The organism is Nonomuraea cypriaca, assembly GCF_015645445.1.
GTDB classification, from domain to species: domain Bacteria; phylum Actinomycetota; class Actinomycetes; order Streptosporangiales; family Streptosporangiaceae; genus Nonomuraea; species Nonomuraea cypriaca.
Window position 1 is genome coordinate 1 of record NZ_JADOGI010000077.1, and the last position, 44,227, is coordinate 44,227.

Below are 44,227 nucleotides of genomic sequence, written 5' to 3' on the forward strand. Positions count from 1 at the left end.
GACATCAAGCCTATGGAGATCGCCCTCGACATGGCGCTTGACCACGTGAAGTCGTTCCTCACGGCGTGACGGCGTGTGCGCGGACGTAGCCGAGGGCTATGTCCAGGGCCACCTCCAACCGCCGCACCTGCATTGCCATGTCCGCCGGGACTGGTGTGGCCGATGCCCGTTGTCATGGATCAGGTAACCGTGGAGCACGCGGGCCAGATGGCGTTCATTGAGGATCAGGATCCGGTCCAGGTGTTCGCGGCGCAGGGTGCCCCATGACTCGCTCGCAGATGGCGTTCATCCGCGGCGTCCGCGGCTTTCTTACCTGTCGTCGCCCACCGGGATCAGCTTCCGGCGGCCGGGCGCCCGAACTCGTAGGGGGCGAGGATGCCGGCCACGGTCTGGTTGCGGGGTGTGGGGACGCCCAGGTCATGGCCGAGATCGGCGACGCCGCCGCTGAGCCAGGGGAGTTCCAGCCGGTTTCCTTGCTCCAGGTCGTTGTGCATGGAGGACGTCATCGTGGGTGGCAGCGTGTCGCAGAACGCGAGCCGGTCCTCGGCGAAGTCCGGCTCAAGTTTCACACCGGCTGCCCGGCCCACGTTCACGGCTTCGGCCATCACGTCGTGCAGCAATACCCGCGACCGCCGGTGGCCGCGGATGACACCGATCGGCTGCCGCACGGTGGACGTGGTCGCGGAGAGGCCCACGAGGAAGACGAATTTCTCCCAGATCACCCGTTCGATGTCAGAGCTGGCCTCCGTCTCGATCCCGGAGGCGAGGCAAGCGTCCAGAAAGCCCGCGACGAGGTCGTCGTCTCCGCCGTAAGGGCCGAACACGATCTTCTGCAGCGTGTTGTTGTGCACGACAACACCGGGCTCCTGGATGAAGGACGAGATATAGCAGGAGCCTCCCCACACGGACTCCGGTGGCAGGTGGCCACGCAGAATCCCGTCCTTGTGGACGCCATTCTGCAAAGAGACCACCCGGGTCCCGGCGTGCACGACGTCGCGCAACTGGGCGGCGACGTCCTCGGTGTCCCACAGCTTCACCGCCACCACTACCACGTCGGCTGGCCCCACATCCGCGATGGCCGCCACCGCCGACGCGGCAGGGACGTGCAGGTCCCCGAGCGCGCTGCGCACCCGCAGGCCATGGTCCCGAATGGCCGCCAGATGTCGTCCCCGCGCGACGAAGGTGACGTCGTGGCCGCCGGCGGCCAGCCGGGCCCCGAAGTAGCCCCCAACGCCCCCGGCTCCTATCACTGCGATACGCATGGCAATCCTTTGCTGATCAGACGGGAGGCCCCCGCATCCGCGCGATGGCCATCGTCTGCAGAGTAAGAGACACGGGGCGATGAGGCCCCCGCGAGGGCCATCATCACACGAAACAGTCGTTCGAGAAGGTCGTCCGGCAGCACGTCGGCACGGTGCTGCGCATCGTGGCACGGACACCGGGCACCGCCTGAAAGGCGATGTGTCTCAGGCGGCGCCAAGACTCTGCAACCGCTACGCACAGCCATTGAGCGCAGAGACCACCCATGTATTCGCAATATTCGTACCCAGGCCGACCGCTTGGGGTATTTCTGTAGATAGTCCTGATGCTCCGGTTCGGAAGTCGCCCGCCGCGGTCACCTCGGTGACGACCTTGCCCGGCCACCAGGCCGGAAGCGTCCACGTCGGCGATAGTGTCTTCGGCGATCTTTCGCTGCTCATCGGAGGTGTAGGAGATCGCGGATCGGTAGCTGGCGCCGATGTCATTGCCCTGGCGGTTCTTCGCGCTGGGGTCGTGGATCTGGAAGAAGAACTCGAGCAGAGTGCGCAAAGTAATCTGCTCGGGGTCGTAGATGACTTCGGGGGGGCGCCCTGTATCGGGAGAACTGGACTCTATAGTTCCAAAAACCAAGCCGGGCCTATGCTATCCCGACTCCTTCGGGCCATCCTGGCCACACGGGGCCGTCGGGTCACGACGGGTCCACCATCTGACCTAGTGCTCCATGCCGACAGCGGCCGGATTCACCCAGGTGGGGTTGGGTGCCGCGTCCGAGCCTGAAGAGCGGGCCACGGCGGTATCACGACTGGGAAGGGAAGAGCAGGTTCGACAGAGTAGACCGCGAGGCGTGCTGGAGACGGCGTCATTTCGCGGACACGGTGACCGGTCCGGCCCGGTGTCACGGGCTGGTCGAATCGACGGTCGAGGATTTTGCAGGGTTACTACGGGACCATATAGTCCTGTATTGGGACCAAGACTCCGCCCACGACACACCATCCATTGGGCCGCCGCCATCAAAGGAGCGGGCACTGTCATGAGCGGCGACGCGGACACGACGACTGCGACGGCGGCTTCACGACCGATTCGCGAAGTCCTGGCGGGAACTGCTCGGCACCGTGGCCGAGCAGCTGGTGAAGGGACATGACTGACCTGATATCGCAGGGCGCCGGCCGTGCGCCGGCTCGACGGCTTGTGACCTACGGAGGTGGCATGCCGCTCCTTCCATGCCCACGCTCGTGCTCCGTCCGGGCTCAGTGCACCCTCATCGCGGCGCTGTTCGCGATGAGCATCCTGGTGGTCCTCGGCGCGACGCTGGACCTGGCGATCCGCTCCCGGATCCAGTCCGACGCCTTCCGCCAGGCCGAGCAGGTGGCGAGCCAGTGGAGCCCGGTCGCCCGCGACGGCATGGTGCCACGACCGATACCCGCCAACCCGCCCGTCGACCTCATCCAGGTCGTGGACGTCCATCACCGGGTCGTGAACTCCAGCCGGGAGGCCTCCGCGACCGTGCCGCTGAGCCGGCGCCGGCCCCCGCCCGACGCCCGTTTCCAGCCGTACCTCGAGTGCCCGCCGAACGACCGGTGCATCCTGCTGCACGCCATCCGCCTGACTCCGGCACCGGACGCGGGTGTCGTCTACGTCGGCATCCCGGAGCCGGACCTGCTGGCCGCCCATCAGCTCGAGTACGCCATCGCGGCCGGGATCGTCCTGGCCACCGGGATCGCGGCCTGGACCGCATGGATGCTGGTGGGGCGCGCGCTGCGTCCCGTCGAGGCGATCAGGGCCCAGATCTCCCAGATCACGGTGAGCGACCTCAGCCTGCGCGTCCCGAGACCGCGGGGCAACGACGAGATCAGCCGGCTCGCCACCACCGCCAACCAGACCCTCAGCCGGCTTGAGGGCGCGGTGGAGCAGCTGCGCCAGTTCGCCTCCACGACCAGCCACGAGCTGCGCACCCCGATCGCCGGACTGCGCACGCAACTGGAGGAGGCGCTGCTCTACCCGGACGACGTCGACGCCCAGGACGCGCTCCGGAGCGCGTTGACCACCGCCGGCCGGCTGGAGGCGATCGTCGACGACCTGCTGCTGCTCGCCCGTCTCCGGGCCGCTGATCCGCTGCCCCCGGAGAAGATCGATCTCGGCGAGCTCGTCGCCGCCGAGGTGAGCGCGCAGTCCTCATCCGCGCCGATCAACGTCCACGCGCCCGCCGGGCTGGAGATCCGCGGCTCGCGCATGCAGCTGATCCGCGTACTGGACAACCTCCTGGCCAACGCTCTGCGGCACGCCGAGTCCGCTGTGGAGGTCAGCGTCGAGCCGGCCGACGACGGGGTCGCGGTCACGGTGACCGACGACGGGCCCGGCATCCCGCCGGCCCACCGCGAACGCGTCTTCGAACGGTTCGTCCGCCTCAACGACGGCCGCCGCCGCGACCCCGGCGGGAGCGGGCTCGGCCTGGCCATCTCACGCGACATCGCACACACCCACCACGGCACCCTCACAGTCGAGGACTCGCCACGTGGGGCCAGATTCGTGCTGTGGCTGCCGCTCATCAGCGGATGATTTCGTCGATGACTAGCAGCAGCCTTTGCGGGTCAGTTTGGACAGCGCTCAGGGCCGATGCAGTCGAGAAATGTCGGTGAGAAGTAGCAGCGCTGAAGCTGTAGATCTGCCGGGGCCTGGCCCCGAACGCCGAGCCACACCTCATGCGCCCGGTATCCGCGCCGGCGGACCGGACCTGTTACCTTCTCCCGTCGGCACTCGTCATAGGGGCGACGGCCGACTGGGAGGAGCTGTCAGCGGCGGCTCACTGACTGTTTGGCCTCCTGACTGTTCGGCCCGGACGCCCCTCGGCGTCCGGGCTGCGGTCAGCCACAGGCCGGTGAATACGGCGCAGGCCAGCGTCACGGCCCCCGCCGTGAGGAAGGCGCTGTTGAGGCCGGATTCGAAGGAGGCGCCGCCGGACTCCCGCGTGTGGACGATCGCCCCGAGCACCGCCACGCCGAGCACCGCGCCGATCTGCCGGGTGGTGCTGCTGACGCCCGAGGCGAGGCCGCCCTCCTGCGGGCTGACCGCCTGGATTGCGGCCCCGGTCAGCGGCGACATGGTGAGAGCGAACCCGATGCCGACGACCCCCAGCCGCCACCACACGTTCCCGTAGCCGGTATCGGCGTGGACGAAGCCCAGCGCCAGCAGCCCCAGCCCGGCCAGCGCCAGGCCGATGCTGACGACGACGCGGAAGCCGTACCTGGCCGCGCACCGGCCCGCGTACGGGCTGACGATCACCATGGCCAGCGAGACGGGCAGGGTCCGCAGCCCGGCGACCAGGATCGAAGTGCCCTGGACGTAGACGAAGAACTGGGAGAAGAAGAACGACGACCCCATCAGCGCGAACCCGACCACGACCATCGCCGTGTTGGACACCGTGAACAGCCGCTGACGGAGCAGCCGGAGCGGCAGCATCGGCGTCGACACACGACCCTCGACCACGACGAACGCGGCCAGGAGCACCAGTCCGGCGGCGAAGCTGCCCAGGATCACCGGCGAGGTCCAGCCTCGGGAACCGCCCTCGATCAGGCCGTAGGTCACAGCGCCCACGCCCGCGACGGACAGGACCGTGCCGGGGACGTCGATCGGCGGCGCGCTCGGGTTGCGGGACTCCCCCAGCACGCGCAGCCCGGCCAGCAGCAGGACCGCCCCGATGGGCACGTTGACCAGGAAGATGGCGGGCCAGCCGAAGGACTCCGCCAGGATCCCGCCCGCCAGCGGTCCGGCGGCCAGGCCGATGCCGCTGAACCCGGCCCACAACCCGATCGCTCTGACGCGCTCCCTCGGGGCGGGATACGCGGCGGCGAGCAGCGCTAGTGAGGCGGGGCTCAGCGCCGCGGCCCCGACGCCCTGCAGCACCCGCCCGGCGATCAGCCAGCCGATCGAGGGCGCGAGCGCACACACCACCGACGCGGCCGTGAACACCACCACCCCGGCCAGGAACACCCGCCTGCGGCCGAACCGGTCGGCGAAGACGCCGCCCGACAGCAGCAGCATGGCCACCAGCAGCACATAGGCGTCGACGATCCACTGCAGGCCGGTCAGCCCGGTGTGGAGCCGCTGCTGCATGTCGGGCAGGGCAGCGCCGACGATCGTGTTGTCGAGCAGCACCATGAACTGAAGCCCAGCGACTGATCGCGCAAACTCCAGGCCCTCGGCTTCTCGGGGTCTTTGCGGGTGGTGAAGTAGTCACAGCCCGCCCACCGAACCCTGACCGACGATCAACGGCCAGGGCCCGCTGCCGCCTGCCTGGCTGAGGTTGATTCACGTGTCAGTCGGGCCGTGGCAGCGATCAACGACGTGGGCCTGCTGTCCGAGGAGGTCGACGTGCCAGTGGCGAGGTGATCGGTAACTTCCCGCAGGCGTTCAGCCATATCGGCCTGATCAACGCCGCCTGAGCCATCTCCCAGGCCCAGCAGCGCGCCGCCCGGCCAGGCCCGGCAGCACCGGCTTGTCCCCTGCAGGCGTAGGGGCACAGGTGCTCTCCTGCCAGGATGCTCATTCCAGGGCCTCCTTGGGCAGGCCGTTTTCGAGAGACTCGATGACCCAGTCGGCCTTGGCCTCGGCGAGCTGGGCGGAGTTGAATTTGTGGCTGGCCACCCCGACGCAGGCGACCCCGGCCGCGTGCGCGCCCGCCACGTCGTGAGGGGTGTCGCCGATGACCAGGCAGCGGTCCGGGCCCAGGTCCTCGCCGTAGACCAGGGAGGCCCGGCGCAGCGCGGTGCGGGTTACCTCGGCGCGGTCGTTGGAGTCTGAGCCGTAGCCACCGAAGGAGAAGAACCGGTTCAGGTTGGCGCGGTGCAGCTTGATGTGCGCGGCGGGCTCCAGGTTGCCGGTGATCAGGCCGACCAGGTAGCCCTTGTCGACCAGCCCGGTCAGCAGGTCCTCGACGCCGGGCAGCACGCGGTAGTGTCCGGACTCCTCCACGGTTTGGCGCAGGTAGTGCAGGCGACGTTCCAGGAGCCTGGCGAACTCGTGCCGTTCGGGCTTGCGGCCCAGTACCGCTTCGAAGGTCTTACGGCCCACGTCAGGGTCGGTCATGCCGGTGTCGGTGAACTTGCCGATGTCGGCGGGGATGCCGTACAGCTTGTCGAAGGCCAGGCGCCACGACCGGGCACCCGCCCCGCCGGTGGTGATCAGGGTGCCGTCGATGTCGAACAGCAGGGCCAGGCGCCGCTGATAGGAGGCGCTCATCCGGCCGGCCGTTCCGCGTGCCCGCCGAAGCCCTTGCGCATGGCCGACAGGACCTGGTTGGCGAAGTGGTCCAAATCCCTGGAGCCGAGCCGGGAGAACAACGCGGTGGCCAGGGTGGGCGCGGGCACCCCCTCCTCCACTGCGGCGACCGCCGTCCAGCGGCCCTCGCCGGAGTCCGAGACTCGGCCGGAGAACTCCTCCAGGGTCGGGGACCGCAGCAGGGCAGCGGCGGTGAGGTCCAGCAGCCAGGACCCGATCACGCTGCCGCGGCGCCACACCTCCGCTACTTCGGCGAGATCGATGTTGTAACGGTAGTACTCGGGCTGCGCAAGCGGGGCGGTCTCGGCGTCGGCCTGGCGGCTCGCGGTGCCGGCGTTGGCGTTCTTCAGGATGTTCAGGCCCTCGGCGTAGGCGGCCATGACCCCGTACTCGATCCCGTTGTGCACCATCTTCACGAAGTGCCCGGCACCGGCCGGCCCGCAGTGCAGGTAGCCGTGTTCTGACGGCGCGGGAGTCCCGTCCCGGCCGGAGGTGCGCGGCGCCACCTCCACGCCGGGGGCGATCGCCTCGAAGACCGGCCGGAGCCGGTCCACGATCTGGTCCGGGCCGCCGATCATCAGGCAGTAGCCGCGCTCCAGTCCCCACACCCCGCCGCTGGTGCCCACGTCGACGTAGTGGATGCCTGACCCCGAAAGGGCCTTGGACCTGGCGATGTCGTCCTGGTAGTAGGAGTTGCCGCCGTCGATGACCACGTCATCGGGTTCCATGTGGCCCGCCAGGTCACGGACTGTCTTGCCGGTGATCTCGCCGGCCGGGACCATGACCCACACCGCCCGGGGCTTGTCCAGCCTGGTCACCAGGTCCTCCAGGGAGGACGCCCCGGTGGCCCCTTCCCTTTGCAGTTCCTTCACCGCATCCGGGTTGATGTCGAACACCACGCAGTCATGACCGGCGTGCATCAGCCGCCGGACAAGGTTGGCGCCCATCCGGCCCAACCCGACCATTCCGATCTGCATCTCGTGTCTCCTTCTTGTTCTTGTGTCATCCCTGGTCTCGGAGCTGCCCTTGGCCCGCTCCGCGCGGGCCGACGATCAGCCGCACCCGGCGGTTGCGGAACAGGTCGAAGATCGTCGGGTTCGAGGTGAGCCCGGTCACCGAGTACTCGGCGATGTAGCGGTCCAGGGTGCCCTCGTCGAGCAGCGCCCGGGTGATGTTGTCCAGCCAGATGCTCTGCCCGCCTCGTGCAGAGCCTGGGTCGGTTTCATGGGTCTTCCTTTCTCCGCAGGACGACCGGGACGCGCCGGTCACGGCGGCCGGTGGGCCAGTTGGTCCCGGGCTGCCTGGACGACATGGGCAGGCTCGAAGCCGAACTTCGCCTGAACCTTCTGGATCGGCGCTGAGGCGCCGAAGGTCTCCATGCCAAGGATGGCTCCGTCGATGCCGACATACCGGCACCAGCCGAAGTCGGCGCCCTCCTCGACCGCGACTCGGGCGCGGACCCGCGGCGGCAGCACCTCGTCGCGGTATGCCTGGTCCTGTTTCTCGAACAGCTCCCAGCAGGGCATCGACACCACGCGAGCGGGGATGCCTTCCGCGGTGAGCGTCTCATAGGCGGCCACGCACAGCGCGATCTCCGAGCCGGTGCCGATCAGGATCACGTCGGGCTCCGCGCCCGGCGGGTCGGCCAGCACGTAGCCGCCGCGGGCCAGGCCGGAGGCGGCGGCGTAGCGGGAACGGTCCAGGGTCGGCAGCGACTGCCGGGACAGCACGAGTACGGCAGGCTCGTGACGCAGCGGCATGATCACCCGCCACGCCTCGGTCACCTCGTTCGCGTCGGCGGGGCGGATGACCAGGATGCCGGGCATGGCCCGCAGCGAGGCGAGCTGCTCGATCGGCTGGTGGGTGGGGCCGTCCTCGCCGAGGCTGATCGAGTCGTGGGTCCAGATGTAGATGACCGGGATCTCCATCAGCGCCGACAGCCGCATCGCGCCGCGAGCGTAGTCGGTGAAGATCAGGAACCCGGAGGCGAACGGCCGCACCTTGACCAGCGCCATGCCGTTGGTCATGCCGCACATGGCGTGCTCGCGGACGCCGAAGTGGAAATTCCGCCCGGTGTAGCTGCCGGCCTCGAAGTCCCCGGCTCCGTCGAAGGTGAGCCGGGTCTTGGTCGAAGGGTACAGGTCGGCGGCTCCGCCGAGCAGCCAGGGGACGTTGCGGGCCAGGACGTTGAGCACCTGGCCGGAAGACTCCCGGCTGGCCAGTCCCTTCGGGTCGGGCGGGAAGGTGGGCAGGCCGGAGTCCCAACCGCCGGGGAGCTGGCGGTGGCTCATCCGGTACACCTCGTCGGCCAGTTCGGGGTGCGCCTGACGGTAGCGCTCGAACAGCGCGAACCATTCCGCCCGCAGGTCCGCGCCGCGGCGGCTGATGCCCTCCCGGAAGTGCTCGTACACCCCGTCCGGCACCAGGAAGCGGGCCTCTTCCGGCCAGCCGTAGAACCGTTTCGCGGCCCGGACCTCGTCCTCGCCGAGCGGCTCGCCGTGCGCCGCGGCGGTGTCGTGCTTGTGCGGGGCGCCGTAGCCGATGTGGGTGTCCACGATGATCAGCGTGGGCCGCCCTGACGTAGCCTTGAACGTGTCAAAGGCCTTGGACAGCAGGTCCAGGTCGTTGGCGTCGCCGACCCGGGTGACGTTCCACCCGTAGCTCTGGAAGCGGGCGGCCACGTCGTCGGAGAACGCCAGCGAGGTGGATCCCTCGATCGTGATGTGGTTGTTGTCGTAGATCCAGCACAGGTTGTCCAGGCGCAGGTGCCCGGCCAGCGACGCCGCCTCGCTGCTGATTCCCTCCATCATGCAGCCGTCGCCCATCAGCGCGTACACGTCGTAGCCGAACAGCCGGAAGCCTGGCTTGTTGTAGCGTTCGGCCAGCCAGCGGCCAGCGGCCGCCATGCCCACGCTATTGGACACCCCCTGACCCAGGGGTCCGGTGGTGGTCTCCACCCCCGAGGTCCACCGGTACTCCGGGTGCCCCGGGCAGCGGCTGTCGACCTGTCGGAACGTCTTGATGTCCTCCAGCGTCACCGAGGGCTTGCCGGTGGCCTCGTACTTCGGGTTCACCGCCTGCACCCTGGCCAGGTGCAGCAATGAGTACAGCAGCATCGAGGCGTGCCCGTTGGACAGGATGAACCGGTCCCGGTCCGGCCAGATCGGGTCGGCCGGGTCGAACCGCAGGTGCCGCTGCCACAGGCAATACGCCACCGGGGCCAGCGTCATCGGGGTGCCGGGATGCCCGGATTCCGCCGCCTGCACCGCATCCATGGACAGGGTGCGGATCGTGTCGATGCAGCGCCGGTCCGCATCTTCGGTGGCGAGCTGGTTAGCTTGATCGGCCATGAGTAGTTCACGCTCCTTTGACTGTGGCCGTGCGCGCGGCGGCGTCGCGTCCTACCGACCGCGTGGTATCGAAAATGGCCGAGCCGACGACGCCGATGGTTATCCCGGCGTCGACCGGAATAGCGATGGTCTGTTCGTGGATGCCCCCGTCGGTCTAGACGTCTGTACTGGTAAGCTCCGGCCGGCCGGCAGTCCCGCGGCCCGGCGCACCTTGTCCAGCGTCGAGAGATTCAGTTCCTGGTCGCCGAAGCTCCGATCGACGGTCATCATGAGAACCAGGGCGACCTCGGTGAGGATCTCTTCGACGGCTTCCGGTGAGGTAGCCGGGTTCAGGAACACCCCGGCGCCGAAGCCCACCGCTCGTATGTTCTCGATCGTCTGGTGCCGCTGGCCGGATGCCTCGGCGTACACCGTCGCTGGTCTCATACCCACCTCTAACCGCATGTACCAGGGGCGCCATTGCCGCCACCGTCCCCGGGCCGAACCTGAGGTTGGGCACGAAGCGACCGTCCATGATGTCCACGTGAATCCGGTTCGACACCCGTGCCGGTCATCGCCTCCCCCGCCGCCTTGATCCTCGCGCCGAGCGAGATCGCGAGGTCCGGGTCAGGCGGAACCGCACGTAGTTCGCTTCGCTGGCGTCCGCGCCGCCCGCGATGGCCTCCGGGGCCCGGCGCAGCCGGGCCAGGACCTCGGTCACGGTGACCGGCAGCCGCTTGCCGGCCCGGATGAAGAACGGCACCCCGGCCCACCGCCGGGTGTCGACGTGCGCCCGCAGCGCCACGAACGTCTCCACGGCGGAGCCTTCAGCCACCCCGGGCTCATCGGTGTGGCCGGAGAACTGGCCGCAGATGACATCGTCCGGCCGCAGCGGGGGCATGGCGCGCAGCACGCAACCCACTCATCGCTCTCGGTCTCACGAGAACTCATTCAGCCCTGCCCGGCTGCGTGGTCGTCGCCAACCACGTAGCAGTGATCGGCGGTGGCCTCGACACCGATGGTGAAGCATGACCTGATGCTTAGCGTTGGCTGATGTTTCGAGTCCTACACTAGGCGATATAACCGACACGTTAGGCGAGGATTTCATGGAAATGCACCGCATCGGAAAAATAGTGCACAGCGCGGGGATCTCGACCATTCGGTATGGACTTGTGGTTAACCTACTGGAGATCGGGCGAATTAAATTTGAAGACTACGAGGTAGAAAATATTCGTCCCCTCGTAACCTCAAGCCCCCCGCTCTCGTGGCTTATCGCCAGATTGGGGGAGAAGAAGGTCGCTAGGTTGCTCGGCGTCACCGAAATCGTTCTGGGCTCGCTGATCGGAGCAAAACCGATCGCGCCGAGAGCGTCCGCCCTCGGCAGCCTCGCCGCCGTCGGCATGTTCGCCACCACCCTCAGCTTCCTGGCTACGACGCCCGAGGCGTGGCAAGAGACACGCGGGGAACCGAAGCTGTCCCTCGCGGGGCAGTTCCTGGTGAAGGACGTCGTGCTCCTCGGAGCCTCCTTGCTGACGGCCGCAGACGCCCTGCAAGCCGCCGAGCGCCGGTAGCTCGGGGTCTGGCCGGGTACCGGTCCACCGCGCTCGACCCTGGCCCGGGCGGTGGCCACGACATACGGCCGCGTCCCGTCCCGCCCGCGACAGCGGGCGTCGCTCGGGCAGGATGGGGCGGCTCCAACCGCACCAGCTCCGCCGCCGGGCGGCATGACCGGCACGTCCCTCATGGCTGGGTCCGTCCTACGGGTTTGTTCTTGATGACGAACTGTTCGACGGACAGCGGGGTGTGATGGCCGATCTTTTCGATGTTGTCGTTCGTGCCGGCGAACACGCCGTTTTGGTGTCGTGGTTGCCCCAGACCACGCCGGGCCTACCGGTCAGCGCGGATCAGCCGACGCGGGCGATGAGCTTGACCTCGATGAGCTGCGCCGGGAACGCCAGCCGGGTGACGCCGAGGATGGTGCTCGCGACCTCCGGGGAAGAGCACGGCCGCGTCGAGCTGCGCGATCGCCACCGCCAGCCCGCACAGCGCCACCAGCCCCGGCAACCTCCAAACGTGCGTCATGGCACCGCAAACTATCGGGACCCGCCCGGACGGTCCAACGGCGGGGTCCGACGGCGGGAGCAACAGCGGGATCAGGCGCGCTGTCCGGGGCGGGGCTGCCAGGGCAGGCGGTTCTCCAGCTCCACCTCCAGCGAGAAGCTGAGGAAGGTGCGGACCAGGACGATGAGCGCGAGCACGCCGACGCCCGCGAACGTCGGCGCGACCGCCACCGTGCGGATGATGTCCCCAGCGACGAGGAACTCCAGCCCCAGGAGGATCGCCCGGCCGAGCCCCTGCCGGTAGGCGCGATAGGCGTCATGGAAGTGCGGCCGCCGCCGCGCGTCGAGGCCGAAGCGCGCCGTGGCGACCAGCGCCCCCAGCGCGACGATGGCGACGCCGGCCAGGTCGACTGCCCGGCCGACCCCTTCGACCAGGCCGGCGATATCCGCGCTCACGGCAGGCCACCTGCCCGGGCGCGAACCGGGATACGCCCACGCGGGATCCGCCCTTTGGTCAGGAGCGGCATCTCGCCCTCTCCGCCCTCGGAGGTCCCGCGAGCCCCAGCACCATCATTCAGATGCCGGGGTCGGCGGCCGCGATGCGCCGCGCCAGGGAGCTGCAGGAACGGGCTTAGCGTACGTTGTCGTTCCGCCGCACTCCGGCCCCCGATCCAGGGGACGGGTTCGGTTCCAGGCTCGGTGACACGGCTGATGGCCCGCGGCGCGGCGTGTGCTCGTCGAGGTGGCCGACCTGCGGATGCTGCCGGAGTACGTGTCCGCCGGGCTCGTGGTCGCGGTGGTGCCCGACGTCGTGCCGCTCGCCGCGCCCGGCACGGTCGCGGTGCCGCTGCGCGACCCGGGCCTGACGTGGCCGCTCTCGATCGTCACCCACGGCCGTAACACCCCGAGCCGGGCCCTGCGGACGCTGCTCGCCCTGATCGCGGAAACCCGGTCCTTACCAAAGAAGAACGACCGCGCAAGCGGCCGCCCGTGGGAATAGAACCGGCCCGTAGAGTGTCTGTATCTGCACGTCCAGGTGCGTTTCACCTGGTTACCCTTCGTGCCGAAAGGCCGGGAAGGGAGAGCTGTGCCCCGGCAGACCCAGTACCACAAGAACCCGGAAGCCGTTTCGCGGCTCGACCCGGAGCAGTACCGCGTGACCCAGCAGGACGGCACCGAGCGCCCGTTCGCCAACGCCTACTGGGACAACCACGAGCCCGGCATCTACGTCGACGTCGTGTCCGGCGAGCCGCTGTTCGCGTCGGTCGACAAGTACGACAGCCACTCCGGCTGGCCGAGCTTCACGAAGCCGATCGCCAAGACGAACGTCGTCGAGCGCGAGGACTTCAGCCACGGGATGATCCGGGCGGAGGTCCGCTCGCTGCACGGGGACAGCCACCTCGGCCATGTCTTCGACGACGGTCCTCTCGACAGGGGTGGACTGCGTTACTGCATCAACTCCGCGTCGTTGCGGTTCATCCACCTCGACGACCTGGAGCAGGAGGGGTACGGCGCATACCGCACCCTGTTCCCGAGTGACACCGACGACAAGTAAGGAGACGACGTGACCACCGAAAAGGCGATCCTCGCCGGCGGCTGCTTCTGGGGCATGGAGGAGTTGTTCCGCCACCAGCCCGGCGTCGTGTCCACGCGCGTCGGCTACAGCGGCGGCGACGTCCCGAACGCCACCTACCGCAACCACGGCACCCACGCGGAGTCCATCGAGGTCGTCTACGACCCCGAGAAGACCGACTTCCGCGCGCTGCTCGAGTTCTTCTTCCAGGTGCACGACCCCTCGACGAAGAACCGCCAGGGCAACGACATCGGCACCAGCTACCGCTCGGCGATCTTCTACACCAGCGACGAGCAGAAGCGGGTCGCCGAGGACACGATCGCCGACGTCGACGCCTCGGGCCTGTGGCCCGGCAAGGTCGTCACCGAGGTCACCCCGGCGGGCGACTTCTGGGAGGCCGAGCCCGAGCACCAGGACTACCTGCAGAAGTACCCCCACGGCTACACCTGCCACTTCCCCCGCCCCGGGTGGAAGCTCCCGAAGCGGGCGACGGCCTGATATCTCCGGCGCGCGAACCCCGGGTCCGCGCGCCGGCGCGTATCCGGGAAAACGGCAGCGAGGAGAGCCCCATGCGTGACTACCCCGAGGCGATCGCCGGGATCGGCCACGTCGAGCCCGTCCCGCGGCGGGTCCGCGCCGTGGCCGGTGAGGCGACGGTACTCGACACGACCCGCGCGAAGTACGTGTGGGAATGGTCATACTACCCGCAGTTCTACATCCCGGCCGAGGACGTGACGCCGGGCGTGCTCGTCGACGAGGACCACCCGGAGCGGCTCAAGCGCGGCACTGCGCGCCGCCAGTCCCTCAAGGCCGGGGACGAGGTGCGGCCCGCCGCCGCCCGGCTCTACGGCGAGGACGCCGTCGCGGGACTCGCCGGTCACGTCCGGTTCGAGTGGGACGCCCTCGACGCGTGGTTCGAGGAGGACGAGCGGATCTTCGTCCACCCGCGCAACCCGTACACGCGCGTCGACGCCCTGCGCTCGACCCGGCACGTGCGCGTCGCCCTCGAAGGCCACACGCTCGCCGAGTCGTCGTCGCCGGTGCTGCTGTTCGAAACCGGCCTGCCGACGCGCTACTACTTCAACCGCACCGACGTCGACTTCACGCGGCTGGTGCCCACGAGCACGGTCACCGCATGCCCGTACAAGGGCCGCACGAGCAGCTACTGGTCGGTGCGCGTGAACGACATCCTGCACCAGGACCTGGCCTGGACCTACGACTTCCCGACCGCGGCGCTCGACCCGATCAAGGGCCTGGTCTGCTTCTACAACGAGAAGGTCGACCTCTTCGTCGACGGCGCCGAGATCCCGCGGCCGGACACGCACTTCTCCTGACACGTCAGTCCACTTCGGACTGCAGCTGCGCCGCCGCCTGGCGCGTCGTCACGGCGGCTGGGACGTCTGGATCAGATCCGTGCTGGTCAGCGTGCGCTTACTCGCGCGCAAGCCGGGGATGTCCGGGATGATGGGCTCAGCGCCTGTGTCGATCAGAATTGTTTCGGCGGTGACCGTGAGACTGTCGCCGCCCGCTGTGACGCCGACGGTGTGCGGGTCGGTGAATTCCGGTTCCTGCGATTCAGCTCGCGGCATATCGCTCTCGTTCTCCGCGAGCGTTTCAACGTCGCTTCCGTACCCCTGGACGCGGAAGTTTCCGGCATGGCGAGTTCGCAGCGGAGTCCCCGCGTACGGGAGGGTGATGCGCCCGTTATGTGCCGCTTGAGGAACGTGTGATCTTCGCGTCGGGCGGGCGGAGCACTCCATTTCCATGCCTTGACCGCGATTTTCCAGGCCCGTACGTAACATCGTCGTCTTCTCCGGGTAGGCAGCGCTGATGAGCACCACGCCCATCGCCGACCTCGCGTTGGTGTCCGACCGCCATTCCGCGGGCCTGATCAGCCGGGACGGATCGGCCGAGTGGCTGTGCTTCCCCCGGTTCGACGGGCCGTCCGTCTTCGCCCGCCTGCTGGACGACGAGGCCGGGCACTGGGCGATCCGCCCGGCCGTCCCGTATGAGACGACGCGCCGCTACCTACCGCAGACGATGGTGCTGGAGACCACCTTCCGCACCGGGAGCGGCACGGTCGTCCTCACCGACGCCCTGCTCACCGGACCGGACGACGGCGGCCACCGGCTTGGCGTCGGTGTGCCGCACCTGCTCGCCCGACGGGTGTCCGGCCTCAGCGGCGAGGTGCCGATGGAGATCGAGTATCGGCCCCGGCCGGAGTACGGCCTGATCTACCCGATCCTGTCCGTCGTCGACGGCGGTGTGACCGCCCGCGGGGGCGCCGAGTGGCTTGTGCTGACCACGCCGGTCCCCCTCGGCATCGGTGACTGCAGCGGATACGGCGTGTTCACGGTGCGAGAGGGCGAGACACGGCACTTCGGTATGCACCGCTCGACGCTGCAGGAGACTCCCGCGCGAGTGTGGGACCAGGCGGAACTGGCGGCCCGGCTGGACGACACGATCGTCGCCTGGCAGTCGTGGTCCAGCCTCCACCAGGCCTACGACGGCCCATGGCGCGACCTGGTGCACCACAGCGGGCGGGTGCTGCAGGCGCTGTCCTTCCAGCCCAGCGGGGCGATCGTCGCGGCCGCCACGACATCGCTGCCCGAATGGGTCGGCGGCGAGCGCAACTGGGACTACCGGTACACGTGGGTTCGGGACGCGTCGCTGACCATGGGCGCCCTGTGGGTCGCGGCCTGCCCCGACGAGGCGAGCGACTTCTTCGCCTTCCTCACCACCGCCGCCCCGTCGCTGGGCAAGGACCGCGCGTTGCAGATCATGTTCGGCGTCGGCGGCGAGCACGACCTGAGCGAGCGCACCCTGCCGCACCTGCGCGGCTGGCGCGGCAGCCGACCGGTACGCGTCGGAAACGACGCGTGGAACCAGCGGCAGATCGACGTGTACGGTGAGCTGCTCGATGCGGCCGTGCGCCTCGAACACCAGATCGGCGACATCGACGACGACGTCCGGCGCTTCCTCCTCGTCTGCGCCGACACCGCGGCCGAGCGCTGGATGGAAAAGGACCAGGGCATCTGGGAGATACGCGGGGAGCCGCGGCACTTCCTGTACTCCAAGCTCATGTGCTGGGTGGCGCTGGACCGCGGCATCGCCCTCGCCGACCTCCTACGGGCGCAGGAGCGTGTCGAGTCCTGGCGGCGGACCCGCGCCGAGATCCGCGACACTCTGCTGCGCGAGGGCTGGAACGACCGAGTGGGGGCGTTCACGCAGGCCTTCGGCTCGAACGAGCTGGACGCCAGCGCCCTCATGGTGCCGATCGTCGGCTTCCTGCCCGCCGGCGACCCGCGGGTGCTTTCCACGATCGACGCGGTCGCGGACCGGCTCACCGACGATCAGGGCCTGGTCTACCGCTACCGCACCGCGGACGGCATGGACGGCATGGACGGCCTCGCCGGCGAGGAGGGCACCTTTCTGCTGTGCTCGTTCTGGCTGGCGCAGGCGCTCGCCATGTCCGGGCAGGTCGGCCGGGCCAGGCAGGCATTCGAGCGAGCCGCCGCGTACGCCAACGACGTGGGCCTGCTGTCGGAGGAGGTCGACCCCGGGAGCGGCGCGTTGCTCGGCAACTTCCCACAGGCGTTCAGCCACATCGGGCTCATCAACGCCGCCTGGGCCATCGATGAAGCCGAACGAACCGCACGGGCCGGCGGGGCGGGCGGCGCGGGCAGCGGGAACGGCAATGGCCGGATGGCGTGAGGTCACCGCCGAGTTCGCCGGCATGGCGCTCCTGCTCCTGCTCGTCGTCAGCGCGATCGTCGCAGGCTTCGCACCCGGCTCGCCGCTCGTCGACACGGTGCCGAACGAGGACCTGCGGCGGCTCCTGACGGGCGTCCTGACCGCCACCGCGGCGGCGGGGATCATCTACTCGCCGCTTGGCCGGATCAGCGGCGGCCACCTGAACCCCGCGGTCACGACCGCGTTCTGGGTGCTGGGCAAGATGACGTCCGGTTCGGCGCTGAAGTACTCCGCAGCGCAGGTGGCGGGCGCGATAACCGGCGCGCTGGCGGCGCTTCAGGTGTGGGACGGCGCGGCGGCCAGCGTGCGGGTCGGCGCGACTGTACCCAGGCTCGGCGGCGCGGCCACCGCGCTGGTCGCCGAGGCCGTGATGACGTTCCTGCTCCTCACGCTGATCCTCACCTTCGTCGACCGCCCGCGCCTGATGCCGTACACCGCGGCCGCCGCGTCATCGCTCGTGGCCGTACTGGTGTTCACCGAGGCACCGGTGTCCGGCACCAGCCTGAACCCCGCCCGCAGCATCGGCCCCGCGCTGGTCGGCGCCACCTGGACGGGACTGTGGGTATACCTCGTGGCACCGACACTCGGCGCGCTCACCGCGGCGCTGCTGCACCGGCGCCTGTGGGGGACCGTGGCCTGCGCGAAGCTCATGCACGACCAGGCCTACCCATGCCACTTCCTGAACTGCGCCTACACCTCACCCGACGACCGCATCCAGCGGCCCGTCCGCACCCGCTCCGCAGCTCCGTCGCCCATCCCCCGTGGCATCGGCCGGTGGCGACCGGGCGCCCGTCACCATCGCTCACGCAGGGAGCACCGAAGATGAAGGCGATCGCCGTATATCCCAGGAAGGCGGACAGCGCCCACATCACGGACGTACCCAAGCCGGCCGTGACCGACGCCCCGGACGGCCGCAGCGTGCGCTTACCGGAAGGCGCGTGGAGATCGACACGCATCGCCGGATCTCTGCCGGGCGGGGCTTGCTGCTCAACATGGCGATGGGACGGCAATGGGGAGTCAGTGCAATTGGGTTGTTCTGCCGTGCGGGCGCCGACCAGCGTCCGGTTCATGCGGCGTCTGCGGCCCGGGCCGAGCGGGTGGGGCTCAGCCTCCGGAACGCCTCGAAGTTGACCGGCGGAACCCGGATCCGCCGCTCCAGCACGGCGAAGAGCACCAGCAGCGCCACCGCGGTGCTCAGCAGGCCCACCGTCGGCATCCGGTGCGGCGTCGGCGGCGCGGGCGAAGGCTACGAGAATGGCCGGGCGGTACGGTGCCGTCAGCTCTCCCGAGCCGGTCGATGGCCCATGGTGGCCATGCAGGAGCTGGTGAGGATGAGGACGCATCCGGACAGTTGCAGCGGTGTCGGCCGCTCGCCCAGGACCAGGGCTCCGAGAGCGACCGCCCCGACCGGCGTGAACAGGAGCAGGATCGCTCCGACGTGGCTGGGCAGGCGGGGGCTGGACAGAGCGACGAGGAGCCAGCCGAGCACCTGCCCGAAGAGCGCCACCAACGCCAGCCACCCGATGGCGGCCCAGCCCGGCGCCAGTTCCACGCCCTGCCACCATGCCCCCACGACCAGCGAGCATGCCCCCGCCGATACCGTCACCAGCAGGTACGCCCGCAGCGTGCGCCCCTCTCCACTGTTACGCCGCAAGAGGAACAGATAGCCCGAGTAACACAACGCCGCCAAAACCGCATGAATGGTGCCCAGCACGGGGTCGCTTCCGCCGACGCCACTCTCCAGAACCGCACCCGCCAGCACCACACCGAGCAACAGCGGCGGCAGAGCCAGCAGGAACCGCCGGGTCACCGGCTCCCGGTCCACCGCCCAAGCCAGCAGCGGCACGATCACCACCTGAACGTTGACCAACACCGTGGACAACCCGGCGCCGACCTCCTCAATGGCCGCCGTCCACAGCAGCATGTCCCCCGCGAACAACAGCCCGGCCAGCACCGTCATCACCCGGCCACCGGCCGCGTGCCCCCGACCACCGCGTTCCCGCAGCGCCAGCGGCGCCAACACGGGCAGCGCCAGCAGGCAGCGGTAGAACGAGGCGGTGCCAGGAGAGACCCGCGCCAGGTCGATCAGCACGGCCGAGGCCGACACGAACAACGCACCGACAGCCATGGATAAGCCCGGAAGCCGCTGCATCCTGTCGATCGCCGCTGGACGGTACGCGCCCCACAAGCTGGCGCCAAGCAAGTCGTCGAGGAGGCGTTGTACACCTCCGGCATGGACTACACAGTGCTGCAGCCCGCGAGACTCATGCAGAACTGGTCCGATCCGTGGCGCGAGGTGGTCGAACACGATCGGCTGCCGATGCCCTACCCCGTGACCGCCAGGTTCTGCTGGGTCGACTACCGGGACGTGGCGGAGGTCGCGGCGCGGGCCATGACCGATGACGAGCTCGGCCATGGCACCTTCGAGCTCTGCGCCCCGGGCATGTGCGACGGTACGCAGCTGGCCGCCATGATCAGCGAGGAACTGGGGCGGCGAATCGAGGCGCAGGAGATTCCGCGGGAGCAGTTCGCATCGCAGTTGCCCGCTGGGCCGATGCGTGAGGGCCTCACGCGCATGCTGGCCCACTACGAACAGCATGGCCTGTCCGGTGGGAACCCGCTCGTGCTGCGTTCCATCCTGGGCCGCGAGCCGCGGTCGCTGAGACAGTACTTCCACGAACTCGCCACCCACCGGACCTGACCGGCGGTATCTGTCGCGGGTGATCGCGAGCACGGTCACGTGACCAGACGCAGCCGGAGCGCCGCGAGTGCGGCGTGACCGGCCGGTGTCCCGTTCGAAAATTGTGTTACGTGTCCTGAGCCGCTGTTGAGCGGTGTGGTCGTACTCGCTGATCATGCTGGCGACTACAGGTGTTCAGCCGATGGATCGCAGGTCATTGGGGTTGGTCACGTCGCGGGGTCCGCGGCATGGTGGTGACGACCCGCAGCCCTTCGGCCGTGAAGACCTCCCGGAAAGCGGAGTTTGCGGACATCCTCATAGGCCGCTGCTGCCTCCGCGACGGAAGATGAGATGCACGGTGTCGGTACCCGGAGTGGACGTGACTGGCGCCACGCGTCTGACGCCGACGCGGAGTTCCCTGAGCGTGGCTGGTGTTTCACGATGACGATCGATCCGGACGGACGCGCAAGGCAAGTTCTGATACGCCGTGCTGATCGCCTCGATGCGCTGGGAGGGGACGGACTGGGAGGGCGAAACCCCGGCCCGGCTGGGAGCTCGCGTTGCTGCCGGGACAGGACGTCCGGTTGCTCGGCGCCGGCGAGTTCTTCGGGTTCGGCGTGGATGCGGGGATGGGCTGTTTCCTCGACGCCTCGGGCCGCGACGAGTTCGAGAGGCTCATCGAGGAGTGGGAAGAGGAGTCCGACCAGGAGGTGGACCTCTTGTCCTCTGAGGTCCACACCCCGGAGGCCGGCACCAATCTGATCGCCTACCCGAGCGGTTTGGGCGACGGCAGCTACCCGGTGTGGATAGGCCGCGACGCCGACGGGGAAGTCACCGCGTTCGTGGCGGACATGCTCATCCTGCACGACGCCGACGCACTGCCGCCCACGGTGCCATCGACAGCCGTCTGCCTGCCGCTGTTCACCCCGGTGACCGACGACCGCCGCGAGGCGCCCTTCACCAGTCCCGGCGCCGCGGCCGAGTTCATGGCGGCCCAGATCAGCCACGTCGACGATGGCTGGGCCGAGCGCCGTCGCTCTTAGAAGCTTGGTGGTAGTTTGTGCCGCCTCCGCGTACATCGCGTGTCAGGCGGTGCTGACCTTCCCGCTCATAGCGGGGAGACCAAACCTCTCCCGCTATGAGGGGAAGGTCACGACAGCAACGCCCACCTGATCACGACGAACAGGTCGTTGTGCCGATGGAAGGTCGGATCAAGCGTCGAAGAGTGCTCGGCGGAGTGATCAACGAGTACTACAGAGCCGCCCAGCTGATCCAAAGAAACGCCAGCTCAGACCATGTGTATGGATTTTGAAGCGGTACAGGCTGTGCCGTACCAGCGTTATCGCCTGGTGCATTGATAGGCGATCCAGCGGCCGCCGCCCGCATTGGCTATAGCGTTCCTCTTCGCCCTGGCGGGTGTGCTCCCCCTGCCGCCCCAGTAGACGTTTTTCCTGGAATTGTAGGCGACAGCGCCACACCCGTTGACGAAGGTGACAAGGACTTTGCAGGTGGAGCGGCCGCATTCTTTCAGTGCCCGCCGTTTGGCGGAGGCCACTGTTCTGTAGTCCCAGGACCTGCCCGTACGACCGTTCTGCGCCACAGCGATGGCGCCGTAATAGTAACGCGCTTGACTTTCCCCCGCGGTAACCGATGTCGCCGCAGAAGCTGCTGCGGGTAACGCCGTAGCCAGCACCCCGCTCGCCATAAAGACGCAAGCGGCGATGGCAGTGAGCTTCTTGCCTAGCTGCATGATGTCTTCCCTTCGTGCCGTCCAAGCGGACGGCAGCGTGGTTGGTGAGGGGAGTCTGCAATGTACCGCTTGCAAACCACTGAAACCGATAGAGGCTTAAGTGGGCGATGTGAAGGCCGTCAGTGGAACGGGTAGGAGTTGAGCCGCTTGCGCGCCTCGTAGTGCCAATCGCGGCGGCGCGCGGACTTCCTGCACCGCCTGCCCCGCTCGCACCGCCACTCCGTCGAGGTCCGCCACCGCGCCCCTCTTCGAGGACGACCGCGCCGCCGCCCACCTGGAGCAGGTCCTGGCCGCCGGCGATGCCCGGCCGGAGATCCGGCCGGGCATCGCGTCAGCCGGTGTAGTCGTCGAAGATGACCGAGATCCGGTGCCCGCTCGACGGCAGGGCCGGCACCGCCAGCACGTCGCGCTCGCCGTTCCCGCCGCGCGGCGTGGACACCACGGTCAGCGGCCGCCGCTTCGCGGGCAAGAAGGCGTCCATCGCGGTCAGGAACGGCTGGGCGAAGAACTGCGGGATCGGCGCGGTGAGGTCGGTGACGCCGTCCACGCCGGCGTCGTAGACGAAGATCCCGATCGCCCGCTTGGTGCGTGGCGCGTTCGCCGGATTCAGCAGTTCGAGCCCGTTGACGCGCAGCGAGTCGCCTGCCGCGCCCTGGTCACCCCACCACTCCTTCTGCCGGTTGATGACCAGGTTGGTGTGGCGCTCGCTGGCCTCCATCAGGCCCGACACGCCCTCCCCCGGCCGGCTCGTCAGCAGCCGCACCAGCGCGTCCGAGCGCCGGAAGGGCTGGAAGTACAGGTGGTGCACGGACGCGGGCCACACCACGGCGAACTCGTAGTGCTCGTCACCGCGGGCCCTGAACGGTCCCCACGCCCCGTCCTGGCCGATCCGGAAGGCCGCCGCGGGCTTCCTCGATCTGCGCTCCCCTGTGCGCGGATCCACTCGGTAGACCTCGACCCGGGTCCCGTCCGCCCCCACGTTGCTCGGGAACAGCACCGTACGCCCCGACAGCCACACGGATCCCCGCTCCTCCACGACGTCCGCGGTACGCGGGCGAAGCCCGGTGAAGAACTGGTAGAACTTCGCGAAGGTCTCGGGCGACGAGACGACCTGCGTGTGGGACATCTCCGGGAACCGTACGTTCTCGGCCCCGCCCACCTGCCGTTCGGCCGAGCCCTCGCCCCAAACCGCGAGCGTGGGCACGCCGCCAGGCTGGTCCGCCGAGCTGGCCCCGTCCAGGTTGACGTAGTGCGCGACCTTGGCCGCCCGCTCCGGCGAGCTGCGCAGGTACTCCTGCATCAGGGTGGTCCCCAGCGAGTGGGCCAGCAGATCGACCTTGTCCGCCCGCGACTTCGCCAGCAGCCGGTCGATCCGCGCGTCCAGCCCCGCGTAGACCTGCGCGCGGGTGTTCACCTGGAACAGTGAGTCGTACTCGTGGGCCTCGATCAGCCCAATCCGGTAACCGTTGCCCGTCAGCCGCCGCGCCTGCGTGTCGAACTGGGCGGCCGACCCGCTGAACCCATGCACGAAGACGACCGGCCGATGGCCACCCCTTCGTGTCTGCTCGTGGGTCTGCTCATGGGTGGCCTGTTCCTGGGCCTGTGCGGCGGGCGTCGGCAGCGCGCCCGCCAGCAGGACCGCTGATGACACCGCTAACGAGGCGACCAGCCTTCGCAGCTTCACACCCGGCTCCTTCCGAGGAGGGAACATGAGGAGAACATTGCTCTGGTACGCCGCCAGCGTCGATCATCAGGGTCCCCGCGTCAACCACGCCGGACACGGGTGTCGGGGAACAGCCGAGCAGCTCCCGCATCTGGACGAGCGGCAACGCCGCTTCTATCTGGCCTCGGAGGCCGAGGCACTGGGGCACGGAGGAATCGCGGCCGATCCTGGACCTGTTCAGATCTTGATCTACTCCGGCCTGGAAATAATCCACCCTCACCTCACCATCAATCAGCAGACGCGGCGCGTCCGTGCAAAGAAGGCGTTGGCGTCATCGATCGGGTATTGAGCAGCCGCATAACAGGCGCGGTGGCCGCGGTGGTGATCAGCGCCACCAGCGTGAGCACGGTCAGGCCCAACTCGTTGATCAGGTGGTACTGGTAGCCGATCGTGGCGACGACCAACTCGGTGACACCACGGCAGTTCAGCAGCACACCCAACCGCAGCGCGTCCTGGCGGGGCAGGCCGCCGAGGCGGGCACCGCCGTACCCGCCGAGCACCTTGGTGGCGACGGCGATCGCCAGGACCGCGCCGAACAGCAGCCAGTGCGCGGCCGACCCGCTGATCAACCCGACGGACGTCCGCAGCCCCACGCCTGCGAAGAACAGCGGGAGCAGCACCATCAGCGTGAAACCCTGCAACTGGTGCCCGATCCGCTCGACCACCGCCGATTCCCTGGGCACGATGGTGCCGAACAGGAACGCGCCGATCAGCGGATGCAGCCCCACCAGCTGGCTGGCGGCGGCGAAGATGAGCGCCCCGGTGACCAGCACCGGGAGCACGAACCTGTTCTCAGCTCCCGCGCGGCGCACGAGCGCGGCGAGGGCCGGGCGCACGGCGAGCATGGTCACGGCCAGCAGTAGCGCGCCCAGGCCGAGCGTGAGCAGCGCGTGCCCGGCACCGGTGACGGCAAGCACCGCGAGCAGCACCGTGAGCGCCCCCCACATGACCACGTCGCCCACGGCCGCGCAGGCCAGCGCGAGCACGCCGACGCCCTCGCGCATGCCGAGGTCCAGCAGGATGCGGGCGAGCACCGGCAACGCGGTGATCGACAGAGCCAGCCCGAAGAACAGCGGTGCGGCGATCCCGTCCCCGGCCGGGCCACGCATCATGTCGCCGCTCAGCAGGGCGATGCCAGTACCGGCCACGAACGGCAGCCCCATGCCCAGCGTCACCACAGAGGCGATCAAACCCTGCCTCGCCCGTACCGTGCTCAGCCTCAGCTCGCAGCCCAGCAGGAACATGAACGTCACCAGCCCAAGCTGGGCCGCCAGGTCCAGCGTCGCCAGCACTTGCTCGGGCAGTATCCACTCCCGTCCCGCAGGCCAGACGGCGCCGAGCACCGACGGGCCCAGCAGCAGCCCGCCGAGGATCTCCCCGATGATGGGCGGCTGACGCAACCGGCTCAGCAGCGCGCCCGCCAGGTTGCTGAGCAGCACGATGACGGCCACGGCCAGCAGGAAGCGGGCGATCGGGTCGGGCGCGAAGGTCATCACGCCCGGCCTTTCCGACGACGCGTCACAGAGCCATCTCCCCCGGCCAGGGTGCGAACCCGCTCAGCCCGTACAGCAGCGGCACGTCCCGCTCCTGGTCGATGCTCACGACGCCGCCGATCACGATCACGTGATCGCCCACGTCGACCGTCTTCTTCACGGCGCACTCGGCCCTGGCGAACGAGTCGGCGTGCAGCCACGGCACGCCGAGCAGCCGCGACGGCCGCCACGCCGCCCGGTCGAACCGGTCGGGCGCGGCCGAGGCGAACAGCTCGGCGGTGCGCCGGCTGTCGGCGCGCAGCAGGTTGACGGCGAACGCACCGCTGTCGAGCACGGCGCCCAGCGTGCCGCTGCGCACGTCCAGGCAGGTCAGCAGGATGGGCGGGGAAACGGTCACGCTGGTCAGCGAGGTACAGGTCATGCCGTGCGGCCGGTCGGCCGCGTCCACTGCGGTGATCACCGCCACTCCGGTCGGGAACGCGCTCATCAGCGCGCGGTACTCCGCCCCGGTCACCGGACGGGTGCCGGCGATCCCCACGTCACCGGTCCTTCTCGTTGAGGGACACGAGGTACTCCCTGGCCGTGGGCAGCCCGTCGACGAGCCGCCGGGCGTCGCGCCGCACCGCCGCCAGCTCGGCGCGGGCCTTGGCCGGGTCCAGGCGCCCCAGCGCCGGTCTGGGCCGCTCAGGCTGCCAGCCGAGCCCAAGCAGCATCGTGATCCACGAGTACGTCTCGAACCCGTGGTAATGCGGGTAGATGTCATGGTCATCGAGCAGCACCGAGGAGGCCAGCCGCAGCCGCTCGGCCAGCCCCTCGGGCAGCTCGCGGGTCTTGGTCTCCTTCCAGTACGGCGTGTCGTTCCGCGCCGCCGCCCGGTAGTGCAGGACCAGGAACTCCTTGACCCCGTCCACGACGTGCGCGACGCGGCGGTTGTAGTTGTCGACGAGCACCGGGTCCCATCTGTCGTCAGGGAAGTGCTTGACGAGTTGCTCAACCGCATGCTGGATGAAGAAGATCCCGGTGGACTCCAGTGGCTCAACGAAGGCGCTGGACAGGCCGATGGCCACGCAGTTCTTTACCCAGGAGCGGTGGTTGCGGCCGATCCGCATCCGGATGTGGTTGGCCTCCAGGTCGTCCTTGCCGGGCGCCACGTGCTGCCTCAGCGTGTGCTCAGCCTGCTCTGGTGTGCAGTACGCGTCAGAGTAGACGTAGCCGTTGCCGTTGCGGCCGTACAGGGGGATGGTCCAGATCCAGCCCGCGTCCATCGCGTGCGCGGTCGTGTACGGGTCGATCTCCTCCCGCCCCGGATCGCGTGCCACGCGCAGCGCGACGGCCCGGTTGTTGGGCAGCATGTCCTCGAAGGAGTCGAACCGTTCCCCCAGCGTCTTGTTGATCAGTAGCCCGCGGAACCCGGTGCAGTCCACGAACAGGTCGCCGGGCACCCTTCCCTGCCCCTGCGTGGTGACGTGGCTGATCCAGCCGCGCTCGTCCTGGCCGACGTCGACCACGTCGTCCACGACGTGCTTGACGCCGCGGGCCACGCCGTAGTCGGTCAGGAAGGAGGCCAGCAGGGCGGCATCGAAATGATAGGCGTACGGGAACTGCGCCCGCTGCTCATCCAGGGTGGAGGGGCGGAGCGAGCCGTTGGGGGAGGCCGCGAACAGCGACCCGTCCATGGTCCTGGGCGAACGGCGCGCCTCGCACAGGTATGGGGTGACGAAGCAGTCGAGGTCGAACGTCAGGCTGTGGTCGCCTTCCTTGAGCCACCACTCGGCCAGGTTGAATCCGTCGGCGACCCGCATGTGCTCGAACGGGTGGTAGAAGTGGTGGCCGGGCGCCCGCCAATCCTGGAACCTGATGCCCAGCTTGTACGAGCCCGAGCACGCCGGCATCCAGTCCCGCTCGTCGAGCCCGAGATAGTCAAAGAAGTGGCGTATGGTGCTGAAGGTAGCCTCGCCGACGCCGATCGTGGCCACGCGCGCCGATTCCACGAGCGTCACGTCCACACGATCGCCGAAGGCGGTCTTGAGATAGGTGGCGGTCATCCACCCGGCGGTCCCGCCGCCGACGATCACCACTGACTTGATCATTTGGTGCTCCCTGCCTGGTCGTTTCACGGGATGAGGTGGGGACGGCGCGGAGTCAGCCCTGCGCGGGGCGAAGAGCGCGTATATGGAGGCGGCCACGGCGATCGAGAGCGCCAGGTCCCGCAATCACTCAGAGCCGCACCTACGGCGGGCTCCCATCCGAGATGCCATCACGCATCACCCGCCGACGGCTGACCGCATCACCGATCACCACCGTCGTGAGGCGCCGGAGGCGACGGCCAGGCCGCCTGACGAGCTGCCGATCAGGCGGGCGACGTTGGCGCTGGGTACGTCAGCATGTAGACGTAAACCGGCAGCCCGATCAGCAGCAGCCAGTCGCCTACCTCCGAGATGAGTCCGCCCAGCCAGATGAGGGTGGCGAAGCACGGCTAACACAGGTCACACTCCTCAGCGGGGCCGGGCGGCTGGCCATCAGCCTGCTGAGCTTCACAGGACCTGGGCAAGGCAGGCCACCGATACTGCCACCGGAACTGCCGTCGGCAGATGCACGCGGCAGCTCGGGTGCGGGTTGCCCACCCCTCATTGATCGCCCTCACCGCGCTCCAACACTGAGCCCTGTGCCACATCGATCGGGAAGACCGCGCCCCTATCGAAGAGGCCAGGGCCGTCAAGGCGGTGGCCGCCCGAGGGCAAGACCTGCCCGTCCGGATAGCTGGGTCGTGGACGTGGTCGATCCGCGAGGGCATTCGGCCCTTTGGGTTTCGATGATGAGTACCCGCTGGGCGAGCGGGTCGGGCGCGAACTATGACCACCGACCGTCAGATGGCGGTCGTCCACGGCGACGTGTCGCCGAAGAGCCTGGCCGCCCTTAACGCGCGAGCCGGGCGTCCAGCGTTCTCACGCCATTCTCGTGCGAGATCGAGCGGAACAGTTCGCGGGCCTCTTCCCAGACGGCCCTGGCCGTGCGGTGGTCGCCGGCGGCGTCGTGGGCGTCGCCGAGGGCGCGGAGCGTCCGCGCCAGGTAGGGGATCGAGCCGCGGGTTCGCCACTCCCGGACCGAGCGTTCGAGGGTGGTGATGGCGGTGGGCAGGTCTCCTTCGGCCAGGTCCAACTCCCCGAGAACGCTGAGCGCGTCGGCGAGATAATGGCCGAAGTTGCCGTCCTCGCTGTGGGCCAGCGTCAGTTCGGCGGTCGCCCTGGCCCGCTCGTCCCCGGCCGCGACGAACAGCTTCGAGAGGTAGAGCAGCGAGAACGTCTCCAAATAGCGGTAGTTCAACCGCCGCGCCATTCCCAGGGACCTCTCCAGCAGTTCCTGACCGCCCGCGATGTCACCGCAGAACAACTTCGCCGCGCCGAGGAACTGGGTGATCGTCGTGGTGTAGTGAACGTTGCCGAGTGCCTCGGCGATCTTCGTCGCCTGCTCCAGGACCGTGTGCGCCGCTTGAGGGTCGTCCTCGCCGTGGATGATCGCCATCACGTGATAGGCCCGCGCCTGGCCGCCGAGGTAGTCCGCGTCGGCGGCCGTCCGCAGAGCGCGCTCCGCCAGGGCGAGCGCTTGCGCGCCACCGTTCCCGTCTGCCGTCATGCTCCAGGCCAGAGTGGCCAAGGCGTCGGCCATTCCGACCGGATCGTTCAGCATGGTGAACAGGTCGAGGAGCTGCGAAGCGCCGGCCCGCATCCGTATCATCGCCGGTCCGGAGCCCGCCGGTGAGCTCCAGGTGGTGACCTCCAGGAGGCCGCGCATCAGCACGGCCTCGCCGCGCTTGTCGCCGGTCTCACGGCAGAGCGCGAGCGCCTGCTCGTGCATGCGCAGCCAGCCGTCATACACGCCGCGCACGTTGAGGTAGGTCTCGGTGGACCCCGCGAGGTCCCACGCGAACTCGGTCAGGCGCGCCTCGCACGCTTGGGCGACCCCCGCCATCAGCGCGGCGTGCTCCGCGCCGAACCAGGCCATCGGGTCGGCCAGCAGCGGGCCGGAAACCGCCGCGGGCAGCCGCCAGCGCGGCGCGGAGCCGTGCATGAGTGCTAAGCAGGGGCCCGGGACGTGCTCCGCCGCGACCTCCGCCAGCGCCAGCCACGCGCCCAGTGCCCGCTGGAGCGCGGCCTGGCGCTCGGGTTCGGCATCCTCACGCTGCGCCCGCTCACGCGCGTACAACCGGATCAGGTCGTGGAACCGATACCTCAGCCTGCCCGTCTCGTCCGTCCCGGCGAGGTTCAGCAGATGAGCGTCGACCAGGGTTTCGATCTCGCGTTCCGCCTGCCGTACCGAAACGTCCAGGAGGGCCGCCACCGCCCAGGAGGCGAAATCGGGCGCGTCGAGCAGTCCGGCCAGCCGGAAGGCCCGCTGCGCGTCCGCGGGAAGCGTTCGGTAGCTCATCTCGAAACCCGCGCGGATGTCGAGATCGCCCGCCACAAGTTCGTCCAGCCGGTGCCGTTCCTCCCCGAGGACGCCGGCGAGGTGGGCCAGACTCCACTGCCTTCTGCCGAGGAGCCTGGCCGCCGAGATGCGGACCGCCAGCGGGACCCGGCCGCACAGCCGGGTGATCTCCAGAGCCGCGTCCGGGTCGTCCTGGACGCGTTCGCCGCCGACGATCCTTCTCAGCAGGTCCATGGCCTGGCCCGACGGCAGGACGTCGAGTTCCAGCAGACTCGCGCCCTCGAGACCGACCAGCCGGACACGTCCGGTGAGGAGCACGGCCGTGCCGGGGGCCCCGGGAAGGAGCGGCCGCACCTGCTCCTCCCCTGCGACATTGTCGAGCAGGATGAGAACTCTGCGTCCGGCCAGGCAGCTCCGGTAGAACGCCACGCGTTCTTCCAGGGATTCGGGTATGCCGCTGGCGCTGATGCCCAGTGCGAACAGGAACCGGCTGAGCACGTCCTCCGGGCGGGCAGGCTCCGCGGAGGCGCCGCGCAGGTCCGCATAGAGCTGGCCGTCGGGAAAGCGACTCGCGATCCGGTGCGCGACGTGCACGGCGAGCGTGGTCTTACCCAGGCCCCCCAGACCCGCGATGCTGGCCATGGCGACGGTGCCCGACCGCGGCTTGATAAGGACCTCGATGAGGTCTGCCACCTCGCCGTCCCTGCCCGTGAAATCCGCGATGTCCGGCGGCAACTCGGCGGGGGTGGGGGCCGCTTGAGGTTCAGGCATCCGGGCCGTGGCATGGACGGGACGGCCGGCGGACAGGGCAGGCATGTGCTCGCTCGGCTCGATGCCCAGTTCATCCGGCAGGCGCGCAGCAGTGTCACTGTAGGCCTGCCTGTACGGGCCCGGCCCCACAGGAGAGCTCGTGATCGTCGCCATGACGCGAGGAACGAGGTCGAGTGAGGGGTCCTGAGTGAGGATTCTCTGATGCATGTCGTGCAGCTCTTCAGCCGGGTCCAGACCGGTCTCCTCGATCAGGGTCTTGCGGGCACGCGTGTATTCGGCGAGCGCGTCCGCCCGCCGGCCACAGCGGTACAGCGCCAGCATCAGCTGCGCGCGCAGCCGCTCCCGCAGCGGGTACTCGCTGGTGAGCGCGGTCAGCTCGCCCAACAGCCCGGCGTGGCGCCCCAGCCTCAGGTCCACGGCGATCCGCGACTGCAGGACCGACAGGCGGACCTCGTCCAGCCGCGCGGCCTCCGCGGTCAGCATCGGGACATCGGTCATGCCGACGAACGCGGGCCCGCGCCAGAGACTCAGCGCCCCGTGCAGGCGCTGGGTCGCCTCCTCCAGCTCACCGGCAGCCTCCACCGCCTGCCCTGAGCCGGCCAGCTTCTCGAACCTCGCCGCATCCAGCTCCTCCCGGACCACCGACACCAGATAACCGGAGCCCTGCCGCACGACCCGAGCCGGGTCACCCAGGTGCCGCCGGAGCCGGTAGACGTAGGTCTGCACATTCTTGGTGGCGCTCTTCGGAGGGGTGTTCCCCCACAGTGCCACGGTCAGTTGATCTTCCGAAACAGGGTTACCCGCTTGGCACAGCAGAACCGCTAACAGCACCCGCGCCTTGGGCGTGCCGAGATCGAGCTCCTCACCTTCTCGCCACACCGTCAGCGGACCTAGTATCCCGAACTTCATCGTGCCCCCTTGGCTGGACGCACTGTAAACCTGGACGGCCTGTTTCAGTGGGCCGCTGGGTGACGAAACGATTGCGAACTCTTCTCACCCGGCCCTCGATCCCCGACGGCATCGGTGTCGAACGCGCCTGGCCTGAGACAACCGCGAGCGGTTATCGCGTCGATCGGTCAGGCGGGGGCGCTGAGCCTTGTTCATCGGGACGGCGACGGCCCCCTCGGCGCAGTGAGGCTCATCGGCTCGTGGCGTGTTCGCCCTCGAAGATCGATCGATCGGCCGGCGCGGCGGCATGACAGCCGGAGGCACTTTCCAGGTGAACGAGCGTAGCGGGTCCCGTCGGCGTGTGCGGGTGGAGGGCGGTGGCCGTGGGGAGGTCTCGCAGGCCGGGGTCCGACCTGGACGTCCCAGAGGGCACGGTCCGCGGCCGGCTGCGCCGGGCGCGGCGTCTCAAAGCGCGCCCTGCAGGATTCGAACCTGCGACCGTCGGATTAGAAGCAAGATCTTTAAGTGCCGCGCAGTGCCGTTGCGTGATGGTTCGTGCCACCTCAGGGAGTTTTGCGTGTCAGGCGGTGCCGGGTCCTGACGGCGTGTGACGGGGCGTACGAGCACGCACCGAGCACGGCTGACACCCTCATTTGATCATTGCGGGTGGCGCCACACAATGGACCCTGCCCCCATAGCACGCCAGCACAACGTGTAGATGACCGTCGCCGTGCTCGGCACGTGCTCCAACCCCGAACGCTCCAGCAGATGCCCCCGCAAGCAGGTGATCCTCCGACATACCTGACGGAGGCCCGGGTTCATCACTCACCGGTTCGCGCTGCACGGTCGCGCCATCGGTTCCGTACGGTTCACCGGCAGATGCGTAGGCAGTTGACCAGCAACTTCGCCGACCTGGTCGCGAGGCTGATCCCCGCCTGGCATCTGGCATCTGAGCTCACACGCTTTGCACCAGCCACTTTAAGACGGTGGTGTTGCGTGTCTGCGTGTAGTCGGGAACCTGGTGCGATCGCACATGCCGCGACGCTTCTGGTAGGTGCCGTATGCGGCAACGCCGAATGCCGACAGAAACGGGGTCTGCCAATTTGTGACGATTCGGTCAGATGGCCAAGCCTGCCCCCCCGGACACGACGATCTCTTGCCCGGTGACGTACGCAGCGTCGTCCGAAGCCAGAAAAGCGACCGTCCCGGCGACGTCTTCTGGCGTCCCGAGGCGGCCGAACGGGTTGTGCTCGGCCATCGCCGTCATCGTCCCTGCGACGTCTTCGGTTGCCGTCCGGATCGAGGCCCGCGTCATCGGGGTGTCGGTCATTCCCGGGCTGACCGCGTTGATGCGGATGCGGCGCGGCGCGAGCTCGAGGGCCAGAGTCGGGATCATGGCCAGCATCGCGCCGTGGGACCCGGCAGCGACGCTGCTACCGGTCAGGCTGCGTGTTGCTCCGATCCCCACGGTGACAATGACCGAAGCACCGTCGGACAGCAGCGGCAACGCCTTGACCAGGGTGAAGAACACCCCCTTGGTGTTGACGGCGAACACTTCGTCGTACCCGGCTTCGTCCCAAGCCTCCAGCGTCATCGGATGGTTCACGCCGGCGTTCAGGAACAGCGTGGTCAGATTGCCGAATTGCGCTCCGACTTCGGACACGACCCGGTCAGTGTCCGAGAGCGACCGTACGTCAGCTTGCAAGACCAGGACATCGTCGGGCAACTCCTCCCGCGCCCGAGCGACGCTCTCCTGACGCTGTCCGGTGACAGCGACGCGGTAACCGCGCTCGTGCAGAGTCCGCGCGGTCGCCTTCCCGATTCCGCTGGTGCCGCCCGTGATCAGGGCTGTACGTGCCGACATGACAATCACTCCATCTTCGTTGTTGGCTCGACTGGACAGCCCAATGGCATCGCGTCGGTGCCAGGCGTCAAGGAGAGCTTGCCGGCAGTCACTGAGCTCGCAGGCTGGCGAGATAGTTTCCTGCCCTCATCATGTACCAAGATGTCTGGCTGGTCCGTCCAGAATATAGACCCCTACTGGACTATAGCGTCCAAGTTTGCGAGGCTGGTACCGTGACCATGACTCGCACGGGGAAGCGTGCGACCAAGGAGCAGCATGCAGCTGCTGAGTACTTGGGCTCGCTCGACGACTCACTCGCCCGGTGGGTGCAGTCGACTGGACCGATCGATGCCTACGACGCGCATCTGCCCGTTGCGGTGGGCAGTCCGCTCGAATGGTTCTCCTTCGCCGTCACCTCGCGGCAGCTCAGCAGAGCATCCAGCTTGGCGATCTACCATCGACTGGTCGCGCAATTCGGTGGCGCCATCACTGCAGAGCGTGTCGTCTCGACCGACGAGCAGACCCTGCGCGACGTCGGGTTGTCTCACCAGAAAGCCAGGACGATCCGTGCACTTGCCGAACGCGTGGATGACGGTCTGCTGGAGATGGACAAACTCGTGACCATGACGGATGCCGAAATCCACGCCAACCTCGTGGCTGTACCCGGTATCGGTCCGTCGTCCGCGCAACGGTTCATGCTGCATTACCTGCGCAGACCGGACATCTTCCCGGCCGGCGACCTTACTGTGCGCGGAGCGATCACCGCACTCGATCAACTGGACAGCGTGATCACGCCGAAGGCCGCGGAGCAGCGGGGTGAACCGTGGCAACCGTATCGATCGTATGCCGCGTCGTACCTGTGGGGCTACGTGTGGGAGCTGCACCCTGTCGTTCCTGGTGGTACGTCGTAGTGCTGCGTCATTTCACCGGCGCTGATGACGACGAGGAAATTCCTGTGCCTCGCTGTACGCGTGACCGAGTCGATCTGACGCAGGACGCCCCTAATGGACTTTATAGTCCAAATCTAGAGTCCGGCCAATCATCGGGGGTTCCCGTGTGTGTCGCGTAGGTTGACACCAGCGCCAAGAAGGTGAGTGCGTACGGTGCCTGCTGAGAACCCCAGCCGCGACCCAACAATCTCCGGTGAGTCACCGGTGGCATACCTACGCTTCATCTCCGCTACCTCGTTAGACGTTGGCGTCGTGTGACGAGACGGACTCCGCGGTTGCGAAGCAGGGACGCCAGCCTTTGACGACTGATGCCGATGTCGGCTGCAATCGCTCTCAGAGCCTGCTGATGAAGGCTTAAGTGCTCGTGGACATGGGGCCGTAGAGGGCTGGTCCGATCTTGTTGATGTAGCCCTGGTGGGACCATTGGGACAGCTGGACGCGGAAACTGTTGACGTTCTCGATTCCCAGGATGGCGGCCAACTCGGCCCCTTTCCAGGGCATGGAACCGGCGTTCGGGTTCTTGCTTGGCACAGCGGTAGAGCGCCCACTGCAAGGCTCGGACCTTGTCCAGAGGACGTCCCACGGGACCCGTGTCCTCCTGGCGGATGGATCTAGCCGATACGGCACTCATCCGGGCACCTCCTTGTTCGTGTCACGCATCGATGAAGCAGGGGCCCTTCGCTCCTGACGGGTTGTGTTGTCCCGTCGATCAGCACTACTACGACCCCCTCCGACTGCCTCTCGACAGCCCGCCACTTCCCGGTTCCACCGGTTATAGGCGAACCACACTCCCGGGCCGCATGCCCGGGGCCGAGGAGGCCCTCTCCAGTTCCCAGGACAACCTTCCGACCGTTCCACGCCCCTTACACCGGGAGATTCCTCGGCGCCCGCTCCAGGATCTCGGACGCCTTCCATGGCCTTCGCCCAACAGAGACGGGCTCGGCTCCTCCTTGGCCGCCCCTCAAGGCGGGATTAACTGACGACGCTGCAGGCTTCGCTTAATGCTGCGGACCGGGCGGTCGCACGCCCCCGAAGGGCGCTTGTCACTCCACTTCGACGCCGACCTCTCAATCAACGCCGGGAGTCAGCTACCGGGGACCCTGGCGTCTCCCCAGACCGGACTTACACCGGCTGGCTGCCCTGAACTTGACGCTCGGTTACATCCCTTCACCTCCATCTCTATGGACGCCCGAGCTGCTGGACGTACCTCTGCTGGTTAACTCGCACGGTGTCGGCTGGTTCGTGATCTGAAGGCTTCTGTCCTTGATCACGTGGGAGCAGCCAGCGCCGTCGCCCGGGCTGCGGGATGGATAGAGGTAGCCGTGTCGATGCGACCCAGGCCGTGGCCGGAGCCGGCGTCGGAGGTACCGGCGGCGATCCGGGCGATCTATCGAGGCAAGCGGCAGGTTCCGTTTCCGGTCCGGGTGCGTGATGAGTTAGGCGAGGTGTTCGCCGATGAGGCGTTCGCGGGCGCCTTCGGCAAGGAGGGCAGACCGGGCTGGTCGCCGGGACGGGTGGCGTTGATCACGGTGTTGCAGCGAGTGGACAACCTCACCGACCGGCAGGCCGCCGAGGCCGCGCCACGCCGAGCGCAGCGTTCTAGACGCGGTGGAGTACGTGATGGCCCAGCGCGGCGCCCGTTCCGCGTTCGTCCCCGAACGCCTCACCGTGGAGCGGCAAAGCCCCGATGGCACCCCGGTGACCGTGACGCTGTCGATGGCCGTCGACGCGTTCGCTTCAGGCATGTGGCGCAAGATCCTCAAGGATCCGGCCCGGCCGGGCATGCTGGTACGCCGGCATCTGGAGGTGTGCGTGTTCTCCTACCTCGCCGCCGAGCTGCGATCAGGCGATATCGCGGTGGCCGGGTCGGACTCCTACGCCAACCTGCACGACGACCAGCTCATGTCCTGGGAGGAGTGCACGCCACTGATCGAGAAGTTCTGTACCGAGGCTGGGCTGCGACCGAGGCCCGCGAGCTGACCGCTCACTACAAGAGGCGCTTGGCCGACACCGCGTTGAGTGTGGACGCCAGGCTACCCCGGGCAGCTCCAGTGCCGTGTCGCGCACTCTGTCCTGGAGCTTCTCGCCGCTGATGGGCATGGCGAAGGTCAGGCGCGGCGGCCGTAGGTGCGCGGATTCACGGGCTGCTCGGACTGGGGCAGCCCGGCGACCACGAGACGGTAGGAGTCGATCAAGAGCTCCTTCACTAGCTTCTCGTCGATGGTGCCCCCGCCTTCCACCGTGATCCAGTGCCTCTTGTTCATGTGATAGCCGGGGGTGATGTCTGCGTACTGCTTACGCAGGGCTGCGGCGTCGTCCGGATCAGCTTTCAGGATCACGACGGGGTGCCCTGGCATGTCGGTCATGAGCATGAAGACCTTGCCGCGCACCTTGTAGAGGTGCCAGTCGGGGCCGGAACGATGCTCCAGGTCGGCTCCGGGCAGTCCCACACCGCAGTCGCCCGCGATCTTCTGCAGCTCCTGTCCGTCCAAGGTGATCAACTCCTCTGTCGATCTGAGTGCCCTGACCGCCCGGCCAGGGAGCATGGTGGTGACTTCCGCATGGTCGCCACGAACGGCGGCGCATGACCCGCCAGTCGGACTGCGGTCATCCGCTCCCTACGGGCGTACGCGGATGACTGTCTTTCCGCTGCGTCGCGTGGTCGGGTTAAGGGCACCAATGGCATCATCGAAGTTCGCGACGTCCCCGATGTTTGTCCGCAGCCGTCCGTCCCGCACTCGCTGCACGATCTCACCCAGTTCGGCACGATCGGCCTCGACAACGAAGTCCACCGCCAGGCCGTCAGTGGGCCGCGCCTCGACCGGGCCGACGATGGACACCAGCGTTCCTCCGGCCTTGATCAGGGCAGCGGACCGCTTCTGAACGTCGCCGCCGATGACATCGAAGACCAAATCGACGCCCCCGACGTCTTTTAGGGCGTCGTTGTCGAGGTCGACGAACTCATGCGCGCCGAAGTCGAGTGCCTTCTCACGGTCGGCGGCGCGTCCGGTGCCGATGACGTAAGCGCCGGCCTCACGTGCGAGCTGGGTCACCATCGTCCCGACTGCCCCGGCTGCGCCATGGGCGAGGACGGTCTGGCCTGCCTGAAGACGGCCGTGCTGGAACAGCCCCTGCCACGCGGTCAGACCTGAGATTGGCAGGGACGCGCCTACTGTGAAGTCGACGTCGCCAGGAAGCGGTGCGAGGTTGCGTGCTTCGATCGCCACGTACTCCGCAAGGGTGCCGTCGCGGTGCCAGTCGGCGAGGCCGAACACCCGCTGCCCGACCGACAGCCCCGTCGTGCCGTAGCCGAGGGCGGTGACCACTCCGGCCAGCTCGTGGCCGGGGATCGACGGTGTCTTGTCACGGCCGGCACGATCGATCCAGGTCGATGGCCACTCCATCTCAGTCGGGACGAAGCCCGATGCATGAATCTGAACGATGACGTCGTTGATCGCTGCGGGCGGCTCAGGCCGCTCCGTCAGCGTCATCCCGGCCGTTCCCGCGGCCTGGTCGGTTACCACAATGGCTTTCATTGAGATTGTCCCCTTCCTCATATGTGTTGTGGGTTTTGGTTTCCGGGTGGGTGTTTAGATGAAGGTGAATAGCTGGTCGGTGTCGAATCGCGAGATCGGGCTGGTGTACACCCTCTCCGGGTCGGGGTAGCCGAGGGCCAGCAGCACCGTCGTGCTGTGTCCGGTCTCGCGGATCTTGAACGCCTTGTCGACACTGGTCGGGTCGAACCCTTCCAGCGGCGTGGCCTCGAGGCCGAGCTCAGCGGCCGCCATCATGGTCAGGCCCACCGCCATGTAGGTCTGCTTCTCCATCCAGTGGTTCACGTCCTTGTAGCTGTAGTTGCGCAGGTTGAGGAAGTCTCGGGTCATTGATTCCCACAGCTCCTGCTTTGACGGGTCAGGGAACCGGCCGTCGGCCCTCTCCTTCGTGAACACCGCCTCGATGTGGCTGTCGGGTACATCTGCCCGGGTGGTGAGGATGATGGTGTGCGACGCGTTCAGGATCTTCTCGGCGTTGTCCTGGAATCGTTCGCCCAGGTTGTTGGCGAGCCGCTCTTTGCCTTCGGGGGTGGCGAGGACGTAGAAGTGGTTGGGCTGTACGTTCACCGATGACGGCGTGGAGCGCAGGAACCTCAGCAGCTGCTGAAGGGTTTCCTCCGGAATGGTCTTGCTGGGGTCGAAATACCTGGTGAGGTGCTTGTTCATGAGCTTGTCAAGATTCATGTCCATCTGCCTTCTTCTTGCGATAAGTGGGTGAGGAGCGGTGGTTCGCGTGGTTTGGGCTAGTTCGTGCCGCGGGCAAGTAGGTCGCTGATGCGCTCGAAGCTGATTCCTGTCGTCGCGGCGGTGAGGTCACCCGCTATCAGAGCTTTAGTGGCATGTTCGAGTGCCTCCATTACGTGGGCGTAGAGCGCTGGACCCACGCTGATGCGCTTGACCCCGGCCTTCTGTAGTTCTGCGACGGTCAGTACCTTGTCCGCCGGCGAGATGAGGACGTTGACCGGTGTCGGCGCGACGGCGGTGACGATCGCGACGAGTGCGTCGAGGTCGGGTGGGTAAGGGGCGTAGAGCACATCCGCGCCCACCTCGGCGAAGGCCGTCAGACGCCGGATGGTGTCGTCGAGATCGGGCCGCCCTTGGATGAAGTTGTCGGTGCGGCCGGTGACGACGATGCGTCCCTTGGCCGCGTTGACGGCACTACGCATGCGGTTGACAGCATCGTCGAAGTCGCGGATCGGTTGATCGGGATTGCCCGAGGTGTCTTCGATCCCGATACCGGCCAGGCCAGAGGCCACGGCGGCTTCCACGGTCGCAGCGACGTCTTCAAGAGTGTCGCCGTAGCCGTCCTCGAAGTCTCCGTTGACGGGCAGCCCGGTGAGCTGAACGAGCAGCCGCGCATGCTCGAGGTGCTCGCCACGGGTGACTTCGTGACGCCCGTCAGACCGGCCGAGCGTGGCAGCGAGAGCCGCTGACGATGTCGCGATCGCCTCGAAGCCGGCATCGGCCAGCATCAGCGCCGAGAGGCCGTCCCATGCGTTCGGCATCACGAGGCCGCCGTCGCGGGTGTGCAGCGCCATGAATCTCTCATAGAGTTCGGAGCCCGGCATATCGATCCTTTCCCGAATGATCGTTGGAGACAGTGACGGTTCGAGCGGCTAGGTACGCCGCCTCGACGAGGACGCCGACGCTCATCCCGGCGTACCGACCGAGCTGACGGCGGGGATGTCGATGTCGGTCTGGTTGACGTTGTTGATGAAGTTGGTCAGCAGGACCTGCACCGCCACCGTGACGATCGCCAGGATCTGCGGGTCGGTGTACCCAGCACCTCGCACAGCCGCCAGGTCGGCGTTGCTCACCTGACCGCGGCTCTCCACCACCTGCTGAGCGAAACGAGCGACCGCGGCGCGCTTGGGATCGATCGAGCTCCCGGCCCGGGCCAAGTCGATGTCATCGCTCGACATGCCACCGAGTTCGGACGATACGTACGTGTGCATCGCCAGGCAGTAATCGCAACCGTTTGCTTGCGACACGGCGAGCGCGATGGTGTGCCGCGTCTTCGCGTCCAGAACCCGGCTCAAGGTGCCCTGCAGTGCCATGACAACGTCGAGGACGGTCGGGTTCGACGCGAGAGTCGCGAACATGTTCGGGACGAAGCCGAACTGCGCGCCGACGTTGTCGAGGATGCCCTGCGCGCCGGTGGGGACATCATCGAGAGGGGGAACGTTCAGTCGTGACATGGCGAATCAACCTCCGGTGAGTGTGCGAGTGGTCATCGTCAGGCCCAGGTCGGGCTCGTAGCGCTTCAGAGGTCCAGTCCCCGTTGTGGCTGCGAACTCCGCCGAGCAGTTTTTTGGGCTGTCCGGCCCACTTCGCAGAAGTCAACACCACTCAGCTCTGGGCTGTCAAGCCCAATCTGAGGTACCGTGAACCATGACCACCACCGCTACTGCAGCTCCGCCGCCTCACAAGCTCACATCCAAGGGGCAGGCAACGCGGGCCCGCATCCTGGAGCAGGCCGCGGAGCTCATCTACACCAAGGGCGTCCACGCGACGAACAACGAACAGCTCCGCCGCGCCGCCGGCGTCAGCGGATCGCAGCTCAACCACTACTTCCCGACCAAGGAGAGTCTCGTCCTGGCCGTGATCGCCTGGCAGGCCGAGCGCGTTCTCACGTTTCACCGCGGCGAGCGATTCGCCTGCTTCGACAACCTCGACGCGTTGCGGGCGTGGGCGGATTTCTACGTCGGCTACGAGCGCGCTTACCAGGAAGGCTGCAGCCTCGGCTCCCTGGCGAGCGAGATCGTCAAGACGGACCTTGACGTTCACGACGAGCTCGCGAGTGCGTTCGACCAGTGGAGGGACATCTTCCGCGATGGAATCGAGCGCATGCAGCAACTCGGCCGCATCAGCGCTGAGGCAGATCCCGCGCAGCTGGCCAATCTGCTTCTTGCTGCCTTCCAGGGCGGCATGCTCCTCGCCCAGGTCGCGCGGGACATCGCTCCACTGAAAGATGCGTTGCAGACAGCCATCGACTACGTGCAGACCTTCGCGACGTCTGTCGACGCCGGCGTACTCTAAGCTCGGTAGCCGCTTCCACGTGTATGGGTCAGCGGAGCTTGGCATTATGCGACGCTGCGGAGCACTCTGCCGGCAAACGATCGCGCCCCAACCCGAGTGCCAGACGCCTCTTGGTGGTGTCCGGGTCGCCGATGGCGCCGGGTGCGAGGTCTCGGGCGAGCCTGCGCGACATCGCCGCCCGGCTCCTGCTCCGGCCGGGTGGTGAAGATTGTGAACCGACGGGCACGGCCGATGAACGTGGATGTCCCGTTGTCAGCGGTCGTGCCGGACGTATTCGAACAGGCGGAGGCGTCGCTCAACGCCGAACTGCGCGCTCAGCTCGACGCCGAATACGCGGCGCACCGGCGCATCCCTCCTTGGCAACGTCTCAACCTCCTGGTTGACGCCGCCAGCCGCCCCGCCACCGGAGCCGTGCTCCAGTCGCTCGGCGGGAACGCCGGGGCGGTGCTCGGCGGCACCGCCGTCGAGCTGCTGCTCAGCCGGCACGAGGATCCGGCCCAGGATTGGCAGGCGGAGATGCGCCGGGAGCTGAGCGACGCGGAGCGACGCGAGGCGGATTTTGTTGAGGCACGCGCGAGAGTGATTCGGGACATGCAGCACAGGGTGACCGAGATCGAGATCCATTTGCCGGCCAGCCGACTGGCCCAGGCAGACTGATGGCGGGTGGAAACGTGCGGCTGGCCTGGCCGTTCCTGATAGCACGTGGACGGCACTCGGGTTACCGGACGCTGGTCAGCCCGGAACCGCTGGCCGGCGATGGCGCGTACGGGATCCTGGAGCGGGAGATCGAGCCCAACCCCGACCGTGACACGCCCTCCACCCTGGAACTCCGCACGCCGGACGGCCGCACTTTCACGGCGGTGCACCTCAGCCACGTCGTCTCCGCCAAGGAACTCGACGTCGCCGATGCCCGAGATGTCCACGGAAGACCGCTGCTCCTCATCTTCGGTCTCCTCTGGGATGAGGCACTCCTCCTCAAGGTCAGCACCGCCGACGTCGACGTCGCCTTCCGGATCGCGCTCACCGCCTACCGCCGGTTCCTTGCCAGGGTGACCGGTCACAGGAGCGGACGGGGGTGCGAGCTGGAACGCCCTCTCAGAGCTTGCACCGGGCCCCTCGGGCCGGTGACTTGAGGTCGATGAGGTAGGCGGCCACGGCCTCGTTGATGCAGGCGTTGCCGGCCTGGAGGGTGCCGTGCTGCTCGCCCTCGACGGTGAGCAGGCTGCCGCCCAGCGCGTTGGCCAGGTTGATGCCGCCCTCGTGCGGCGTCATGGCGTCGCCCGTGACGGAGACCGTCAGCGTGTCGGGCAGGCCCTCGATGTCCGTGGCATATGGGTAGCCGAGCGTCGGCTTGACGGGCCAGTGCTCGCAGCCGTCGCGCGCCTGCTTGATCGGACGGCCGGGGTCGGAGAACGGCGCCACGTCGAATATCGCCCGGTTCATCGCGGTCTCCTGCTTTGGCGTGTGGCGATCCTCGTCCAGGCAGTTGATCGTCATCGTGGCCTCGAGCGAGTTGGGGTAGACGCCGTCGGCGGTCCGCTCGTGGTAGATGTCGCGCAGCTTCCGCAGGGTGTCGCCCTTGCCGGCCTTCAGCTCGGCGATGCCCGCGATCGCGGCGGGCCAGATCACCTCGCCGTACATCGCGGCCGTCACCCCCTCGATCGCCTGCACGAACGTCAGCCGGAGCCCGTCGGACGTCGGTACCGGCTTGTCGATCAGCGGCCGGACAAGTTTCTGGAAGACCTTGGTTGCGCGGTCGGGGTCGGTGCCGAGCGGGCAGTCCGGCTTGGTGGCGCACGACGCGGCCATGCGCTCGAACGAGCGCTGCATCCCGGTGTACTGCTGGACACGTCGCTCGTGGCTGCCCTTCAGCGGGTCCATCGCCCCGTCGAGCACCAGCGCGCGGACCTTCTCCGGGAACATCTCCGCGTACACGGCGCCCAGCCGGGTGCCGTAGCTGGCGCCCGCGAAGGAGAGCTTCTCATCGCCCAGGACCTGGCGCAGCACGTCCATGTCCCGCGCGACGTCGCGGGTGCCGACGTGCGCGAGCACCTGCCTGCCGCCGGAGCGCTCGGCGCACTGCTCGACGAGCCGGCGGGTCTCCTGCTCGGTCCAGTCGTCCACGCCGGCGGGGAACGAGGCGAACTTCGCGTCGCGCTCGCGCTCGGCGTCGGTGTAGCAGTCGAGCGCCGGCTTGGAGGCGCCGACGCCGCGCGGGTCGAACCCGACCATGTGAAAGCGCTCGGTGATCGGCGATTGCGCCCACACGGCGGCGGTAATGGCCGCGTGCTGCGTGCCGGGGAAGCCAGGACCGCCGGGGTTCAGCAGGAGTGACCCGATCGGATCCTTGCCGCGCGCGGCCACGCGCAGGACCGCGATCTCCGCCTGCCTATCTTCCGGGTTCTGGTAGTCGAGCGGTACCTTGAGCCGCGCACACTCGGCTTTGACGGCCGGCGCGCCCGGCGGCATTTGCGGATCGCAGGGCGTGAACGCCGGCTTCTGCTCATAGAAGCGGTCCAGGCCGGTGCCGGGGGAGGCTGGCTGCTGACCGGCCTGGAGAGTGCCGGCCTGCCCGCCTGCGCAGGCGCTGAGCAGCAGCATCAGCGCCGCGGCGCCCATGACGGAGGCCGGTTTCTTGCGATACGGCATGTGCTGTCTCCCATTGTCGGAGTGATGGTCAACTGGGGATGAGGGTCGAAGGGCCGGGCGGGCCTACGTCCGGTGCGCGGCACTGCCAAGGGCCTGGACGTGCATGCGTTGGAGCACGTCGAGCTGCCGCGTGCTGCCCCAATGCCGACGAGCATGGTGCCGTCGGGAGCCGAACTGGCGGCGGGGACCCTCGCGTTCGACTTCCCGAGCCTTCGTCGCTGGCCCGGGAAGTCGAACGCGATCAGGACCCTGGCCTGAGCCGCGGCCATGATCGCGTGCCATTGCGTCTTTGGGCCGTGGCTGGCGTCACCCCTCGGTAACCCGCGGGCCCGCCCGACTGTGCGCGGCGCGCGAACCGTTTTCGGAGGGTGCTGACGAGGGCCGGCCCTGGACGTCAGGAGCCCAGCTGACGCTGCACTGCCTGGGCGTCGATCAGATAGTTCATCTCATAGAAGCGCCCATCGCGGACCTTATGGAAGGCGTACTCGGCATACTCGACCGTGGCCCCGGTGGGGGCCACGCCGAACCACTCCTTCGCGGGGGTGCCCTTGTTGAACAGACGGGCCGCCACACGATCACCGTCGATGGCGACGTCCTTGACCCGCCAAGTGAAGTCCGGCACGGCATCGCCGTGCCCCTCCAACTCCGCGATCACGTCGTCCCGCGTGACCGGCTGGCCGTTCTCGATGACCTCGTCGTGAATGAACTCGGTCATGCGGTGAAACTCATGAGCGTTGAGCGCATCGATGTAGCGCTGGAAAAGTTCGCGCAATTCAGTGTCGGACATGATTGCCTCTCTGTCGCCCCGGATCGGGGTTGTGTACGCGGATGGGGATGACGTGCGACGCTCTTCGCGATCTCGCCGTGGCGGCCGTCGCCGAAGGTAAGAACTCGACTGCAGGTACTTCTATTCTAATCGGTATAGAACTCGGACAGGGCACGATGATGTCCCGCCATGAACACAGGGGTCTGAAGCAGCGCACCTACACCTCTAGGTCGCGCCAGTCAGCTCTCGTCACGCCCCCGCGCGTGTGATGAGGAGCGGGACGAGCAACGCCGGTGCGTTGGTGGCACCGGCGGGGACGCCTCCTACAGGCGGTAGCCGCCGGTGGCGTCGATGACCTGTCCCGTGATCCACCGGGCGTCATGGGAGACAAGGAGGGCCACGACGTCGGCGACGTCGTCGGGTTCGCCGATGCGGCCGAGGGCGTTC

44 protein-coding genes and 2 pseudogenes are annotated in these 44,227 nt (G+C 68.0%); 16 read left to right on the forward strand and 30 right to left on the reverse strand.

Annotated elements, in window-relative coordinates:
• Nucleotides 1-332: 332 nt before the first annotated feature.
• Together ITP53_RS24605 and ITP53_RS61735 are read right to left on the reverse strand one after the other, a co-directional pair.
• On the reverse strand, nucleotides 333-1,262 hold the full coding sequence (locus ITP53_RS24605) for a ketopantoate reductase family protein (RefSeq protein ID WP_195897808.1): 930 nt from the start codon (nucleotides 1,260-1,262) through the stop codon (nucleotides 333-335).
• 103 nt (nucleotides 1,263-1,365) lie between these two features.
• On the reverse strand, nucleotides 1,366-1,890 hold the full coding sequence (locus ITP53_RS61735) for a peptide-methionine (S)-S-oxide reductase (RefSeq protein ID WP_268961132.1): 525 nt from the start codon (nucleotides 1,888-1,890) through the stop codon (nucleotides 1,366-1,368).
• A gap of 576 nt (nucleotides 1,891-2,466) precedes the next feature.
• Between ITP53_RS61735 and ITP53_RS24615 the strand changes: the two genes are divergently transcribed.
• Complete coding sequence (locus ITP53_RS24615; protein ID WP_195897809.1) at nucleotides 2,467-3,816, forward strand: sensor histidine kinase; 1,350 nt, start codon at nucleotides 2,467-2,469, stop codon at nucleotides 3,814-3,816.
• Between the two features lie 201 nt (nucleotides 3,817-4,017).
• Here the strand turns inward: ITP53_RS24615 and ITP53_RS24620 are convergent, their stop codons facing one another.
• The 8 genes and pseudogenes from ITP53_RS24620 to ITP53_RS24655 all read right to left on the reverse strand — a co-directional run bounded on the left by ITP53_RS24620 (nucleotide 4,018) and on the right by ITP53_RS24655 (nucleotide 10,776).
• A complete protein-coding gene (locus tag ITP53_RS24620; protein ID WP_195897810.1) occupies nucleotides 4,018-5,415 on the reverse strand; it encodes an MFS transporter in 1,398 nt (465 codons plus the stop codon).
• A gap of 384 nt (nucleotides 5,416-5,799) precedes the next feature.
• Nucleotides 5,800-6,495, reverse strand: coding sequence for an HAD family hydrolase (locus ITP53_RS24625; protein WP_195897811.1), 696 nt, complete (start codon nucleotides 6,493-6,495; stop codon nucleotides 5,800-5,802).
• Entirely contained in the window at nucleotides 6,492-7,511 is a 1,020-nt protein-coding gene (gene gnd, locus ITP53_RS24630; protein ID WP_195897812.1) for a phosphogluconate dehydrogenase (NAD(+)-dependent, decarboxylating), read from the reverse strand. Before gnd ends, ITP53_RS24625 begins: the two co-directional genes overlap by 4 nt.
• 25 nt (nucleotides 7,512-7,536) lie before the next feature.
• Nucleotides 7,537-7,803, reverse strand: a complete 267-nt coding sequence (locus ITP53_RS56175; RefSeq protein WP_207756382.1) for a hypothetical protein — start codon at nucleotides 7,801-7,803, stop codon at nucleotides 7,537-7,539.
• On the reverse strand, nucleotides 7,800-9,884 hold the full coding sequence (gene tkt / locus ITP53_RS24640) for a transketolase (protein ID WP_195897813.1): 2,085 nt from the start codon (nucleotides 9,882-9,884) through the stop codon (nucleotides 7,800-7,802). Before tkt ends, ITP53_RS56175 begins: the two co-directional genes overlap by 4 nt.
• 99 nt (nucleotides 9,885-9,983) lie before the next feature.
• A complete protein-coding gene (locus ITP53_RS24645) occupies nucleotides 9,984-10,310 on the reverse strand; it encodes a beta/alpha barrel domain-containing protein (protein WP_195897814.1) in 327 nt (108 codons plus the stop codon).
• Nucleotides 10,311-10,341: 31 nt separating this feature from the next.
• A pseudogene (locus tag ITP53_RS61225) lies at nucleotides 10,342-10,425 on the reverse strand (hypothetical protein); the annotation flags it as partial.
• 9 nt (nucleotides 10,426-10,434) lie between these two features.
• Complete coding sequence (locus ITP53_RS24655; RefSeq protein WP_328815624.1) at nucleotides 10,435-10,776, reverse strand: hypothetical protein; 342 nt, start codon at nucleotides 10,774-10,776, stop codon at nucleotides 10,435-10,437.
• A 193-nt stretch (nucleotides 10,777-10,969) separates the two neighbouring features.
• Between ITP53_RS24655 and ITP53_RS24660 the strand changes: the two genes are divergently transcribed.
• On the forward strand, nucleotides 10,970-11,434 hold the full coding sequence (locus ITP53_RS24660; RefSeq protein WP_195897815.1) for a YkgB family protein: 465 nt from the start codon (nucleotides 10,970-10,972) through the stop codon (nucleotides 11,432-11,434).
• Between the two features lie 582 nt (nucleotides 11,435-12,016).
• Here the strand turns inward: ITP53_RS24660 and ITP53_RS24665 are convergent.
• Nucleotides 12,017-12,379, reverse strand: coding sequence for a DUF1622 domain-containing protein (locus ITP53_RS24665; RefSeq protein WP_195897816.1), 363 nt, complete (start codon nucleotides 12,377-12,379; stop codon nucleotides 12,017-12,019).
• Between the two features lie 274 nt (nucleotides 12,380-12,653).
• On the opposite strand from ITP53_RS24665, the gene ITP53_RS24670 reads away from it, so the two are divergent.
• The 4 genes from ITP53_RS24670 to ITP53_RS24685 all read left to right on the forward strand — a co-directional run bounded on the left by ITP53_RS24670 (nucleotide 12,654) and on the right by ITP53_RS24685 (nucleotide 14,830).
• Nucleotides 12,654-12,923, forward strand: a complete 270-nt coding sequence (locus ITP53_RS24670) for a LysR substrate-binding domain-containing protein (RefSeq protein ID WP_207756383.1) — start codon at nucleotides 12,654-12,656, stop codon at nucleotides 12,921-12,923.
• 87 nt (nucleotides 12,924-13,010) lie between these two features.
• Nucleotides 13,011-13,478, forward strand: a complete 468-nt coding sequence (gene msrB / locus ITP53_RS24675; RefSeq protein WP_195897817.1) for a peptide-methionine (R)-S-oxide reductase MsrB — start codon at nucleotides 13,011-13,013, stop codon at nucleotides 13,476-13,478.
• Nucleotides 13,479-13,487: 9 nt separating this feature from the next.
• Nucleotides 13,488-13,994 carry a peptide-methionine (S)-S-oxide reductase MsrA gene (gene msrA, locus ITP53_RS24680; RefSeq protein WP_195897818.1) on the forward strand — a complete coding sequence of 169 codons (507 nt, stop codon included), beginning with the start codon at nucleotides 13,488-13,490 and terminating at the stop codon, nucleotides 13,992-13,994.
• Nucleotides 13,995-14,065: 71 nt separating this feature from the next.
• A complete protein-coding gene (locus tag ITP53_RS24685) occupies nucleotides 14,066-14,830 on the forward strand; it encodes a DUF427 domain-containing protein (protein ID WP_195897819.1) in 765 nt (254 codons plus the stop codon).
• Between the two features lie 48 nt (nucleotides 14,831-14,878).
• Here ITP53_RS24685 and ITP53_RS24690 read toward each other — a convergent pair whose 3' ends face one another.
• Nucleotides 14,879-15,343, reverse strand: a complete 465-nt coding sequence (locus ITP53_RS24690; protein ID WP_195897820.1) for a hypothetical protein — start codon at nucleotides 15,341-15,343, stop codon at nucleotides 14,879-14,881.
• Here ITP53_RS24690 and ITP53_RS24695 point away from each other — a divergent pair.
• Both ITP53_RS24695 and ITP53_RS24700 read left to right on the forward strand, forming a co-directional pair.
• Complete coding sequence (locus ITP53_RS24695) at nucleotides 15,327-17,210, forward strand: glycoside hydrolase family 15 protein (protein ID WP_195897821.1); 1,884 nt, start codon at nucleotides 15,327-15,329, stop codon at nucleotides 17,208-17,210. The two genes, ITP53_RS24690 and ITP53_RS24695, sit on opposite strands and share 17 nt — an antisense overlap.
• Nucleotides 17,194-18,075, forward strand: coding sequence for an MIP/aquaporin family protein (locus ITP53_RS24700; protein WP_195897822.1), 882 nt, complete (start codon nucleotides 17,194-17,196; stop codon nucleotides 18,073-18,075). Before ITP53_RS24695 ends, ITP53_RS24700 begins: the two co-directional genes overlap by 17 nt.
• A gap of 240 nt (nucleotides 18,076-18,315) precedes the next feature.
• On the opposite strand, the gene ITP53_RS24705 is transcribed toward ITP53_RS24700, so the two are convergent.
• Both ITP53_RS24705 and ITP53_RS24710 read right to left on the reverse strand, forming a co-directional pair.
• The gene (locus ITP53_RS24705; protein WP_195897823.1) at nucleotides 18,316-18,465 is read right to left on the reverse strand and encodes a hypothetical protein; all 150 of its coding nucleotides are present in this window, start codon (nucleotides 18,463-18,465) and stop codon (nucleotides 18,316-18,318) included.
• A gap of 60 nt (nucleotides 18,466-18,525) precedes the next feature.
• The gene (locus ITP53_RS24710; RefSeq protein ID WP_207756384.1) at nucleotides 18,526-19,377 is read right to left on the reverse strand and encodes a DMT family transporter; all 852 of its coding nucleotides are present in this window, start codon (nucleotides 19,375-19,377) and stop codon (nucleotides 18,526-18,528) included.
• A gap of 18 nt (nucleotides 19,378-19,395) precedes the next feature.
• On the opposite strand from ITP53_RS24710, the gene ITP53_RS24715 reads away from it, so the two are divergent.
• The gene (locus tag ITP53_RS24715; RefSeq protein WP_456238103.1) at nucleotides 19,396-19,950 is read left to right on the forward strand and encodes an NmrA family NAD(P)-binding protein; all 555 of its coding nucleotides are present in this window, start codon (nucleotides 19,396-19,398) and stop codon (nucleotides 19,948-19,950) included.
• A gap of 533 nt (nucleotides 19,951-20,483) precedes the next feature.
• Nucleotides 20,484-20,972 (forward strand): annotated as a pseudogene (locus ITP53_RS24720) (DUF4241 domain-containing protein); the annotation flags it as partial.
• A gap of 296 nt (nucleotides 20,973-21,268) precedes the next feature.
• Here ITP53_RS24720 and ITP53_RS61230 read toward each other — a convergent pair.
• From ITP53_RS61230 to ITP53_RS24755, 7 genes are all read right to left on the reverse strand, one after another.
• Entirely contained in the window at nucleotides 21,269-21,679 is a 411-nt protein-coding gene (locus ITP53_RS61230) for a DUF4189 domain-containing protein (RefSeq protein WP_195897827.1), read from the reverse strand.
• Between the two features lie 331 nt (nucleotides 21,680-22,010).
• The gene (locus ITP53_RS24730) at nucleotides 22,011-23,363 is read right to left on the reverse strand and encodes a lipase/acyltransferase domain-containing protein (protein WP_195897828.1); all 1,353 of its coding nucleotides are present in this window, start codon (nucleotides 23,361-23,363) and stop codon (nucleotides 22,011-22,013) included.
• 266 nt (nucleotides 23,364-23,629) lie between these two features.
• Complete coding sequence (locus ITP53_RS24735) at nucleotides 23,630-24,895, reverse strand: cation:proton antiporter domain-containing protein (RefSeq protein WP_195897829.1); 1,266 nt, start codon at nucleotides 24,893-24,895, stop codon at nucleotides 23,630-23,632.
• Between the two features lie 25 nt (nucleotides 24,896-24,920).
• Complete coding sequence (locus ITP53_RS24740; RefSeq protein ID WP_207756386.1) at nucleotides 24,921-25,433, reverse strand: flavin reductase family protein; 513 nt, start codon at nucleotides 25,431-25,433, stop codon at nucleotides 24,921-24,923.
• Between the two features lies 1 nt (nucleotide 25,434).
• Nucleotides 25,435-26,985, reverse strand: coding sequence for a tryptophan halogenase family protein (locus ITP53_RS24745; protein ID WP_195897830.1), 1,551 nt, complete (start codon nucleotides 26,983-26,985; stop codon nucleotides 25,435-25,437).
• A gap of 826 nt (nucleotides 26,986-27,811) precedes the next feature.
• On the reverse strand, nucleotides 27,812-31,000 hold the full coding sequence (locus ITP53_RS24750; protein ID WP_195897831.1) for an AfsR/SARP family transcriptional regulator: 3,189 nt from the start codon (nucleotides 30,998-31,000) through the stop codon (nucleotides 27,812-27,814).
• Nucleotides 31,001-32,096: 1,096 nt separating this feature from the next.
• Nucleotides 32,097-32,843 carry an SDR family oxidoreductase gene (locus ITP53_RS24755; RefSeq protein WP_195897832.1) on the reverse strand — a complete coding sequence of 249 codons (747 nt, stop codon included), beginning with the start codon at nucleotides 32,841-32,843 and terminating at the stop codon, nucleotides 32,097-32,099.
• A 218-nt stretch (nucleotides 32,844-33,061) separates the two neighbouring features.
• Between ITP53_RS24755 and ITP53_RS24760 the strand changes: the two genes are divergently transcribed.
• A complete protein-coding gene (locus ITP53_RS24760) occupies nucleotides 33,062-33,733 on the forward strand; it encodes a DNA-3-methyladenine glycosylase family protein (RefSeq protein ID WP_236051151.1) in 672 nt (223 codons plus the stop codon).
• Nucleotides 33,734-34,126: 393 nt separating this feature from the next.
• Here the strand turns inward: ITP53_RS24760 and ITP53_RS24765 are convergent, their stop codons facing one another.
• Nucleotides 34,127-34,273 carry a hypothetical protein gene (locus ITP53_RS24765; protein ID WP_195897834.1) on the reverse strand — a complete coding sequence of 49 codons (147 nt, stop codon included), beginning with the start codon at nucleotides 34,271-34,273 and terminating at the stop codon, nucleotides 34,127-34,129.
• Nucleotides 34,274-35,380: 1,107 nt separating this feature from the next.
• Here ITP53_RS24765 and ITP53_RS24770 point away from each other — a divergent pair.
• On the forward strand, nucleotides 35,381-35,752 hold the full coding sequence (locus ITP53_RS24770; RefSeq protein ID WP_207756387.1) for a hypothetical protein: 372 nt from the start codon (nucleotides 35,381-35,383) through the stop codon (nucleotides 35,750-35,752).
• Nucleotides 35,753-35,880: 128 nt separating this feature from the next.
• Here ITP53_RS24770 and ITP53_RS24775 read toward each other — a convergent pair whose 3' ends face one another.
• The 5 genes from ITP53_RS24775 to ITP53_RS24795 all read right to left on the reverse strand — a co-directional run bounded on the left by ITP53_RS24775 (nucleotide 35,881) and on the right by ITP53_RS24795 (nucleotide 39,524).
• Nucleotides 35,881-36,264 carry an MmcQ/YjbR family DNA-binding protein gene (locus tag ITP53_RS24775; RefSeq protein WP_195897836.1) on the reverse strand — a complete coding sequence of 128 codons (384 nt, stop codon included), beginning with the start codon at nucleotides 36,262-36,264 and terminating at the stop codon, nucleotides 35,881-35,883.
• Between the two features lie 126 nt (nucleotides 36,265-36,390).
• Entirely contained in the window at nucleotides 36,391-37,308 is a 918-nt protein-coding gene (locus ITP53_RS24780) for an NADP-dependent oxidoreductase (protein WP_195897837.1), read from the reverse strand.
• A gap of 54 nt (nucleotides 37,309-37,362) precedes the next feature.
• Nucleotides 37,363-38,016, reverse strand: a complete 654-nt coding sequence (locus tag ITP53_RS24785; protein ID WP_207756388.1) for a nitroreductase family protein — start codon at nucleotides 38,014-38,016, stop codon at nucleotides 37,363-37,365.
• Nucleotides 38,017-38,069: 53 nt separating this feature from the next.
• Nucleotides 38,070-38,864, reverse strand: coding sequence for an isocitrate lyase/PEP mutase family protein (locus ITP53_RS24790; RefSeq protein WP_207756389.1), 795 nt, complete (start codon nucleotides 38,862-38,864; stop codon nucleotides 38,070-38,072).
• A 111-nt stretch (nucleotides 38,865-38,975) separates the two neighbouring features.
• Nucleotides 38,976-39,524: a carboxymuconolactone decarboxylase family protein gene (locus tag ITP53_RS24795; RefSeq protein WP_195897839.1), complete on the reverse strand. Its 549-nt coding sequence runs from the start codon at nucleotides 39,522-39,524 to the stop codon at nucleotides 38,976-38,978.
• Nucleotides 39,525-39,717: 193 nt separating this feature from the next.
• Between ITP53_RS24795 and ITP53_RS24800 the strand changes: the two genes are divergently transcribed.
• The 3 genes from ITP53_RS24800 (at nucleotide 39,718) to ITP53_RS24810 (ending at nucleotide 41,498) form a co-directional block, all read left to right on the forward strand.
• Entirely contained in the window at nucleotides 39,718-40,365 is a 648-nt protein-coding gene (locus tag ITP53_RS24800) for a TetR/AcrR family transcriptional regulator (RefSeq protein ID WP_195897840.1), read from the forward strand.
• Nucleotides 40,366-40,563: 198 nt separating this feature from the next.
• Nucleotides 40,564-41,022 (forward strand): hypothetical protein, encoded by a 459-nt coding sequence (locus ITP53_RS24805; RefSeq protein ID WP_195897841.1) that lies wholly within the window; start codon nucleotides 40,564-40,566, stop codon nucleotides 41,020-41,022.
• The gene (locus ITP53_RS24810; RefSeq protein ID WP_195897842.1) at nucleotides 41,022-41,498 is read left to right on the forward strand and encodes a hypothetical protein; all 477 of its coding nucleotides are present in this window, start codon (nucleotides 41,022-41,024) and stop codon (nucleotides 41,496-41,498) included. Before ITP53_RS24805 ends, ITP53_RS24810 begins: the two co-directional genes overlap by 1 nt.
• Here ITP53_RS24810 and ITP53_RS24815 read toward each other — a convergent pair.
• Nucleotides 41,461-43,014, reverse strand: coding sequence for an alpha/beta hydrolase (locus ITP53_RS24815; RefSeq protein WP_195897843.1), 1,554 nt, complete (start codon nucleotides 43,012-43,014; stop codon nucleotides 41,461-41,463). The two genes, ITP53_RS24810 and ITP53_RS24815, sit on opposite strands and share 38 nt — an antisense overlap.
• Nucleotides 43,015-43,086: 72 nt before the next feature.
• Here ITP53_RS24815 and ITP53_RS24820 point away from each other — a divergent pair, with 72 nt between their 5' ends.
• Nucleotides 43,087-43,272: a hypothetical protein gene (locus ITP53_RS24820; protein WP_195897844.1), complete on the forward strand. Its 186-nt coding sequence runs from the start codon at nucleotides 43,087-43,089 to the stop codon at nucleotides 43,270-43,272.
• A 136-nt stretch (nucleotides 43,273-43,408) separates the two neighbouring features.
• Here ITP53_RS24820 and ITP53_RS24825 read toward each other — a convergent pair whose 3' ends face one another.
• Together ITP53_RS24825 and ITP53_RS24830 are read right to left on the reverse strand one after the other, a co-directional pair.
• A complete protein-coding gene (locus tag ITP53_RS24825) occupies nucleotides 43,409-43,801 on the reverse strand; it encodes an ester cyclase (RefSeq protein WP_195897845.1) in 393 nt (130 codons plus the stop codon).
• A 302-nt stretch (nucleotides 43,802-44,103) separates the two neighbouring features.
• Nucleotides 44,104-44,211: an SDR family oxidoreductase gene (locus tag ITP53_RS24830; protein WP_328815637.1), complete on the reverse strand. Its 108-nt coding sequence runs from the start codon at nucleotides 44,209-44,211 to the stop codon at nucleotides 44,104-44,106.
• Nucleotides 44,212-44,227: the final 16 nt, after the last annotated feature.

Excerpts from the sequence above, each read along its gene's own strand:
- ITP53_RS24645 (WP_195897814.1), bottom strand. The coding sequence starts at position 10,310 with ATGAGACCAGCGACGGTGTACGCCGAGGCATCCGGCCAGCGGCACCAG.
- ITP53_RS24705 (WP_195897823.1), bottom strand. The coding sequence starts at position 18,465 with ATGCCGACGGTGGGCCTGCTGAGCACCGCGGTGGCGCTGCTGGTGCTC.
- ITP53_RS24735 (WP_195897829.1), bottom strand. The coding sequence starts at position 24,895 with ATGACCTTCGCGCCCGACCCGATCGCCCGCTTCCTGCTGGCCGTGGCC.
- ITP53_RS24800 (WP_195897840.1), top strand. The coding sequence starts at position 39,718 with ATGACCACCACCGCTACTGCAGCTCCGCCGCCTCACAAGCTCACATCC.
- ITP53_RS24700 (WP_195897822.1), top strand. The coding sequence starts at position 17,194 with ATGGCCGGATGGCGTGAGGTCACCGCCGAGTTCGCCGGCATGGCGCTC.
- ITP53_RS24780 (WP_195897837.1), bottom strand. The coding sequence starts at position 37,308 with ATGAAAGCCATTGTGGTAACCGACCAGGCCGCGGGAACGGCCGGGATG.
- ITP53_RS24825 (WP_195897845.1), bottom strand. The coding sequence starts at position 43,801 with ATGTCCGACACTGAATTGCGCGAACTTTTCCAGCGCTACATCGATGCG.
- ITP53_RS24625 (WP_195897811.1), bottom strand. The coding sequence starts at position 6,495 with ATGAGCGCCTCCTATCAGCGGCGCCTGGCCCTGCTGTTCGACATCGAC.
- ITP53_RS24710 (WP_207756384.1), bottom strand. The coding sequence starts at position 19,377 with ATGGCTGTCGGTGCGTTGTTCGTGTCGGCCTCGGCCGTGCTGATCGAC.
- ITP53_RS24795 (WP_195897839.1), bottom strand. The coding sequence starts at position 39,524 with ATGTCACGACTGAACGTTCCCCCTCTCGATGATGTCCCCACCGGCGCG.
- ITP53_RS24760 (WP_236051151.1), top strand. The coding sequence starts at position 33,062 with ATGACTCGCACGGGGAAGCGTGCGACCAAGGAGCAGCATGCAGCTGCT.
- ITP53_RS24695 (WP_195897821.1), top strand. The coding sequence starts at position 15,327 with ATGAGCACCACGCCCATCGCCGACCTCGCGTTGGTGTCCGACCGCCAT.
- ITP53_RS24815 (WP_195897843.1), bottom strand. The coding sequence starts at position 43,014 with ATGCCGTATCGCAAGAAACCGGCCTCCGTCATGGGCGCCGCGGCGCTG.
- ITP53_RS24750 (WP_195897831.1), bottom strand. The coding sequence starts at position 31,000 with ATGAAGTTCGGGATACTAGGTCCGCTGACGGTGTGGCGAGAAGGTGAG.
- ITP53_RS24690 (WP_195897820.1), bottom strand. The coding sequence starts at position 15,343 with ATGGGCGTGGTGCTCATCAGCGCTGCCTACCCGGAGAAGACGACGATG.
- ITP53_RS24660 (WP_195897815.1), top strand. The coding sequence starts at position 10,970 with ATGGAAATGCACCGCATCGGAAAAATAGTGCACAGCGCGGGGATCTCG.
- ITP53_RS24755 (WP_195897832.1), bottom strand. The coding sequence starts at position 32,843 with ATGTCGGCACGTACAGCCCTGATCACGGGCGGCACCAGCGGAATCGGG.
- ITP53_RS24810 (WP_195897842.1), top strand. The coding sequence starts at position 41,022 with ATGGCGGGTGGAAACGTGCGGCTGGCCTGGCCGTTCCTGATAGCACGT.
- ITP53_RS61230 (WP_195897827.1), bottom strand. The coding sequence starts at position 21,679 with ATGCAGCTAGGCAAGAAGCTCACTGCCATCGCCGCTTGCGTCTTTATG.
- ITP53_RS24620 (WP_195897810.1), bottom strand. The coding sequence starts at position 5,415 with ATGGTGCTGCTCGACAACACGATCGTCGGCGCTGCCCTGCCCGACATG.
- tkt (WP_195897813.1), bottom strand. The coding sequence starts at position 9,884 with ATGGCCGATCAAGCTAACCAGCTCGCCACCGAAGATGCGGACCGGCGC.
- gnd (WP_195897812.1), bottom strand. The coding sequence starts at position 7,511 with ATGCAGATCGGAATGGTCGGGTTGGGCCGGATGGGCGCCAACCTTGTC.
- ITP53_RS24785 (WP_207756388.1), bottom strand. The coding sequence starts at position 38,016 with ATGGACATGAATCTTGACAAGCTCATGAACAAGCACCTCACCAGGTAT.
- ITP53_RS24790 (WP_207756389.1), bottom strand. The coding sequence starts at position 38,864 with ATGGCGCTGCACACCCGCGACGGCGGCCTCGTGATGCCGAACGCATGG.
- ITP53_RS24745 (WP_195897830.1), bottom strand. The coding sequence starts at position 26,985 with ATGATCAAGTCAGTGGTGATCGTCGGCGGCGGGACCGCCGGGTGGATG.
- ITP53_RS24605 (WP_195897808.1), bottom strand. The coding sequence starts at position 1,262 with ATGCGTATCGCAGTGATAGGAGCCGGGGGCGTTGGGGGCTACTTCGGG.
- ITP53_RS24765 (WP_195897834.1), bottom strand. The coding sequence starts at position 34,273 with ATGCCCTGGAAAGGGGCCGAGTTGGCCGCCATCCTGGGAATCGAGAAC.
- ITP53_RS24685 (WP_195897819.1), top strand. The coding sequence starts at position 14,066 with ATGCGTGACTACCCCGAGGCGATCGCCGGGATCGGCCACGTCGAGCCC.
- ITP53_RS24615 (WP_195897809.1), top strand. The coding sequence starts at position 2,467 with ATGCCGCTCCTTCCATGCCCACGCTCGTGCTCCGTCCGGGCTCAGTGC.